The sequence below is a fragment of the Burkholderia sp. RF4-BP95 genome, assembly GCF_001521985.1.
Taxonomy (GTDB): Bacteria; Pseudomonadota; Gammaproteobacteria; order Burkholderiales; family Burkholderiaceae; genus Burkholderia; species Burkholderia diffusa.
The window spans coordinates 56985-114655 of the sequence record NZ_LOSX01000080.1; the positions used below are offsets into that span (position 1 = coordinate 56985).

General features: G+C 62.4%; 47 protein-coding genes, 1 tRNA gene and 5 pseudogenes (2 of these 53 cut by a window edge). 14 read left to right on the forward strand and 39 right to left on the reverse strand.

The annotated features are described in order from the left end of the window. The 5 genes from tssM to WS46_RS27090 all read left to right on the forward strand — a co-directional run. Positions 1–2695: the 3' portion of a type VI secretion system membrane subunit TssM gene (tssM, locus tag WS46_RS27070; RefSeq protein WP_059692341.1), read on the forward strand. Its footprint begins 1259 nt before the window's first position; the window shows 2695 of its 3954 coding nt (coding positions 1260–3954); its start codon lies off the left edge, out of view; it ends in the stop codon at positions 2693–2695. Beyond that, positions 2692–3681 carry a type VI secretion system-associated protein TagF gene (tagF, locus tag WS46_RS27075; RefSeq protein ID WP_059692342.1) on the forward strand — a complete coding sequence of 330 codons (990 nt, stop codon included), beginning with the start codon at positions 2692–2694 and terminating at the stop codon, positions 3679–3681. Before tssM ends, tagF begins: the two co-directional genes overlap by 4 nt. A gap of 4 nt (positions 3682–3685) precedes the next feature. Next, positions 3686–4636 carry an OmpA family protein gene (locus WS46_RS27080; RefSeq protein WP_059692343.1) on the forward strand — a complete coding sequence of 317 codons (951 nt, stop codon included), beginning with the start codon at positions 3686–3688 and terminating at the stop codon, positions 4634–4636. Positions 4637–4672: 36 nt separating this feature from the next. Continuing rightward, on the forward strand, positions 4673–5248 hold the full coding sequence (locus WS46_RS27085; protein WP_059692344.1) for a hypothetical protein: 576 nt from the start codon (positions 4673–4675) through the stop codon (positions 5246–5248). A 372-nt stretch (positions 5249–5620) separates the two neighbouring features. Next, positions 5621–5797 carry a hypothetical protein gene (locus WS46_RS27090; RefSeq protein ID WP_156443193.1) on the forward strand — a complete coding sequence of 59 codons (177 nt, stop codon included), beginning with the start codon at positions 5621–5623 and terminating at the stop codon, positions 5795–5797. Positions 5798–5861: 64 nt separating this feature from the next. On the opposite strand, the gene WS46_RS27095 is transcribed toward WS46_RS27090, so the two are convergent. The 13 genes from WS46_RS27095 to WS46_RS27155 all read right to left on the reverse strand — a co-directional run bounded on the left by WS46_RS27095 (position 5862) and on the right by WS46_RS27155 (position 22283). Then, a complete protein-coding gene (locus tag WS46_RS27095) occupies positions 5862–6284 on the reverse strand; it encodes a hypothetical protein (RefSeq protein WP_059692346.1) in 423 nt (140 codons plus the stop codon). 285 nt (positions 6285–6569) lie between these two features. Next, the gene (locus WS46_RS27100) at positions 6570–7298 is read right to left on the reverse strand and encodes a hypothetical protein (protein ID WP_156443194.1); all 729 of its coding nucleotides are present in this window, start codon (positions 7296–7298) and stop codon (positions 6570–6572) included. A 16-nt stretch (positions 7299–7314) separates the two neighbouring features. Beyond that, entirely contained in the window at positions 7315–8751 is a 1437-nt protein-coding gene (locus WS46_RS27105) for a hypothetical protein (protein WP_059692348.1), read from the reverse strand. Positions 8752–8753: 2 nt separating this feature from the next. Next, the gene (locus tag WS46_RS27110) at positions 8754–11435 is read right to left on the reverse strand and encodes a type VI secretion system Vgr family protein (protein ID WP_059692349.1); all 2682 of its coding nucleotides are present in this window, start codon (positions 11433–11435) and stop codon (positions 8754–8756) included. A gap of 65 nt (positions 11436–11500) precedes the next feature. Beyond that, positions 11501–12622 (reverse strand): type VI secretion system protein TssA, encoded by a 1122-nt coding sequence (gene tssA / locus WS46_RS27115; protein WP_059532808.1) that lies wholly within the window; start codon positions 12620–12622, stop codon positions 11501–11503. Between the two features lie 43 nt (positions 12623–12665). Continuing rightward, the gene (tssH, locus tag WS46_RS27120) at positions 12666–15335 is read right to left on the reverse strand and encodes a type VI secretion system ATPase TssH (RefSeq protein WP_059692350.1); all 2670 of its coding nucleotides are present in this window, start codon (positions 15333–15335) and stop codon (positions 12666–12668) included. Between the two features lie 44 nt (positions 15336–15379). After that, entirely contained in the window at positions 15380–16480 is a 1101-nt protein-coding gene (gene tssG, locus WS46_RS27125) for a type VI secretion system baseplate subunit TssG (protein WP_059692351.1), read from the reverse strand. Beyond that, positions 16444–18279, reverse strand: coding sequence for a type VI secretion system baseplate subunit TssF (tssF, locus tag WS46_RS27130; protein WP_059532816.1), 1836 nt, complete (start codon positions 18277–18279; stop codon positions 16444–16446). Before tssF ends, tssG begins: the two co-directional genes overlap by 37 nt. A gap of 79 nt (positions 18280–18358) precedes the next feature. Further along, positions 18359–18844, reverse strand: a complete 486-nt coding sequence (gene tssE / locus WS46_RS27135; RefSeq protein WP_059465243.1) for a type VI secretion system baseplate subunit TssE — start codon at positions 18842–18844, stop codon at positions 18359–18361. Between the two features lie 166 nt (positions 18845–19010). Next, positions 19011–19514 (reverse strand): type VI secretion system tube protein Hcp, encoded by a 504-nt coding sequence (locus WS46_RS27140; protein ID WP_006477093.1) that lies wholly within the window; start codon positions 19512–19514, stop codon positions 19011–19013. A 70-nt stretch (positions 19515–19584) separates the two neighbouring features. Further along, positions 19585–21075 (reverse strand): type VI secretion system contractile sheath large subunit, encoded by a 1491-nt coding sequence (gene tssC / locus WS46_RS27145; protein WP_039320274.1) that lies wholly within the window; start codon positions 21073–21075, stop codon positions 19585–19587. A 15-nt stretch (positions 21076–21090) separates the two neighbouring features. Continuing rightward, positions 21091–21606 (reverse strand): type VI secretion system contractile sheath small subunit, encoded by a 516-nt coding sequence (gene tssB, locus WS46_RS27150; protein ID WP_044845930.1) that lies wholly within the window; start codon positions 21604–21606, stop codon positions 21091–21093. Between the two features lie 44 nt (positions 21607–21650). Further along, a complete protein-coding gene (locus WS46_RS27155) occupies positions 21651–22283 on the reverse strand; it encodes a M48 family metallopeptidase (RefSeq protein ID WP_059692352.1) in 633 nt (210 codons plus the stop codon). A 377-nt stretch (positions 22284–22660) separates the two neighbouring features. Here WS46_RS27155 and tssJ point away from each other — a divergent pair, with 377 nt between their 5' ends. From tssJ to icmH, 3 genes are all read left to right on the forward strand, one after another. After that, entirely contained in the window at positions 22661–23272 is a 612-nt protein-coding gene (gene tssJ, locus WS46_RS27160; protein WP_059532823.1) for a type VI secretion system lipoprotein TssJ, read from the forward strand. 103 nt (positions 23273–23375) lie between these two features. After that, positions 23376–24722 (forward strand): type VI secretion system baseplate subunit TssK, encoded by a 1347-nt coding sequence (tssK, locus tag WS46_RS27165; RefSeq protein WP_059532826.1) that lies wholly within the window; start codon positions 23376–23378, stop codon positions 24720–24722. Then, positions 24719–25501 carry a type IVB secretion system protein IcmH/DotU gene (gene icmH, locus WS46_RS27170; RefSeq protein WP_059532829.1) on the forward strand — a complete coding sequence of 261 codons (783 nt, stop codon included), beginning with the start codon at positions 24719–24721 and terminating at the stop codon, positions 25499–25501. The genes tssK and icmH overlap by 4 nt, the downstream gene beginning before the upstream one ends. Positions 25502–25595: 94 nt before the next feature. On the opposite strand, the gene WS46_RS27175 is transcribed toward icmH, so the two are convergent. From WS46_RS27175 to WS46_RS27210, 9 genes and pseudogenes are all read right to left on the reverse strand, one after another. Then, positions 25596–25922 (reverse strand): hypothetical protein, encoded by a 327-nt coding sequence (locus tag WS46_RS27175; RefSeq protein ID WP_059692353.1) that lies wholly within the window; start codon positions 25920–25922, stop codon positions 25596–25598. A 212-nt stretch (positions 25923–26134) separates the two neighbouring features. Beyond that, complete coding sequence (locus WS46_RS27180) at positions 26135–26719, reverse strand: hypothetical protein (protein WP_156441424.1); 585 nt, start codon at positions 26717–26719, stop codon at positions 26135–26137. A gap of 967 nt (positions 26720–27686) precedes the next feature. Then, a pseudogene (locus WS46_RS36935) lies at positions 27687–27834 on the reverse strand (RHS repeat-associated core domain-containing protein); the annotation flags it as partial. Between the two features lie 30 nt (positions 27835–27864). Then, positions 27865–28362 carry an Imm21 family immunity protein gene (locus tag WS46_RS27190; protein WP_059692355.1) on the reverse strand — a complete coding sequence of 166 codons (498 nt, stop codon included), beginning with the start codon at positions 28360–28362 and terminating at the stop codon, positions 27865–27867. An 860-nt stretch (positions 28363–29222) separates the two neighbouring features. After that, positions 29223–29765 (reverse strand): hypothetical protein, encoded by a 543-nt coding sequence (locus WS46_RS27195; protein ID WP_059692356.1) that lies wholly within the window; start codon positions 29763–29765, stop codon positions 29223–29225. Positions 29766–29767: 2 nt separating this feature from the next. After that, a pseudogene (locus tag WS46_RS27200) lies at positions 29768–31948 on the reverse strand (RHS repeat-associated core domain-containing protein); the annotation flags it as partial. Between the two features lie 354 nt (positions 31949–32302). After that, entirely contained in the window at positions 32303–32881 is a 579-nt protein-coding gene (locus WS46_RS35665) for a hypothetical protein (protein ID WP_156437285.1), read from the reverse strand. Further along, positions 32865–37511, reverse strand: a complete 4647-nt coding sequence (locus tag WS46_RS27205) for an RHS repeat-associated core domain-containing protein (RefSeq protein ID WP_082725404.1) — start codon at positions 37509–37511, stop codon at positions 32865–32867. Before WS46_RS27205 ends, WS46_RS35665 begins: the two co-directional genes overlap by 17 nt. Positions 37512–37561: 50 nt before the next feature. Further along, positions 37562–40747, reverse strand: a complete 3186-nt coding sequence (locus WS46_RS27210) for a type VI secretion system Vgr family protein (RefSeq protein ID WP_059692357.1) — start codon at positions 40745–40747, stop codon at positions 37562–37564. Between the two features lie 337 nt (positions 40748–41084). Between WS46_RS27210 and WS46_RS27215 the strand changes: the two genes are divergently transcribed. Both WS46_RS27215 and WS46_RS27220 read left to right on the forward strand, forming a co-directional pair. After that, entirely contained in the window at positions 41085–41885 is an 801-nt protein-coding gene (locus WS46_RS27215) for a cystine ABC transporter substrate-binding protein (RefSeq protein WP_059599833.1), read from the forward strand. A gap of 74 nt (positions 41886–41959) precedes the next feature. Continuing rightward, positions 41960–42334, forward strand: a pseudogene (locus WS46_RS27220) (tyrosine-type recombinase/integrase); the annotation flags it as partial. A gap of 176 nt (positions 42335–42510) precedes the next feature. Here the strand turns inward: WS46_RS27220 and WS46_RS34600 are convergent. After that, a complete protein-coding gene (locus tag WS46_RS34600) occupies positions 42511–43497 on the reverse strand; it encodes a protein NO VEIN domain-containing protein (RefSeq protein WP_082725405.1) in 987 nt (328 codons plus the stop codon). 82 nt (positions 43498–43579) lie between these two features. On the opposite strand from WS46_RS34600, the pseudogene WS46_RS27230 reads away from it, so the two are divergent. The 3 genes and pseudogenes from WS46_RS27230 to WS46_RS27240 form a co-directional block, all read left to right on the forward strand. Beyond that, positions 43580–44107: pseudogene (locus WS46_RS27230) on the forward strand (IS3 family transposase); the annotation flags it as partial. Positions 44108–44758: 651 nt separating this feature from the next. Continuing rightward, positions 44759–45556, forward strand: a complete 798-nt coding sequence (locus WS46_RS35670) for a hypothetical protein (RefSeq protein WP_156443195.1) — start codon at positions 44759–44761, stop codon at positions 45554–45556. A gap of 697 nt (positions 45557–46253) precedes the next feature. Further along, entirely contained in the window at positions 46254–46457 is a 204-nt protein-coding gene (locus WS46_RS27240) for a hypothetical protein (protein WP_059535665.1), read from the forward strand. A 314-nt stretch (positions 46458–46771) separates the two neighbouring features. On the opposite strand, the pseudogene WS46_RS36940 reads toward WS46_RS27240, so the two are convergent. From WS46_RS36940 to WS46_RS27280, 8 genes and pseudogenes are all read right to left on the reverse strand, one after another. Next, a pseudogene (locus WS46_RS36940) lies at positions 46772–47329 on the reverse strand (tyrosine-type recombinase/integrase); the annotation flags it as partial. 153 nt (positions 47330–47482) lie between these two features. Then, a tRNA-Thr gene (locus WS46_RS27250) sits at positions 47483–47558 on the reverse strand. Positions 47559–47577: 19 nt separating this feature from the next. Then, positions 47578–48099, reverse strand: coding sequence for a ClpXP protease specificity-enhancing factor (locus WS46_RS27255; protein ID WP_059449799.1), 522 nt, complete (start codon positions 48097–48099; stop codon positions 47578–47580). A gap of 70 nt (positions 48100–48169) precedes the next feature. After that, positions 48170–48781, reverse strand: coding sequence for a glutathione S-transferase N-terminal domain-containing protein (locus tag WS46_RS27260; RefSeq protein WP_006400565.1), 612 nt, complete (start codon positions 48779–48781; stop codon positions 48170–48172). Between the two features lie 94 nt (positions 48782–48875). Beyond that, positions 48876–49634, reverse strand: coding sequence for a cytochrome c1 (locus tag WS46_RS27265; protein WP_059692363.1), 759 nt, complete (start codon positions 49632–49634; stop codon positions 48876–48878). A 21-nt stretch (positions 49635–49655) separates the two neighbouring features. Continuing rightward, the gene (locus WS46_RS27270) at positions 49656–51038 is read right to left on the reverse strand and encodes a cytochrome bc complex cytochrome b subunit (protein ID WP_059535660.1); all 1383 of its coding nucleotides are present in this window, start codon (positions 51036–51038) and stop codon (positions 49656–49658) included. Further along, positions 51038–51658, reverse strand: coding sequence for a ubiquinol-cytochrome c reductase iron-sulfur subunit (gene petA / locus WS46_RS27275; protein ID WP_059535658.1), 621 nt, complete (start codon positions 51656–51658; stop codon positions 51038–51040). The genes WS46_RS27270 and petA overlap by 1 nt, the downstream gene beginning before the upstream one ends. Positions 51659–51876: 218 nt before the next feature. Then, positions 51877–52623: a Nif3-like dinuclear metal center hexameric protein gene (locus tag WS46_RS27280; protein ID WP_059535656.1), complete on the reverse strand. Its 747-nt coding sequence runs from the start codon at positions 52621–52623 to the stop codon at positions 51877–51879. Positions 52624–52644: 21 nt separating this feature from the next. On the opposite strand from WS46_RS27280, the gene WS46_RS27285 reads away from it, so the two are divergent. Continuing rightward, a complete protein-coding gene (locus WS46_RS27285) occupies positions 52645–53850 on the forward strand; it encodes a Do family serine endopeptidase (RefSeq protein WP_059535654.1) in 1206 nt (401 codons plus the stop codon). Positions 53851–54076: 226 nt separating this feature from the next. On the opposite strand, the gene tatC is transcribed toward WS46_RS27285, so the two are convergent. The 8 genes from tatC to hisF form a co-directional block, all read right to left on the reverse strand. Next, entirely contained in the window at positions 54077–54859 is a 783-nt protein-coding gene (tatC, locus tag WS46_RS27290) for a twin-arginine translocase subunit TatC (protein ID WP_044845948.1), read from the reverse strand. Positions 54860–54900: 41 nt separating this feature from the next. Continuing rightward, entirely contained in the window at positions 54901–55431 is a 531-nt protein-coding gene (tatB, locus tag WS46_RS27295; protein WP_059535650.1) for a Sec-independent protein translocase protein TatB, read from the reverse strand. Between the two features lie 26 nt (positions 55432–55457). After that, complete coding sequence (gene tatA, locus WS46_RS27300) at positions 55458–55688, reverse strand: Sec-independent protein translocase subunit TatA (protein ID WP_034183658.1); 231 nt, start codon at positions 55686–55688, stop codon at positions 55458–55460. A gap of 93 nt (positions 55689–55781) precedes the next feature. After that, positions 55782–56147, reverse strand: a complete 366-nt coding sequence (locus tag WS46_RS27305; protein WP_044845951.1) for a histidine triad nucleotide-binding protein — start codon at positions 56145–56147, stop codon at positions 55782–55784. A gap of 29 nt (positions 56148–56176) precedes the next feature. Next, complete coding sequence (locus tag WS46_RS27310; protein WP_059449807.1) at positions 56177–56569, reverse strand: hypothetical protein; 393 nt, start codon at positions 56567–56569, stop codon at positions 56177–56179. 71 nt (positions 56570–56640) lie between these two features. Continuing rightward, entirely contained in the window at positions 56641–57006 is a 366-nt protein-coding gene (locus WS46_RS27315) for a phosphoribosyl-ATP diphosphatase (RefSeq protein ID WP_044845953.1), read from the reverse strand. After that, on the reverse strand, positions 57003–57416 hold the full coding sequence (gene hisI / locus WS46_RS27320) for a phosphoribosyl-AMP cyclohydrolase (RefSeq protein WP_059692364.1): 414 nt from the start codon (positions 57414–57416) through the stop codon (positions 57003–57005). The genes WS46_RS27315 and hisI overlap by 4 nt, the downstream gene beginning before the upstream one ends. Beyond that, positions 57416–57671: the 3' end of an imidazole glycerol phosphate synthase subunit HisF gene (hisF, locus tag WS46_RS27325; protein ID WP_059535646.1), read on the reverse strand. 518 nt of this gene lie beyond the right edge of the window; the window shows 256 of its 774 coding nt (coding positions 519–774); its start codon lies beyond the right edge, outside the window; it ends in the stop codon at positions 57416–57418. Before hisF ends, hisI begins: the two co-directional genes overlap by 1 nt.

Sequence of the window (57671 nt, forward strand, 5' to 3'; positions counted from 1 at the left end):
CCTGTTCTCGAAGGTGATCTTCGCGGACCGCCAGACCGTGCGCCAGTTCGCGAGCCCGACCAAGACCCGCCTGCGCTACGCGACCTTCTTCGGCTTCGTCGCGGCGCTCGCGCTCGCGCTCGGCGGCTGGACCTGGTCGACGATCGGCAACCAGCAGCTCGTCGCGAACGTGCAGGCCGACCTCGACAACGTCACGCGCCTGCAACAGGGCCGCAACGACCTGCAGTCGCGTCTGCAGGCGATGGACATCCTGGAAGACCGGATCGAACAGCTCGAGCAGTTCCGCCGCGACAAGCCGGTGTCGGTGTCGCTCGGCCTGTACCAGGGCGACCGTCTCGAACAGCACCTGCTGACCGAGTACTACAACGGCGTGCGCCAGATCCTGCTGGCGCCGGTCTCGCAGAACCTCGCGTCGTTCATGAAGGACGTGAACGCGCACCCCGAACAGCTCGTGCCGATGACGCGCCCGCCCGAATCGGGCGCCGTGCAGGGCGGCGCGATTCCCGTGTCGACGAACCCGCCGGGCGCCACGCCGCTCGCCGGCGCCGCGCAGGGCGCATCCGCCGCGACGGCCGCCGCGCCGCAACAGGCGGCGGCACCGCAGGGCGGGCTGTACAGCGACGCGTCGCCGACCAACGTGCAGGACGCGTACAACGCGCTGAAGACCTACCTGATGCTGTCCGACAAGCGCCACGTCGAACAGGCGCACCTGACCGACCAGCTCGCCCGCTTCTGGCGCGGCTGGCTCGAGACGAATCGCGGCAACATGCCGCGCGACGAGATGATCAAGAGCGCCGAGCGCATGATCTCCTTCTACCTCGCGCGCGTGAACGACGACGACTGGCCGATGATCGACGCGAACCTCGCGCTCGTCGACCAGACCCGCGAGAACCTGCGCCGCGTCGTGCGCGGCATGCCGGCCCGCCAGCGCGTCTATGAGGAAATCAAGGCACGCGCGTCGACCCGCTTCGCGCCGATGACCATCGCGCGCATCGTCGGCGACGGCAACCAGGGGCTGGTCGCCGGCAGCTACGCGATTCCGGGCACGTTCACGCGCGAGGCGTGGTTCGACTACGTGCAGCCGGCGATCCGCGACGCGGCGACCAAGGAACTGCAGGCGAAGGACTGGGTGCTGAACACGTCGACGCAGGACGACCTGACGCTGGAAGGCAGCCCCGAGCAGATCCAGAAGACGCTCGTCGGGATGTACAAGACCGAATACGCGCAGCACTGGCAGAAGTTCATGCAGGGCATCGCGGTGCAGGGCTTCAGCAGCTTCGGCCAGGCCGTCGACGGGATGAACCGCCTCGGCGACCCGCAGGATTCGCCGATCCGCAAGATCCTCGAGACCGCGTACGACCAGACGTCGTGGGACAACCCGTCGCTGGCGAACGTCGCGATCAAGAAGGCGCAGACCGGTGTCGTGAACTGGGTCAAGCAACTGTTCACGCGCTCGCAGGCCGGCCAGATGGCGGCCGCGAACATCGACATCAACGGCAATCCGGCCGAGGTGCCGATGGGTCCGATCGGCCAGGAATTCATCGGGCTCGCGCGGATCGTCGCGACGCACGACGGCACGTCGATGCTCAAGGGCTACATGGACTCGCTGTCGAAGGTCCGCACGCGCTTCAACGTGATCAAGAACCAGGGCGACCCCGGCCCCGGCGCGCGCCAACTGATGCAGCAGACGCTCGACGGCAACGGTTCGGAACTGGCCGATTCGCTGAAGTTCGTCGACGAGCAGATGCTGACCGGCCTGACCGACTCGCAACGCAAGTCGCTGCGTCCGCTGCTGGTGCGCCCGCTGATGCAGGCGTTCTCGGTGGTGATCCAGCCGGCGAGCGCCGAAGTCAACAAGGTGTGGAACGCGCAGGTCTACCAGCCGTTCCAGAGCTCGCTCGCGACGAAGTACCCGTTCGCGGCGAACGCGAAGGTCGAGGCCGGCGCCGGTGAAATCGCGCAGGTGTTCGGTCCGGACGGTGCGATCGCGAAGTTCGTCGGCACGACGCTGGGCCCGCTCGCGGTGCGCCGCGGCGACACGCTCGCGGCCCGCACGTGGGGCGACATGGGCATCGGCCTCACGCCCGACTTCACGAACGGCTTCGCGCGCTGGGTCGCCCCGCTCGCCGGCGGCGCCGCAGGCGGCACGGCCGCGGCGGCCGAACCGCAGACCGTGTTCCAGATCCTGCCGCAGCCGAGCACGGGCACGACGGAATACACGATCGCGATCGACGGCCAGCAACTGCGCTATCGCAACACGCCGCCGCAGTGGACCAACTTCGTGTGGCCGAACCCGCAGGGCTCGCCGGGCGCGACGCTGTCCGCGACGACCTTCGACGGTCGCACCGTGCAGCTCGTCAACGAACCGGGCCGCTACGGTCTCGAGAAGCTGATCAACTCGGCGCAGCGCAAGCGCCGTCCGGACGGCACCTTCGACCTCACGTGGGTCCAGGGCAGCGTGAACGTGTCGGTGACGATGCGCATCATCAGCACGTCGCAGCCGACGAGCGGCGGCGGCGACCAGCCGCAGCAGCAGAGCCTGCGCGGCCTGCAGCTGCCGTCGTCGGTCGCCGACGCAAGCGCGGGCGCCGCGCAGAACGCGACGCAGGCGGGCACGGGCGCGCCGGCCGCGGCACCGGCACCGGCGCCGGCCGTCGCGGCCGCCGCCGCAACGAATGCACAGGGGGCGCAATGACGCAAACCGTTCAGGCGCAGATCGCCTACTTCGGCAAGATTCCGTCGCGCGGCGACTTCGTGAAGAGCCCGCACAATCCGCAGCTGCTGCAGACGCTCGATCGCTGGATCGCGCAGGCGCTCGAACTGCTCGCGGAAGATCCGCGCTGGAAGATCGTCTACGAGGATGCGAAGCCGATGCATTTCGCGTTCCTCGGCTCGCGCAGCAAGCTCGCGATCGCGGGGCACATGGTCGCGAGCCACGACGTGTCGATGCGCCGCTTCCCGTTTCTCGGCGCGACCGCGCTCGAGGTCGACCGGCCGCTCGCGTTCCTCGCGCGCAGCCCGCTCGCATTCGCCCGGCTGTGGTCGCGCGTCGCCGCGCAGATGCCGCCGCTGCTCGCGAAGGAGGAGCCGCCCGGCGCGCTGCAGGCGCTCGGCGACACGCAGGTGCCGATCGACATCGGCGGCCCCGGCACGTCGCATGACGGCACCTTCAACGACTTCATCGAACACCAGTCGCTGTATGGCCTGCAGCAGATGCTGCTCGAAAGCGGCCATCCGGTCCGGCTGCGCGGCGCCATGCTCGCGCTCGGCTCGCTGCTGCGGCCCGTGATGCAGAGCGGCTCGTCGCACATCGAGCGCGGCCTGACGCTGCCGCTGCCGGTCGACCCGTTCTATCGCAGCCTCGTCGCCGCGTTCTGGCTCGAACTGATCGCGCCGTTCGTCGCGCAGGCCGACTTCGAGCTCGCGATCTTCATCGGCACGATCGCCGAGCGCGAACGGCTGATCATCGGCTTCAACGGCGCGTCGTCGAAGACGCTGCTGAGCGTCGTCGACCCGCAGACCTACGCCGCCCACAACATCGACATCGACGATCCCGAATGGATCGACGCCCATGCGCAAAACGATCAGCAGATCAGCAAGCTCGTCAGCTACCTCGACCAACCGCAACTCTCGCTGCGCGTCGCCATCGACGCGTTCCGCGAAGCGTTCATCGGAGGCTGACGGGATGCAACGCACGATTCACGTCCGCCGCACGCGCTGCTCGGCATTCGTTGCCGCCCTCGCCGCCGCCGGCCTCGTCGCCAGCGGCGCGGCCCATGCGCAGAACACCGGCGGCGCGACCGTCACGCCGGTCGGCAACGGCACGGTCGCGACCGCGGCCCTGCCCGCGAACGCCAACCCCGGCGCCGCGCCGGCCACGGCGTCCGGCACGGTGGTGCACGGCACGGCCGGCACGATCTCGCCGCCGCCCGCGAACGCGACGCCGGGCCAGGTGGTGGTCGGCGGCAAGGTGCCCGACGAGGCGACCAAGGCCGCCGTGCTGCAGAAACTGCGCGACACCTACGGCGCGACGAACGTGGTCGACCAGATCGAGGTCGGCGACGTCGCGACGCCGCCGAACTGGAGCGCGAACGTGCAGAAGCTGCTCGGCGCGCAGTTGAAGCAGATCAGCAAGGGCCAGTTGAAGATCAACGGCACGCAGATCGAGATGAAGGGCGAGGTACACAACGAGGCGCAGCGCCAGCAGCTCGCGAGCGACATGGCGAACACGCTGAATCCGACGTACACGATCAAGAACGGGCTGCGCGTGTCGGCGTCCGAGCAGGGGCTGCTCGACCAGACGCTGGCCAATCGCACGATCGAGTTCGAGACGGGCAGCGCGACGCTCACGCCGCAAGGCAAGCAGATTCTCGACCAGATGGCGGCCGCGCTGTCGAAGCTGCAGAACCGCACCGTCGACATCATCGGCCATACCGACAACTCGGGAAACCGGACGTCGAACATCGCGCTGAGCCAGGCGCGCGCGGATGCGGTGAAGGGTTATCTGATCACGAAGAGCATCCCGCCGCAGCAGATGACGACGACGGGCGTCGGGCCGGATCAGCCGATTGCGCCGAACGATACGGCGGAGGGGCGGGCGAGGAATCGGCGGATCGAGTTTAGGGTGGGGCAGTAGGCGAAGCATTCAGAGGCAGAGAATCCAGCAAATCCGATGAAATTCGCCTTGCGCTGCTTGCGATCCGCCATTCTTCTGGTCGTCGGTGTGGTCTTCGTGCTGATGGGCGTGGCTGGCGCGATCAATTCCGCCATCCTCGTTCGCGCCGGCGCGTGGCCCCACGTCCCCGCCTTCGTCGAGCAATGCGAGTTGTCTCTGCGATATGGCAAGTCCGACGCGACGTGGGAGGCGCACGCTGTCTTCCGCTATGGTGCAGGACAGACGCAGCACTACGAGACAACGTGGCAGCCTGCCGGGTCGCCCGTTTATTCGCGTTCGGCCGCATCGAACATCAGTCGCGAACAGTTCGCCGCGTTCACGAAGACGTATTGCAGCGACGCCGCGAACGATGGCCTGCGCGTTTCGCCGATGTTTCCAGGTATTGCCCGGCGCAACGAAGCGGTTGTAGGCAGGGAATGGGTACGTGAAATCGGATTCGGTCTGTTTGCGCTGGTCGGCGGGCTGATGCTGTGTGCGATGAGCATTTCGATGCTGCCGTGGATCGAGGATCGCAACAAGTACGCGGTGAGGCGCAAGATGCGGCGGGCGCGGAATCGGGTCAGCGGTAAGTGATTCGGACATACAGGCTGATTTCGGATCGCGCTTGGCCGCCGCCACCTAAGGGCGACTGATCGCCGTAGTCCGTGGCCCGAGGATCGGGTGTTCATTGATCATGCGGCTACTTCTTGTCGTCCCGTAGAGTCATCGTTCGTTGCTCCGTTGGCTCGGGCAAGCACTGCACCTGCCCCGGACATCCTCATGGCGAAACGTCTTCCGGAAGCGGCGCCGTAGCCGTCTAATCCAACTTACGCCACCAACAGTCCTTGCCGACTCGCAGGGAGCGCCTCATTTCACTGCGCAAGAATGACCCTCTTGCCAGTCTGACGCTCAAGCTTCAATGCCAAATACACTCGAAAAAATATGGTCTTCACATATGTATTTCCGATGATCGAGATGGACATCGGAAATCCGAGGAGCGACATGACTATGCATAGTACGTTCGATCCAACACACTCGCCCAGAACATGGTTTGCATTCGATCCGATCGCTGCAGCAAAAGGCATCAAGTATGCGATTACCGACATCAATGCTGCTTTCAACGGGGTTCTCGACGTCAAGTGATCGGTGTACCCGCCGCATGAATGGCGCAGAATCAGATTCTTGCCATCATCATGGCAAATGGTATTCACGACTGCCTTTTCTTCACGGCGCGTCGAAAATCTAAAAGAACCATGGTAGCGTGCCACACGATAATGGTAAAACACACCAGTACCACCGACGCTTTCAGGAAAGCTTGCATCAGGATATACAACACGTAGAACAACCAGACGAATGCAATCATCAACCACGGAACCAGCGTCAGCATCGAGACAATGCCTTCGACCCAGAGTCTCCGTGACCGCCGATTCATCGAATAGTGAACATACAACACGATCGACACAAAGCACTTTACCGCCAGCGTCAACTTCCACACCCAGTGCGCCACCACACCTAGTTGCGAGAAAACGTAATAGATGCCGGCCACGAGCATACCGAGCGCCAGCTCGATCACGGCCAGCCTTCCGTGCTGATCTATCGGCGAACCATCGTCAAGGTGGGATTTCATCATTTTCAAGTCGAAATTCCCGCGGACCTCACGCTAGCGCCAGAGCAACGTACTTGCCCAATCTCCCCACCGATGTCCGCCGGCCCCATCTTTGGTGTTTCCTGCTTCGCTTTGACAGTGTGTTGACCGATTCGACGTCGCGCCACGGTGTTACTTTCAACGAAAGCTGCTGCCCCCCGATTGAGAGCAGGCATTCCCACAATCATCTAACACCATTTAATTCGACTGATGGCCAATCCCACGGATGATTTCTGTGAACCATCCGATGGACGGGCTACTTCCATACGCTTATTCATCGATCAATATGACAGGCTTCCCACGGGCACGCTCCAGCCGTAGTGGCAAGCGAATCATCAGCAAGTAAGCCTTTACGATGATACCCATAAAAAGTTGCGAGGCAGGACACAACAGCAGCGCAACAAAAAGAAGCAAGTCTCTCGACGCCGGAAACGGTATCACAACCCTCGATGCTAAAAACACAGCCGGAGCTGCTAGCAATACGAGCCCCAAGCAAAATTGCTCACCCAAACCTCGAGCATCCGCGTATGCATTCACCTGTTGAATTCCTGGCAAACGGTACTCAATTTCATTGCCAGCATCCTTGAACACATGCGCCAAAAAATCCGGCTTATTAAGCACTGCAGATACCCGGCGACCAATCAGAACGCCCCACAAAATCGTCCCGGCGACCGCCACAGCGATACAAATAAAGCGAACATCAAAAGGCATCGATGCCGACGAAAAATAAAAAACCCAAGATATCCCGGCAACAAACAAATAAAGCGAGCAAGCACCCAATACGTTGAATATTCCATACAAAAACAGCCTCCCCCGCCCGCCATCTGCGCGCCAGGCAACAATTTGCCCGATCATCGCAGCCACCACCCAAAAAACGGACAACTTCAACGGAAGCGTACTCCCTGAAAATAGCGGCAAACCAAGAATATAGGCGCAACCGACAAGAAAAGCCCCCAACATCAGATTAGCCTTGAAAAGCGCGCCAAAACGCTGTGACAATTCTCGCCCCCTCATTTCAATACGTTACTATCATAGGATAGCCATTATAATCTTTCGGATAATTCTTCTCGAGATACTTCGCCGTATCCCGCACGAGTTTAGCCGCCTTTTTGGTATAGGCATAGTGATTATCCTCTACACCAATTATATAAAAGAAAAATGCACCCACACCGAGTACGAAAACCGCAACCAGACCGGCAACCCATCCACCCACGGCGATTCCCAGACCCGTAAGTATGGTCGTAGCCAAATAATAGGCAACCGCACCCAGTATGGACGAGACACCGGCCGCCATAATATCGATCCCGACCTTAGCAGCAAGATCAGCAAGCCCCCTCCCACGCTTCCCGTTCGAATCCATCTGTTCGTAATCGTGATACCACTCGGCCACGTCCAGTCCGATCGTCAATATAAAAGCAATGCCGCCTGCCCCTTTGAAGGCTCCCACCCATGCTTTCGCCGATGTACCGGCGGCCTTCGCCACGCCTTCAGCGGCACCAGCCGTAATCGCCATTATTTTTGTACTCTTTATCTTATAAACGGTATCGACAATCATTTTCCTGATCGAGCTATTCCCCTTGAAGGCCAAATAATATTTCACACCGACCTTCTGATGCTTGATCGCCATAAATACGAATTTTCTATCAAAAACACCGCGCAAATCCTGCCAATTATCCTTGGTATACGCAAGACCACCAGCGAGCTGACTGATAATCCAGTTCCGCGTGATAACCTTCTCTTTATCATCAATCTTCAGCGCGGTCGGCGCTCCACCTTCACCTGCCAGTCGCAAAACCGCAGCCGGCGCCCCAGCGAGAGACACCTCAAAAACATGAACGATAAGATCCTCATCGACATTCTGTTGAGCCAACGGAGCCGAAGAAGGAAATAGTAGCTCCGGCGCGGATGCTCCATCTCTGAAGTTCAGCGGTGTCAACTGCCCCCACCAGGCGGTACCCGGCATGTTGCCATCAGTGTTACGACAAACCAGCGACGCGGAACTGGAGAATATGTTGTTGACGCCAGGCGAGGTATTAGCGCCGCTTGGAATCGCCCCCTGAAATCCACCGATTGCCAAAATAATTGGCTCCGGCTTCATTTTCGGATCAGAACTCGCCTCAAGCAAATTGAAATCGGTTATTGAATAACTTTGCACCAACCGGCCATTCGATTTTAGCAGGATACTTCCCTTAAAATCGCGACCAATCCATATGTGATAACGCTGCCCGTCGTGAAATTGCCCCTTCTGCACACGCTTCTTCAGGCCAACGTCATAAAACCAGTCCTTATCTGCCTCGATTGTGTAAACCGCATCTTTTTTTACACTGATCTCGAATATGACATCCCGATGCTTGCGCAGCAGCACCGTGATATCCGACTCGGCCCAGCAACTCACCGGCTCCCCCGGCAGATCAATACAAACGTTATGTTGAACAAGCGCCTTGCCGCCCATTTTCACTCTCCCGTCCGCTTGACCTGACTGGCCACGAACTCGTCAAAATCGATGTTCTTCAATTCCGCCTTGCCTTCCGCGTCGAGCGCGACGCTATGCTCGGTCCCGTCTTCCGTCGTGAACTTGATCGGCTCCCCGTGCGGCACGTTGCCGTCGGCATCCACATAGCGAATCCGCATGTCTGCCTTCTTGCCTTCCGCCTTGAACGTCTTGTGCATGCTCGTCGGTCCGCTGAACGCATGCTGTCCGCCCTTCACATCGATCTTGCCCGGCGCATGAATCTCGATGTTGCCGCCCTTGATCCGGACATACGCGCCACCGGAAGTCAGCAGAATCTCCTCCTTCGCGACGCCTTCGATCGTTGAGGTCGCCGACAGCACCTTGATCGTCTTCTGCGCGACCATCTCGACGTTGTCGTTCTGCGCCTGAATCTCGACGGCGCCTTTCCCGGCAAAGAGCTTCATCCCCGCGTTCTGCGCGAACAGACTCAGCTTTTCCTTGACGCTCGCCACCAGCGACTTCCCGCTGGTGATGAACGTACTTTGACCACTGACGATATTGGTCTGCCGATCACTTGCCAGATGCACCGACTGCTGCGACGCCACCCCAATCCCCGCCGGGCTCGCGAACAGCATCACCGGCTCCTTGAACACATTCGCGTTCCCCGTCCCGCCGCCGGCCGTCCTGCCCCCGCCAGCGCTCGCACCCGCCACGCTGTTCTGCGTTGCATCGGCGAACTGCTTCAGCGCATCGTGACCGGCGCCGAGACTCTCCGCCTGATGCATCTCGCTGACCTGCGACATCGACTCGACCAGCCCCTGCGCATTGGCCAACTGCTGCTTCGCCTCGCCCACGTCGAGCGGCTGGCTGTTCGCCTGCTTCGGATGCGTCGTCACGTACAACCCTTGCCCCGCGCGCATCGCACCGTACGCATCCGTGCGCAGGTCGAAGCCGGAACCGAGATACGCACCGCGCGTATTGCCGTTCTGCTCGATCAGGTAGCCGAGGTGAAGCAGCGAATTCGCGCTGCTGCTGAACAGGCGCGCGCGGTTCTGCCCGGTCGCGTCGTCGAGCACCATCTCGTTGTGGCCCGACCCCGCATACTCCTTCGACCGGAAGCCCGACAGGATCCCGTCGCTATGCCACTGCGGCTTGACGGCGCCGTTGTACACGCGATGCATGACGATCGGCCGGTCGCAGTCGCCGCCGATGTAGCCGATCAGCACTTCCTCGCCGACCCGCGGAATATGCACGCCGCCGTAGCCGCCGCCGGTATCCGACTGCACGACGCGCATCCAGCACGATGCCGTCTCGCGGCCTTCGCTTTGCCGGTCCCAGACGAACATGACCTTGATCCGGTTCAGCTCGTCGGTATACACCTCTTCGCCCTTCGGCCCGACGACGACGGCCGTCTCGAGCTGCATCGCGGGCTTGCGGTGCTCGAACGGGCTGCGATACGACACGCTCGCGCGCTGCGCCTCGACCTCGACGAGATAGAACCCGGCGGAACCGTCGTCATGGCCGACCTGAAACGCAGCCGCCTCACCGTGACCGGCCTTCGCCTGCGCCAACTGATCCTGCAGGCTATGCGGGAAGTTCGCTTCGTGGTCCGAGATCGGCAGATTGTTTTCGATGTAACGCGTGACGCCGATGGCCGCGAATTCGCGGTCGCTCGCCGAATCGCGATCGTGCTCGGGATGACCGGTCAGCGTGAAGCGCCGGCCGGCATCGATCGCGCGCACGCCGCCGACGCCGAAGAAGCGCTTCGCGCGCGACTCCCACTCCTCGAGGCGAATTTTCGACAGATGTTCGCCGCGGTCCTGGCCCGGATACGTGTACGCGCCGGTGTATTCGTAGATCTCCGCCTGGCCCGACAGGTCGCCCTGGCCGGCCTTCGTCGGCAGCGACGTGCCGTTCGGATTGCCCGCCGACGACGGCGATTTGTAGTCGAACGTGCGCGTCGTGTGCAGCGTGCTTTGCAGCGTCCGCGACGCGGCCCATTGCGTGAAACCGGCGGTTTCGGTGCCCGTGCCGGAGCGGTCGAACGTGACGGCATTCGGCGACAGCGCATCGACTGCATGCACGTCGTCGGTGATGACGAACGTGTGCGACTTCCCGTCTTCGCCGTGCCGCCAGAAACCGAACAGCCCTTCGTCCTCCATCAGCCGATGCACGAAGTTCCAGTCCGTTTCGCTCTGCCGGCAGTACGACCGCGACGGCAACGGTTTCGACAACGCGAACTGGTATCGGCCCCTGGCCTGCGGATGCATGTCGAACACGTCGGCGAGAATCGCGTCGACGGGCTTGTCCTGCCAGTACCGCATGTCGCTGCGGAACTTGAGGAAATGCATCCACGACGCGAAGCGCAGTTGGTAACTCGACAGGCTGCCGTCGGCGCCGAGCCGCCGCGCCGTGTGCACATAGCCGTTGATCGGCAGATACGACTTGTCCGCCTGCTGGATCCACAGCGTGATCGGTTGCGCGATCAGCGTCTTGAGCTCGACGTCGCTCGCCGTGGACACCAGATCGAGCGTCACGCTGAAATCGCGACCCAGCTCGGAACGGGTCACGGCGCGGCGCGGCACGAGCGCATTGTTCGGCAGCGACGGGATGTCCGTCTTCAGCAAGCGGTCCTGCTGAATCAGGCCGCCGCGGATCGCCTGTGCCAGTTCGGTCACGTTCATGCGTCTTCCTGTTCTTGTTGCCGCGAGCCAGCCGGGCCCGCGCTCTCAGGTCAAGGTTCCGTCGTTCAGGACTGCTCGTCGGGCCTCACCCCGAGCAGTTCGCGGATGTGCGACAGCGACCCGTCGTCCTTCACGACACTCTCGAGCCACTTGTGCAGCGGCATGTCGGCCCATTCGGCGGCCTTGTCCGCCAGATACGCGACCGGGCTGTGCGGCTCGGTCTGGCGGAAGTAACGCGCGACGGCACGCAGCTGGTCGACGGCCTGCGCACGGTTCTGGATGCCGGCGATCATCTGCGTCACCGGCGGACGCGGAGCGGTCTGCGACTGCACGTGGGTCTCCTCGCTGTGGAACGTGTCGCCGAAGCTCGGCTCGATACGCTCGGGCTGCGCCTGCGGCGCCGACGGCGCATGCGGCGCGCTCCCCGTATAACCCTGCTCGCGCGCGAAGCGCTCGACGAGCCGATACACGGTCTCGAACGCGTCGCGCGCCTGCCGGAAGCTCGGCGCCGAATCGCCCGCGCGTTCGACGAGCCGCTCCTCGAACGCATCGAGCGCGAACTCGAACGCCTTCAGGTTCGCGAGCAGCGTCGTGTAGAACGCGATCGACGTCACGCGCCGCGACGCATCGACCTGCTCGACCGACGGTTTGCCGCGCGCGATGTCGTCGGCATGTTCGGGGTCGCGCTTCACGGCCTGCGCCACGTGCAGCGCGACTTCCCAGTCGAGCGTGGTGAACGCGTTCGACGCGCCGTCCGTCACCGGAATGCCGCGCAGCAGCTCGGCCGTGCGGCCGGACAGCCACGCGACGTTGCCGAGCCGGTATTCGACGTCGTCGCCTTCGGGCAGCGGATGCACGGTGTCCCAGTAGTCTCGGCACAGGCCTTCCAGCAGCGCATAACCTTCGGTGAGGCCGGTGATGCCGTCCTCCAGCGCGAGCGCCTCGGTCAGCCACACGGCGAGCCGCAGGTCCTTGGTGCGCGTGCGCAGCAGCTCGCCCGCGTGATCGACGACGAAGCCCCAGTCGGCCTCCTTGATCTCGGTCACCCACTCGCCCTGGTCGAGCGTCGGATCGTCATAGCGCCGCGCGTCCTGGATCGCGTCGAATTCGTTCGAGAACAGCAGGTCGTCGCCGCTGGGCGACGCGTCGCTGATCGGCGTCAGCAGCTCGGGGAGATTGATCGGCATGGTTCAGTGAATCCGTTGATGCATGAGATGTCGCGCGCGGGGCTCATTCGACCGTGTACGCGAATTCGCCGGCCTCGTCCGCGCGCACCGCGATGCGCGCGATGGCCGCGCCGTCGGCGATCCGGCCGAGCACGTGGCCCGCGATCTCCGGCAGCAGCGTGCCGTTCAGGATGTGGTCGACGTTGCGGGCGCCCGAATCGACCTCGGTGCAGCGCGCGAGCACCGCGTCGACGAGCGATTCGTCCCACTCGAACGCGGCCTTGTGGTTCGCTTCGATGCGGCGGCGGATCCGTTCGAGCTTCAACTCGATGATCTCGGCCAGCACGTCGTCGGAAATCGGGTAGTACGGCACGACCTTCATCCGGCCGAGGAACGCCGGCTTGAACGTCTTGTACAGCTGCGGGCGCAGCGCCTCGGCGAGCGCGTCCGGATCGGGCAGCGCCTCGGCCGGCTTGTTCAGGCACGCCTGCATCACCGCCGCCGACCCGACGTTCGACGTCAGGATGATCAGCGTATTGCGGAAATCGATCTCGCGCCCTTCGGCATCGTCCATCGTGCCCTTGTCGAATACCTGGAAGAACATCTCGAGCACGTCCGGGTGCGCCTTCTCGACCTCGTCGAGCAGCACGACGGAATACGGATTGCGGCGCACGGCCTCGGTCAGCACGCCGCCCTCGCCGTAGCCGACGTAGCCCGGCGGCGAACCCTTCAGGCCCGACACGCTGTGCGCTTCCTGGTACTCGCTCATGTTGATCGTGACCATCTTGCGCTCGCCGCCGTACAGGATGTCGGCCAGCGCGAGCGCGGTCTCGGTCTTGCCGACGCCCGACGGCCCGACGAACATGAACACCCCGCGCGGCTTGTTCGGATCCTCGAGGTTCGCGGTCGCCGTGCGCACGCGCTGCGCGATCGCGTCGAGTGCATGGTCCTGGCCGATCACGCGCGCGGTCAGCAGCGGCTGCAGGTTCAGCACGGTGTCGATCTCGTCCTTCACCATCCGGCCGAGCGGAATGCCCGTCCACGCGGCGACGATCTCGGCGACGACGTGACCGTCGACCTGCAGCGGCACCATCGGCTCGCCGCCCTGCAGCGCATGCAGCGCCGCGACACGTTCGGCCAGCTTCTCGCGCGTGGCCGGCACGTCGACCGGCTCGCCGTCCTCGGACGGGCCGCGCGCCTTGTCGAGCGTCTCGCGCAGCACGGTGATCTCGGCGACGATCGCACGCTCGGCTTCATAGCGCGCCTCGTCCTCGGTCAATTGCGCGAGCGCCGTGTCGCGTGCGCCACGCAGCTCGCCGAGCCGCTCGTCGTGCGCCGCGCCGCCCGCCGCCTCGCGCTCCAGCGACGCGATTTCCGCGTCGATGCGCTCGATGCGCTTCTTCGTGTCGTCGATCGCCGCCGGCGTCGCGCTGTGCGCGAGCGCGACCTTCGCGCACGCGGTGTCGAGCACGCTGATCGCCTTGTCCGGCAGTTGGCGACCGCTGATGTAGCGATGCGACAGGCGCACGGCCTCGGTGATCGCGTCGTCGAGAATCCGCACGTTGAAGTGCTTCTCCATCAGCCCGGACATCCCGCGCAGCATCGCGGCCGCGAGCGGCTCGCTCGGCTCCTCGACCTTCACGACCTGGAAGCGCCGCGCGAGCGCCGCATCCTTCTCGAAGTACTTCTTGTATTCGCTCCACGTCGTCGCGGCGATCGTGCGCAGTTCGCCGCGCGCGAGCGCCGGCTTCAGCAGGTTCGCCGCGTCGTTCTGGCCGGCCTGGCCGCCCGCGCCGATGATCGTGTGCGCCTCGTCGATGAACAGGATGATCGGGTGCGCGCTCTTCTTCACCTCGTCGATCACGCTCTTCAGGCGGTTCTCGAACTCGCCCTTCACGCTCGCGCCGGCCTGCAGCAGGCCCATGTCGAGCACGTGCAGCGCGACGCCGCGCAACGGCGGCGGCACGTCGTCGGCCGCGATCCGCAGCGCAAGGCCCTCGACGACCGCCGTTTTGCCGACACCGGCCTCGCCGGTCATGATCGGGTTGTTCTGGCGGCGGCGCATCAGGATGTCGATCGCCTGGCGAATCTCGGCTTCGCGGCCGATCACCGGGTCGATCTTGCCGTCGCGCGCGCGCTGCGTGAGGTTGGTCGTGTACGTGTCGAGCGCGGGCGTCTTGGACGGGCCGGCCGCGGGCGCGGCGCCGTCGGCGGCCGGCGTGATGTCGCTGCCTTCCTCATCCGTCTGGCGCGGCTCGGCCTCGCTCGAACCGGCCATGATCTCGTCGAACTTGTGCTTCAGGTCCGTCACGTTCATTTCCGCGAACTGCGACGACATGCGCTGCGCGAACTGCGCGAGATCGGGCGCGGTCAGCAGCGCGAGCAGCAGGTGCCCCGAGCGGATGCGGCCGAGCTGCGAATCGAGCGACGCGATCAGCCAGGCCTGCTCGAACAGCGCGATCAGGTGCACGGAAAACACCGGCGTGCGCGTGTTGCCCGTCTTCAGGCGCGTGAGTTCACGCTCGAGATCGGCACGCAGCGCATGCGGATCGACGCGGCTCGCGCGCAGCGCGAGCGGCAGGTCGCCCGTCGCTTCCTCGAGCAGCGCGAGGAACAGATGCTCCAGATCGACTTCGTAATGGCCGCGCGCCAGGCACGCGCTCGCCGCGCGCTCGGTCGCGTGCCGGCACAGCGGATTCAGTTTCGTGATCAGGGTCTTCAGAGGCGTGCTCATGGCGTCGATCTCAGGTTCGATTGCGTGTTTGTTGTCGTTCGGAATCAGTGAATCACGTGCAGTTCGTAGCGGGCATCCGAGCGGTCGTCGACCGCGTCGCGCGTGCAGAGGAACGCGTCCCAGCCGAGCCGCGAGCCCGCGCCGAGCACGCTCGCGCCGACCTCGGTGCGCTTCAGCACGAGCTTCACCTCGTATTCGAGCGTGACGCCGGCGAGCAGCGTCAGCATCCGCTCGAGCGCGACGGCCTGCGCGCCGCCCGGCAGGAATGCCTCGTAGTCGCGCTTGGACAGCGGGCCGACGACGATCCGCGCGCGCATGTCGCGCTGCCACACGCGTTCGCCGACGAGCGCCGTCGCGCCGAGCACCGCGTTGACTTCGCCGAGCACGCTCAGCTGGTCGGGCGGCACGTCGTACCACTTGCCGACGAACTGGTCGATCTTCACGGGCACGCGGAAATAATCGGACAGCGTGCGCTGCAGGTAGGCAGCGGACATCGGCCGGTGCCGCGCGGCGAGCGCGTAGCCGGCGACGGCCTCGTCGAGCACGCCGCCCGCGCCGGCCGCGAGGCTGTCGCGCACTTCGTCGCTCGGCACGCCCGCGATCGCGAGCAGAAGCGGCAGGTAGCGCTCGTCGCGGTCGAGTTCGTAATGGAACGGCAGCCGGTACTTCTTCCACGCCGCGTAGAACAGCGCGGTCGCGCGGTTCGAGAACACGTCGAAGAAGGCCCGCGCCGCGTGGTCGCGCTTCAGGTGCTCGCGCGCGACGATCTGCTCGGTGTAGTGCAGCGGCAGCGCGCCCTGCCCGCCCAGCAGCCCGAAGAATGCGGGCGTCAGCTCGACGTGACCGAGCTCGCCGGCCGCGAGCGCGGCGCCGCGTTGATCGCCCGAATCGAGCAGCGTGCCGCCGTCGTCGAACGAACGGGCGCCTTCGATCTCGCTCGGCGGGAAGCCGAGCGACAGCGTGTTGCGGAATTCGATGCGCTGCGCGACGACGTCGCCCTGCCGCCATGCGCCGGGCGCATCGGACGCCTGCCGCGCGAACAGCCCCTCGAGCACGCGCACCGCCTGGAAGAACTCGAAGCGGTGCGGCTCGTCGAGCAGCGCGTCGACTACGCCAGGATCGATTCGCCGGTCCGGGGCTTGCATCGGATGATCTCCTCGCCGGTGCGCTTCGACACCACGACTAGTTGAACGAAACTGTTGAGGTGGACGTACAGCCCGAAGAAGCTGTCGAGCACGCGCACGAACGACGCGAGGCTCGCGCCGACGAAGTGCTCCTCGTCGATCGTCAGGCGGATCTCGATGCCGCGCACGAAAGTCGCGAACGGCTTGCCGGGCAGCCACTGCACGGCGCCGCGCTGCTCGACGCCGGCGAGGCCGTCGATCTGGCGCATCGACACGGCGGTGCGCCGCAGGTCGTACAGCGTCAGCATTTCCTTGAGCGGCGCGAGCCCGTGCGCGACCAGCGACACGTGGTTCAGCGCGAGATGCGACACGAGCCGCCAGTGCGCGGCGCGACCGCGCTCGAAGCGCACGCTCTGCGTCGGGCGCCGCAGCAGCGAGATGCCGCTCGTCTGCGCGCCGCCTTCCTGGAACAGGTCGCCGCCTTCGAGACCGAACGCGAGCATCGACGGCAGGTCGCGGTTCGTGCAGGTGAGGTCGAGGCTCAGCGTGTCGGTTTGCGGCGACGTCGGCTCGAAGTCGATGTCGACGATCGAGATCTCGGTTTCGTAGCCGGGGCTTTTCTGTGCGACCCAGTCGTTGCGGCGCGCGAACCAGTAATGACCGATCCGCGCCGACTCGCCGTGATGCAGCGAATAGAACGGCCGGAACTCGATCACCGATTCTTCATGCGCCTGCTGCCGGACGAGCTTCACCGAATCGATCGAATACACCTCGTACGCGAACGCGCGGCGCGCTTCGGCGATCACCGGGTACGACACCGCGCGGTGCGTGATGCGGATCGGCTCGCCGTGCTGGCGAAACAGGTTGACGATCGGCGTGCAGAACAGCCGGAAATGGCTGGCCGTGAGCAGCTCGAGCAGCCGCGCGACGTGCGAATCGCTGCGCACGTCCTGCAGCACCAGATGCAGCGTCGCGCGCTGGCAGCGGCCCGACGCGCGCGCGATCGCCGCGAGGTCGAAATCGACGAAATCGAACTTGTCGGGGAATGCGAAGTATTCGGTGAGCAGGCGATACGCGGGGTGCGACTTCGCCGGGTAGTCGATCAGCGCGTCGTCCTCGTCGAAGCCGGCATGCGCGATCGGCAGCTTGCGCAGCGCGGTCCAGCGGCCGTTGCGCTCGGGCTCGACATACGCGCCGAGCACGTTGACGAACAGGCAATCGGTCAGCGCGGCGACGAACGACTGCTCGCCGTGCAGGTGCGCGCGCAGCGTCGGCAGCTTCAGCGCGCCGAGATCGAGCTGCGCGGCGAGCGATTCGAACGTGATCGAGATCACGCCCGTCGCGTTGGACGGCAGCACCGTCGCGCTCGGCGCGAGCGCGACCGGCGTGAAGCGCGCCTCCGAGATGCGGATCGGCGCGAGCGTCACGTCGTATGCGGTGCGGAACCGGCACTGCACGCCGCGGATCGGACGGCTCTTCAGCTCGGTGCCGCGGTCGATCACGACCGGTTCGGTCTGCTGACCCGGCGAGGCCGGCGTGAACTGCGCGATCGAGCAAGACGGGAACGGCCGCAGGTAGTGCGGATACAGCACTTCCAGCAGCGCTTCGGTGAATTCCGGGTAGTCGTCGTCGAGCTTCTTGTTGATGCGCGCGCCGAGCAGCGCGAACGACTCGATCATCCGCTCGACGTGCGGATCCTCGCAGTGCTCGCCGGACAACGCGAGCCGCGCGGCGATCTTCGGATAACGTTCGGCGAAATCTCGCGAATAGCGCCGCAAAAACGATAATTCGCGCTCGTAGTACGGCAGCAATTCTTCCATCGACGACCCCGAGAACCTCAATATTTCCTGCCGGACCCTGAACCATCACCGGGCGGTCCGGCCCGCTCGGCGGCTTGATTTACAGCATTCTGGCCGCGCGCGTGCGCGTGACCGAATACTGCAGCGTCGACGGCTGCAGCATCGCGTCGAAACTCACCGGCTCCTCGGCCGGATGCACGACGAGCAGCGCCTGGATCGCGAAGTACAGCGCGTTGGTCGACTGCTCGTTCAGCTCGAACGTCACCTGCACCTGCTGCAGCCGCGGCTCGTGGCGCGCGATGGCCTGCTGGATCGACTTGCAGATGAACGCGCGGTCGTAGTGACTCGCGAGGCTCAGCCCCGCGAAATCGTTCAGCCCGTAGGTCAGCACCGATTTCTGGCATTCCGGCAGCGCGGCCAGCTCGATTTCGGTGTGCGCGATACGGGTGTTGAGGATCGCCTCGACGTCGCGGGCGACCGTGTTCTTGAGCTCGTCCAGCGACAATTGCCGCATCGCGGCCGAGGCCGGCAGGTGCGGTTCGTCGTCGAACAGCTTGTCGAGAAAACTGGGTTCGAATCGTTTCATAAGGGCCTGTTTCCGCCAATAACGCACGTTCCCCTGTTTTGAAAAAATCCGTTCGTGGGGCTGGCCCCCAAAAGGGCCGATCGCGGCGTCACGCTCCTCGCGAATACGTCGAGTACACAGCGAAAACGGCAACGGGACGCCGAGCGCCCCGTTGCCGCAACCGACGTTAGACCGCGTAGGTCTTGTCGTTCTTCGTCAGGCTCCAGGCGCCTTGCGTGTTGCCGCCCTGGTTGCCGCCGATCTTCTGCTGGGTCTGCTTCCACTGCACGGCCGCGTACTTCAGCGAGAACGTCTCGAGCGGCAGACCTTCTTCGCGAACGCTCGGAGCGATGCTCGAGATGATCACGTACTTGAGCTTCACTTCCAGATACTGCACGCGCTTGCCTTCACCGTCCGCGCGCGAGAAATGGACCGTCACTTCATCGAACGTCGTGCCGCCCGATGCGTGCTGATACAGCAGCGGGCTCGACGAATCGATTTCCTTCGTGAAAATCATGTCGCCGTGCTCGCAGCGCGTCATCGTGTGACCGCCTGCGGTCGATGCCGTTGCCGAACGCGGCTGAACGATCGAGTGATCCCACGATTTCAGTTCGATCCAGCCCTGATGGTCTTTGTCCGCGGATTCGCCCTTCACCGCCGGACTACCAAACTGCAAGTGCATATGTAACATGGCCCTTCGACTCCCCAAAGAGGTGGTTTTAACGTCCTACCCAGGCGGCCCGCCCGGGCGATTTACTCGCTTATGAATTTGCCGGTTTGGGCAGATCAGCGACAAGTCGCAGAGAAATCGAGAGTTCGTCGAGCTGAAAGTGCGGGCGCAGGAACGCGACCGAACGATACGAGCCCGGCTTGCCCGGAATCTCCGACACTTGTATGGATGCCTCGCGCAGCGGGAATTGCGCCTTCTGTTCCTGCGACGCGTTGTCGTCGAGCAGGACGTACTGCGAAATCCACCGGTTGAGGAAAGTCTCCACGTTCTGCGCCGATGCGAAGCTGCCGATCTTGTCCCGCATCATCGCCTTCAGGTAGTGCGCGACGCGCGATACCGAGAAGATGTACTGAAGCTGGGCGGACAGGACGGCGTTCGCATTCGCGCTGTCGGTGCTGTATTTTTTCGGTTTCTGCACCGATTGCGCGGCGAAAAACGCAGCGTAATCCGAGTTCTTGCAATGCACGAGCGGGATGAAGCCGAGGTCGCTCAGCTCCTTCTCGCGGCGATCGGTGATCGCGATTTCGGTCGGGCACTTCAGCGCGACTTCACCGTCGTCGGTCTTGAACGTGTGGGTCGGCAGGTCCTCGACGAGGCCGCCGCCTTCGACGCCGCGGATCGCCGCGCACCAGCCGAAGTCGTCGAACGCGGCCGTCAGGCGTGCAGCGAAGGCCCATGCCGCGTTGCACCAGAGGTACTTGTCGTGCTCGGTGCCGTCGACGTCCTCGACGAAGTTGAAGTTCTCCGCGGTCTGGCCGTCCTTCGGATTGAACGGCAGGCGACCGAGGAAGCGCGGCAGCGTCAGGCCGACGTAGCGCGAATCTTCGGCGTCGCGGAACGACTTCCACTTCGCGTATTCGACGGTGTCGAACACCTTGCCGAGGTCGCGCGGCTTGCCGAGGTCGGAGAACGACTCGAGGCCGAGCAGCTCCGGCGACGCCGACGCGATGAACGGCGCGTGCGCGGCCGCCGCGACGTGCGACATCTGCTCGATGAAGTACATGTCTTCCGGCTGGCGCGAGATCTCGTAATCGCCAATCAGCGCGCCGAACGGCGAGCCGCCGAACGTGCCGAACTCTTCTTCGTAGACCTTCTTGAACAGCGCGCTCTGGTCGAACTCGCTCGCGCCCTTGAAGTCGCGCACGAGGTCGCGCTTCGGTGCGTGCAGCGCCTTGATCTTGATCGTCTGGCCGGTGTTGCTTTCCTTGACCAGGTAGTCCATCCCGCGCCACGTGCTTTCGAGGCGCTGGAATTCCGGCGCGTGCATCACCGCGGACAGCTGCGTGGAGATCAGGCGGTCGAGTTCCGCGACGCGCGCGTCGATCGTCGCCGACAGGTTGTCCGACACGATCACCGTGCCGTCGAGCACCTGGTGCACGAGTTCGCCGATCAGGTCCTTCGCACGGGCATGCTCGGAATCGGATTTCGCGACCTTGCTCTTCTCGACGATATCGTCGAGCAGCGAAGTCCCGGCGGCGTATTCCGCGCCGCTCGCTTGGGCCGCAGCCGTTTGCTGGTTCATCTCAACACTCCGTCGTCATTCGCCGTCTTTGTCGCCGCCGGTGCCCTTCGCGAGCTCCTGCAGCTGCTGCGTGTTCTTCAGCACCTCGGACAGCAGATCCTCGAGCTTGTCGTTGCCGGCGAGCTTGTTGCGCAGGTCGGCGAGCTTCGAGCGCGCCTCGAGCAGGCGGCGCAGCGGCTCGACCTGTTCGACGACTTCGTCCGGGCTGAAATCCGACAGCGAACGGAACTTCAGGTCGACTGCGAACTTGCCGCCTTCCGGGCTCAGGCGGTTTTCCACCTGGAACGCGGCGCGCGGCTCGATCGCCTTCATCACGTCGTCGAAGTTGTCACGGTCGATGTTGACGAACTTGCGGTCGCGCAGCTTCGGCTGCTCGACTTCCGACTGGCCCGCCAGATCGCCGACGACCCCGACGACGAACGGCAGTTCCTTCACCTCGATCGCGTCGCCCTTCTCGACCTCGTAGGTCAGCTGGACGCGCGGCGGCCGTATTTTCTGCAAGCTTTTCTGAATGCTTTCTTTCTTGGCCATCTCGACGGCTCCCAGGTTAGTTGTGGTTATCGCGTCTGTTGCGGTCAGTTGCGCAGCGCGCTGAACGGATCGGCACCGCCCTTTTGCGGCGCGGCGGCCGGCGTCGGCGCGGTGGTTGCGGCTGCAGCCGCCTCGGTGGCCGGCGCCGCGCCGGCCTTCGGACGATGAATCACGCGACGCGCCGTACGCGCCTTCGTGGCGCGCTGCTCCGGCGGGAACAGCGCCGATTCGCCGAGCGTGTCGCGCAGTTGCTTCGCGAGCGCCTGCGCGTCCGACTTCGCATCGCCCGCGAGCGATGCATCCTGGCGCAGCTCGCCGAGCGACTGCGTCGCGATCCGCAGCCCCGCGACGGCGAGCACGCTCTTCGCCTGACGATCGGTCGCGTCGCGCTGCAGTGCCTCCTGCGCGGCGACGATCGCCTGGCCATAGTGGTTCTGGGCAAACTGGATCTGCGCGATGCGCGACCACGGTTCCTCGCGCGTCGGATCCGACTTCGCGAGCTGCTGGTACAGGCCGAGCGCCTTGTCCTGGTCACCCGACTTCGCAACGGCGTCCGCATCGGCCAGCGACTTGTTGAACACCTCGGCAGTCGGCGCCGGCGGCTGACTCGCACAACCGGCGATCACGCCGCAAGCCAGCACTACCCCAGACAATTTTGCGAAGAGACGGTCTTTCATCGTTATATCCACCGGCGCGTGAGTATTAAAATCGTTGAGAATCTGGTTCTTTTGCTTTGCAAGAAGCGCGCGGGTATAGTACCGATCAATTTTTCATAATTCAATCGCTGCGTGCAGAGTAATTCCTTTTAAATCCGTGCGCTACCCCCTCGAAACGTCTCCGGCAACGGCCCGGCGACGGTTTTTCGAGCGACCGGAATGCGCAAGTTTTACTTGCTCGACAACGCCTCGCGCGGGTGACGGAAAAAATTTCCGGAAGCGCGATGCGCCGCACGTGTGCTTAATAGTTGAACGGCAGATAAGCCAGCATTCGCGATGAACGCGGAAATGCCCGGTAGTTTTGACAGGGGAGTTAAAGGCGGCACGCCGGAAACACGATGAGATCGTCCATGATTCGCTATGCGCTGCCGCTGATTGCCTGCGCGCTCCTGGCCGGATGCGCGGCCGCCCCGCTGCTCGGCTCCGCCGCGAGCGCCGTGATGCAGGCCGCCGGCATCGGCAAGCCCGAACTGCCGGATGCCCAGAAGCCACCGCGCAACATCGGGCTCACGCTCGCCGCCGCGCCGAACCTCAACGCCGCGAACGATCGCAAGCCGCTCGCTTTAGTGGTGCGGCTCTACGCGCTGAAGGATCCGACTTCGTTCCAGCAGGCGCCATTCGACGCATTCACCGATCCGGCCAAGGAAAAGGCCGCGCTGGGCACCGATCTGCTGAACGTGCGTGAAATCACGCTGATTCCGGGCCAGCGCTATACGGCAACCGAAAAAGTGTCGCGCGAAGCGCAGGCATTCGGCATCGTCGCACTGTTCCGCGATCCCGCCATCCAGCGCTGGAAACTGACGTTCGACCCGGCGAAGTCGGAGAAATCCGGCATAATCATCGGCCTGCATAATTGCGCGATGACGGTCGCCGACGGCTCGGTCATCGCACCGCAACAGGGCGCGCCTTCGCAACCGCTGAATTTGCTTTCGTCGGTCACCTGCGGTTAAGCATGACGCACGAATGTCAATTAACAAGAGTTAACAAATTGGCGATTTAATTCGGGCATGAACAAATCGATTACATCGCAACGCCACATTAACCGGATTTGACATGAGTTATTCGGCCAAGGTGCTTTGGGGGGAAGGGCTGTTCCTCCGGCCCCAACATTTTCAGCGGCAGGACGCCTATCACGAGGCGCGCCTGTTCGAATCCATCCAGGCGATCCAGCCGTACAACTGGGGCGTGCGCTCGGTGCGCATCGACCGCGATGCGCTCGGCAGCAACGTGCTGCGCGTGGCCGAGCTTGCGCTCGTGTTCCCGGACGGCGCGCTGTATGCCGCGCCGCAGGCCGACGACCTGCCGCCGCCGATCGCGCTGGACACGCTGCCCGACGGCATCAACGAATTCGTCTTCTACCTCGCGCTGCACCCGCTGCGCGAGAACGGCACCAACTACAGCGACGATCCGGCCGCCGGCTTCATGACGCGTTTCGTCAGCGAGCAGACGAGCGTCGCCGACAACTTCACCGACGCCGCCGAAGCCGACATCACGTTCCTCAAGACGCAGGTCAAGCTGATCGCGCACAGCGAGCCGCGCGACCAGCTGCTGTCGGTGCCGCTCGTGCGCGTGCGCCGCACCGCGACGTCCGGCTTCGAGATCGACGACAGCTTCGTGCCGCCGTGCCTCGCGATCGAAGCTTCGCCGATCCTGCACCAGCGGCTGCGCCAGCTCGTCGACGCGCTGCAGGCGAAGGTGAACGCGCTGTACGGCTTTCACCGCGAGCCGTCGAAGAACATCATCGAATTCCGCTCGGGCGACATCGCGTCGTTCTGGCTGCTGCACACCGCAAACGCCGCGTTCGCGACGCTCGCGCACCTGCACCAGCATGCGGCGCTGCATCCGGAGCGGTTGTTCCAGGAACTGCTGCGCCTCGCGGGCCAGCTGATGACGTTTTCGAAGGGCTACACGCTCGCCGACCTGCCCGTGTATCGCCATGACGATCCGGGCCCGAGCTTCGCGCGCCTCGACCTGATGCTGCGCGAGTTGCTCGATACCGTGATCTCGACGCGCTACTTCGCGATCACGCTCGACGAAGTGCGTCCGTCGTTCCATCTCGGCCGCCTCGATTCGGGCAAGATCGACGACAAGACCGAGTTCTACCTGGCCGTGTCCGCGGACATGCCGAGTGTCGAGCTCGTCGATGCGGTGCCGGCACGCTTCAAGGTCGGCGCGCCCGACGACGTCGACAAACTGGTGCTATCGGCAATGCCCGGCGTGCGGCTGTCTTACATGCCGCAGGTACCGCCCGCGATTCCGGTGCGGCCCGGCGCGTGCTATTTCCAGCTTGATTCGCGCGGTGCGCTCTACGAGCGCATGCTGCAGGCCCAGTCCGCGATGATCTACGCGCCGACTGGCATCAATGACCTGAAATTCGAACTGATCGCGGTCACATCATGAGCTACGCGCCCTCCCTGTTCGGCGACAACGCGCCGGCCCCGCTGCATACCCCGGCGTCGACCGACGCCTCGTTCCAGGCCCGTTCGCTGCTCGACCTGCTGTACGACGGGTTCTTCATGCTGTTCCTGCTCAAGAACGGCCGCGAGCCGGACAGCGCGAGCGAGTTCAGCACGAAGATCCAGGAGTTTCTGTCGGATTTCGAGCGCGGCGCGAAGAAGCTCAACATTCCGGCCGAGGACGTGTATGGCGCGAAGTTCGCGTATTGCGCGGCCGTCGACGAGATGGTGCTGTCGTCGCAGTTCAAGATCCGGACCGACTGGGAACGCCGGCCGCTGCAGCTCGTGCTGTTCGGCGAGCAGCTCGCGGGGGAGAAGTTCTTCCAGTATCTCGAGGAATGTCGGGCGCAGGGCGCGGCGCGGTTGCAGTCGCTCGAGGTGTTTCATATGTGCCTGCTGCTCGGGTTTCAGGGCAAGTATCTGCTCGAGGGGCCGGAGAAGCTCGCTTACCTCACCGCGCGGCTGGGGGACGAGATCGCGCATATGAAGGGCAAGCGCGCCGCGTTCGCGCCGCATTGGCCGCTGCCGGACCAGATCGCGCATCGGTTGAAGCGCGAGGTGCCGGTCTGGGCGATCGGCGCCGTGTTTGCGCTGGTGGCCCTGCTCGGGTATCTCGGGCTCAATACTTATCTGAAGGACAAGACGCTGCAGGCGTTGGCGCCTTATTCGCAGGTGATCAAGGTGGGGCCGGAGTCGGCTAATTTGACGATTTCGCTGCCTTGAGGCGCGCTTCGTTCGGGTGTTGATGCTTCATCGAAAAAGGACCGCTCGGCGGTCCTTTTTTGCTGTGGCGCGTGGTGCGCGTCGTCGCGCGTGGTCAAAGCAGAATGAATTCCTCGTTGTCGACGTAGAACACGAACGCATCGAACAGTTGCGTCACGCTCGGTTCATCGACCTGGTCATGCGCGTTGATCACGATGTCCTCGATCGTCGCGCTGGACAGCGTGACGCGCCAGCCGGGTTGGGGGGCAGTGGCGGGAGGCGTGTCGTTCTCGGGGTCGTTGGCGTCGTTGGCGTCTTCGGTGAATACGCCGTCCGTATCGAGCGTCCACGGCATCGGCGGCAAGCAGAGCCAACCGGAGAAATCGCCCGGGTGTTCGAGAATGTGTTTCAACGACGCGGTGGTCGTGGTGAGGGTCGACATGGGTAGTGCGGTGGTAACTGGGCTGGAGTCAATGCGCTCGGGGCGAGATGCGGCAGTTGCACAAGTGCGCCTGCGCCGCGGCGTTCGTGCCGGCAAAGCGTGATTATGCCAATGTCTTATGCGCGAGGTTGGCAGCGGCAGTGTGCCAGTCAGTTGGCGGACGCGGTACCCACATTCGAGATCGCGTCCAATTTCCCGCGTCGGACTGCCCTTCAGGGTTGGTAGCGAACTGTCTCGTAGATCTTCGCCATGCCCTGCTTCGCGGGATTTTCGTTGGCGGCCAGACCTGTCGAGAAAATGATGCAGGTCCAGCCGTCGCCGCAAGGCTTGCTCGCAATCAGGTCGAGCCGATGTGCATACACCCGGTCGTCCTTGAAAATCTTATGCGAGTAGCGCGATGCGAGCGCGGGATATTTGCCGTTCAGCATGATCGGCTCGTAATTCGCTTTCGTGTACTGAGCAGGCTTGTCGTCGACTTGCAGGTTGTAGAGATACGCCGCCGTTCCCTTTAGCGTCGGCGCAACCTTGGTGGGCACAACCTGAACCGTGACACCCAACGTCAGAACCTCGAATGCCGCCTTGTCGGCTTCGATATCGACCCCCTGCCCATTCGTGTCCTCCAGCCGGCCACTCCACGTAACCGTCCAGTTCGAAGGAAGCTGGAAGCTGACGCCGTTCGCGGCATAAGGTTTGAGATGCACCAGATCAGGCGCATCCGCGGCCCTTGAATCAGTGTTATCGGCAGACGCTGCCGTTACGGTCGCAAGCAAGATTAGCGCAAGAAGTGAACGCCGCATGGAGGATCCTTATTTTATTGAGTGTCGATGCTTCCTTCATCGCTATCCCGGTCGACCGGGCGTAGTTAGGAAGGCTGCAAAGCTATCTGCAATCGCTGACGCATGCCCTGTCTCGTGCGACCAAAGAACGACAACAGGTTCTCCAGCGTCGCCAAGGCATCAAACGTTCAAGAGACATCCATCCCCTACATTTCGATCCAGGACGGCTCATCCTCGTAACAGTAAAGAATCGAGTAGACACTTGAGAATTGATTACCGAAATTAAATTTTTTATTCAAGACCTCAACAGGAGTAAAAATCATACCAGCCTCCTCCATGTTCTTTATCAGCGGGTACACTGAATTGGTTGATGGCAGATCAATACTCGGTGAGTCTTGACTTCCGTCCGCCGACAACGACGATAAATAGTAGTACGGACCAACAAACGATACTCGCAATATGAAATCCGCACCATCACCCCTCACGAAATATCCGTAACTTACGTCGGTGTTGGGCTCGGTATCCTCATGGAAATCAAAATTCTTTTCAAGAAATTGAATCACACCAGGGTACTTTGTCGCAGCAAGATTCTCTTTAACGAACGAGTAGTCCGGGGATTCAAAACTCCCGTACGAATCAATAACGGAACGCGAGAATCTTTCCCAATCAAAATTCGAATCATGGGGTCTCTGGGCCTTTGGGATGTCCATGTATTTTTCCTCCATTGTCTTGGTGAACGCGCACTGAAGTTTGAGTGCCTCCGTTGGGGCCAAAACCAATGGGCGTCTTGAAATCGTGGTCCCGTACATTCGGGCGCCCAGGGACGGGGCTACCCTTGCTCCAAGCCTCATCTGTGTACTGCACTGCATCGTCCCAATCACAGAAGCACGAGGTGGGCTTACCTTGTTTAACTCGACTGTCATACTGGGGCCACCCAGTACACGACCCGCTTGCTTCTGCCGCGATATATGCGGTGGAACCGATGGTTTCTTTTGCAAACCCAGCGGATCGGTCCACGGCGTCGGGTTCGGCGCGTATTGATAGACGTTGACCCCGCCAGCCAACTCAATCGGATCTTTCGACACGAAGCGCCCACTACTCGGATCGTAGTACCGATACCGGTTATAGTGCAGCCCCGGCTACACTTTCCATGTCACCACATCCAGCTACACGGCGGCAATCGCGTGCACCAGTAGAGATGTCCTCGAAGTCGGCTGGTGGATGAACGTTGACCCTTCGTTGGAGCCAGAATGCGCTGTGAATCTCAGGCATTGGGCGGGATCAAATATGTCAACGGCATCAAACACAACAAGTGGCTGATTGACCCAGTTGATTGTCAATTTTTCGATAATGTTTATCGTGTTGAAATCGATGTGCTCGATTGCAGCACGCACATCCGCCTCATTATCGGCCCACTTCCAGCGAACGATCAGTTGCCTGCTGTCAGACGTAGCGATCGCTGTTTGCAATGGCTCGTCGCCCAAGACAAGCACATCTGATCCGTGCAATGTCAGCTTGCTGGCGTAGTCAACAGATTGGCATGCCAAATCGAAATCAGACGGGCTTCCACCCGTGCCATTCCATAGCGACGCCTTTGCCTCCTCCATTACCACCAATGGTCCGCCTGAACTGTTGAGCCAGTTTGAAAAAACGTACTTGCTCATTAGCCTTTCCTCCTCTTTGCCCGCGTGACTTGGCCAGCCTGTTTGAGACTGCAACGCTTACAGTGAGGATACAGCCGCCGGGCCTTCCCCTCCTCGTTCAGCGCGTTCGGAGTTTGGTGGTCGGGAACGAAATCTCCGGCACATAGCGAGCTGCATCGCCACGCGACGGTGTCTCGCATCCACTTACCGGTGCACCGAGGTATTGCACCATCGGCGCGAACGACTCTGCTTCGTACAAGTAGTGTGTGCTGCCGTGCTCACCGCTTTCATACGCCAGCGTATCTCCGTCCAACCGAACACCGTACGCTCGCCGCCACTTGAACGCCAAGCTTCAACTCATCACACAAACAACAAGGGCCGCTAACGCGGCCCTTGGTCTAGCTTTACAAACGGTCAGATTCGGCTCGCAAAGTGCCTAAGAACTTCTGCTATTTCCAACGCCTCCGACTCAGACAGCTCAACCGGGTCATTCTCTTTTGTAACCGCCTTGATATGGATGGACGAACCTTGTTCGATCCATATTCGAACAGTCCCATCACTCGTTTCAAAATAGTCTTGGCTCGATATACCTTGCATTTCTATTCACCTTTAGTAGGGAAGTGCGGGTTTCCGTCATCTGGCGACACGACCTTGACTTTACCGGTTGGATCGTAAGCATGAACATGGTCAACTGCCGCCTTCGACGACGACGCTCGCCGCGAAGTTGCAAAGCGGCTCTTCTAGCCGACGGCAGACTGACGGCAGCCGCTGCATCTCTCCCCGATCGGGGAAGAAATGCGTAAGTGCACGTTGGCCAATCTCCGGGCCGCGTTCGAGCCTCTAGTCCAGAAACAGCAAGGGCCGCTCATGCGGCCCTCGCTTCAGTCCGGCTTCGGCCGGTAACCGGGGTCCTTGTTGCCCTCTTTGCGAACGCCTGTTCCAATGAACTGATGCCAATTCTTATGGCTAGCCAGTGCCGCGTCTGTCCAGTAGTAGTTATCGGAAATCCGTCCGCTATTGCCTTCGACGTCAATCACGCCTTTATGAGCATATTGGCGCAACAGCTTGTTGAGTTCACGATTGATCAATTTCTCAGTGTTAGAACCGTCCCCGCCATAATGCGTTGCACCAATCGCATATTCGTCGTCTCCCCCGTACCGCACGCTAACAAAGCCTACGCGAGCAGGGCGTTTAACGTCGAACTGACGCGGCCCAAGAATATTGTGAGCATCCCCAGGATCACCGATCAATAGAGCCAGCGCACGCAATCCACTGTCCCGCCACACATCAGCGTCGACACGCTCGACATGCACAAACGGATGGTCATAGCTTTCCGAACGATACAGTGCCAGCCCCGTCCTTTCGAGTAACTCCGTATTGATCTTCACGAAGTCGTCGAACGTCATAAACACATTGCGATCCATGCCTATTTCCCCTTACACGGACAGCAATTGTAGGCTCGGAACTGGACGTCGTCTGGAACGTTCTTCCCCGTCGTCTTTGTGCGCAAGTCATCCATTGCCTGCTCTTCCCGCTTCACTGGCGTCACGCCATCAGCGCGCACCTTGCCAACATTGCCGAAGATTGTCTTGCCGTCGGAATCAGTGTAGATAATGTCTGGACGTCGCCCCCCTTTGAATCCACCGGGGGTCCCGACCAGTACTTCTTTTTCGACTCCGCCACCGGCAATGACTATTCCTCCAGCATCTGCCACCTCTTGCCCCCACGCGGCAATCATTTCGTTATGTGGGCCGCACCCGCCGGTTTTCGGGCCGCGCTTCGCGAGGCCAAGCGGGTCAATCCAGCTTATCGGGTTCGGCGCGTACTGGTAGACGTTGACCCCGCCAGCCAACCCAATCGGATCTTTCGACACGAAGCGCCCACTACTCGGATCGTAGTACCGATGCCGGTTATAGTGCAGCCCCGTTTCATCATCAAATTGCTGCCCCTGGAACCGCAGCGAACTCCTCGGAGCGATCCCTACCGCCCTCGACGCCCGCGCGATCACCTCGCGAGCTTCACCCCACGCCTTGTACGACGCCTCCCACACCACATCGCCATCGTCATCCGTCAGTACCTGCGGAGTGCCGATCTGATCACAGTGGTAATAGAAGGCATGCACCTGCCCTGCCCGCTCCGGTACCCGTTGCAGCGGATCATCTTCCGGCACGTAGCGATCTGTATCGCCACGCGACGGTGTCTCGCATACACTGACCGGTGCACCGACGTATTGCACCATCGGCACGAACGATTCTGCTTCGTACAAGTAGTGCGTGCTGCCGTGCTCACCGCTCTCATACGCCAGCGTATCTCCGTCCCAACCGAACACCGTACGCTCGCCGTTCACCTCCTTCGCAATCCGGCGGCCCAACGCATCGTAGTAGTACCGTGACTCACTGCTGCGCGCAGTCTCCTGCACGCTCGCAGCCGTCATCCGATTAAACGCATTCCACTCGTAACGTTGCTCGCCCGCCGGCGATGTGCGATGAACGAGGTTGCCACGCGCGTCGTACTCGAAATGCCGCCCGGCATATTGCTTCAGCAAATTGCCCAATACCTTGGGCACTTCGGGAGGCAACGAACTTTCCGCACGCACCGGGCTCGGCCTGTTCTCTTTGCGAGCCGTCTCAACGCGTGCCGGATCGATGATGTTGCTCGCCGGATCGAATGCGAACCGCTCCTTCGCAACCGGGCTGATTGCCTCGATCAGCCGTCCGACCGGATCGTACCGATAGTCGATGCCGCCCTTGCGGCTGTCCTCGATCCGCAACAACTGACCGGCCGCGTCATAGCGATACCGCCGCTCGGCGAGCGGCGCTGGCGACGTGGACCGCTGAATCGTCTGTTGCAGCACCCGTCCAGCCGGATCGTAGTGCGTGCGTTGCCCGACCTTGCTCGACAGCAGCCGCACCGTTTCGCGATGCAGATCGTCGCGCTCGAACTGCACACGCTCGTCGCCATCCAGCAGCATCCCGTGCACGTGCCCCGAGCCATACATCAGCCAGTCGATCGCGTGGCCGTCCGGTCGCACGGTGCGCCGCCGATTGCCGAGTTCGTCGTATTCGTGATGCCACACGTAGCTGCGTCGCTCGCCGAACAGATCGTATGCGTGATGCTCTCGGACGAGATTGCCGACAGGATCGAAGAAGAACTGCACACGGCTGTAGCGGTTCACCGCGTCGATGAGCCGGCCGCTCCGATCGTACGCAAACCGTTCCTCGCTTTCGCCGGAGGCGCGCTTCATCAGCCGTCCGGTCGCGTCGAGGTCGACCGACCTCACGCAGCCGGCTTCGTCGACGCAGACGAGGCTGCCGCTTTCCTTGTCGTATTGGTAACGCGTCGACTTGCCGTCGAAGCCGATCTCTTCGATCAGCCGTCCCGCCGGATCGTAGTGGAACTGATACGTCGCAAAGTTCCCATCGATCAGTGCGGTAAGCCGGCCGAGACGATCGTAGCGATACGCAATCGTCTGCCCGAGCGCGTCGGCGCGACTCGCAATGCGGCCTGCCGCATCGTAGCTGTATCGCGTCGACCGGCTCAGTTGATCGGTATGCCGTAACAACCGGCCTTCAGCGTCGTATTGCACCTGCTCGACGCTCGGCATGCTAGCAGCAAGCTGCCTTTTTCTTTGCTGTCACCGCTTGCGATGGCTGCAGGTGCATCGGGCGCGCGTTACTCGTGCCTCGCTGAGTACTTCGTTGCTTCGCTCGTAGCGAGGCAACGCGCCCACCACGCACCTCGCCCTTGCGGCTGTCCTCGACCGGCGGCAACTGATCCTTCGCGTCGTAACGATACCGCTGCCCGGCAAGCGACTTGGAGCCGCGGATCGTGGGATCGTCTGTTGCAGCCGTGCGTCCCGCCGCATCGTAATGCGTACGTTGCCCGATCTTGCTCGACGGCAATCGCTCCGGCTCGCAACGCAGCTCGGCGCTCTTAACCGGTGCGATGGTCGGGAGCAACACTAACCATCGACCATGCTCATGAATACATCGGTTTGGGTATTCGATAATTTTTGACTCACTCGTTGCCGCAATTGGGCTAGGAAATCCGATCGGAGAGCCAGTGTATCGTCGTAAACGTCCTTTGCATATTTCGTGATAAAGAGATCACACCAGATGTGCAACACATCGGCAAAGGTCGTTATGTCGTTTGAAACATGATTTGCTCGCCATGAGCCAGATCCATGACGTGCAAAAAGAATAATGCAGTCTTCTTTGCTGAAGTCGCCGATGATCGGGTCTCCGCTTATCTGTCCAAGCACGAGCCACTCGTCCTTCCATGCAGACAGACGTCCCCCCGAAGCATCGACCCGATACCCGATTTGCGCCGCCTCTAACGTCGTCTGACTTCCGTACAGGTGAAGCTCCTCCGCGGACCAAGGAATTGTCAGATCCGCTCCTTGCAAGGCCGATATCCACGTGGCAACTTCCTTGTATCCAGCCGATATTGATGCAGCAGGTGTGGTCGCTTGATCGACTACACTGGCATGCGCTCCGAGAATCGTACGTATTTCACGAAAAACACTATCGGCAGTTTGCATTTTCGTTTGCTCTCTGATGCTGACTAATCATTGCCGCACGGTCGATCAAGCGGCCCGATGTTGCGTTTTGGTAATTACCGCGATGCCCCTGCAGGCTGTTCAGATGGTCGCCCCCGTTGGGCCCATTTGACAGAAAGACAATATTTCGAGGATCTCCGGCCCATGCGGGGTTGCTTTCAACATTGTTTATATGATGCCCGGTGAACCCGGTTACCTTTCCGTTGCTAAGCAATTCATCCATCTGTGCTGGCGTCCAATCTACAGTCCCCGAACCAGTGGCTTTCACGAGTTCCTGCTCGGCTTTCCAGGCACGATTGATACCCGTTTGACGAGAGCCCGCCATTGGCGCGAGGCTGTCTCTAATTTTATAGCGGATCAAGCTGCAAGGCGTGAGGCCGAGCGGATCGGCCCATAGTACAGCGTTACGCGCGTATTGATAGACATTGATTCCACCAGCCAGCCCAACCGGATCCTTACTGACGAACCGCCCGGACGCAGTGTCATAGTACCGATGCCGGTTGTAATGCAGCCCAGTCTCATGATCTTCCTGCTGCCCCTGGAACCGCAACGAATTCCTCGCCACGATCCCCGCCGCCTTCGACGCGCGCGCGATCACCTCGCACGCTTCCCCCCACGCCTTGTACGAAGCTTCCCAAACGACGTCCCCATCGTCATCCGTCAGCAACTGCGGTGTGCCGATCTGGTCGCAGTGGTAATAGAAAAGCTTCGCGTCAGCCCGACGCTGCGGCACCTTCTGCAGTGGATCTTCCTCCGGCACGTAACGATCACTGCTCTTCCACGCCGGCGTCTTGATTCCAACAACCGGCTCGGCCACATACTGCGCGAGCGGTACGAACGTCCCCGGCTCGTAGATATAGTGCGTGCCGCGCTCACCATCGCTTTCGTACACGAGCGTATCGCCATCCCACCCGAACACGGTCCGCTCGCCGTTCACCTCCTTCGCGATCCGGCGGCCAAAGGCGTCATAGAAGTACCGCGCGTCACTCTGCCGCGACGTCTCCGCGACGCGCGCCGACAGCAAACGGTTGAACGCATCCCACTCGTATTCCTGCTCGCCCGCCGGCGTACGCTTGCGCACGAGATTGCCCCGCGCGTCGTACTCGAAGTGCATCCCCGCATACGCCTTCAGCAGGTTGCCCAGCACCTTCGGCACCTCTGCCGGCAATGTGCTTTCCGGCCGCACCAGGCTCGGCCGCGACGCGGGCGTGTCGCTCGCTCGCACCGGATCGACAATGTTGCTCGCGGGATCGAACGAGAACCGCTCCTTCGCAACCGGGCTGATTGCCTCGATCAGCCGTCCGACCGGATCGTATCGATAGTCGATCCCGCCTTTGCGACTGTCCTCGATCCGCAACAACTGACCGGCCGCGTCATAGCGATACCGCCGCTCGGCGAGCGGCGCTGGCGACGTGGACCGCTGAATCGTCTGTTGCAGCACCCGTCCAGCCGGATCGTAGTGCGTGCGTTGCCCGACCTTGCTCGACAGCAGCCGCACCGTTTCGCGATGCAGATCGTCGCGCTCGAACTGCACACGCTCGTCGCCATCCAGCAGCATCCCGTGCACGTGCCCCGAGCCATACATCAGCCAGTCGATCGCGTGGCCGTCCGGTCGCACGGTGCGCCGCCGATTGCCGAGTTCGTCGTATTCGTGATGCCACACGTAGCTGCGTCGCTCGCCGAACAGATCGTATGCGTGATGCTCTCGGACGAGATTGCCGACAGGATCGAAGAAGAACTGCACACGGCTGTAGCGGTTCACCGCGTCGATGAGCCGGCCGCTCCGATCGTACGCAAACCGTTCCTCGCTTTCGCCGGAGGCGCGCTTCATCAGCCGTCCGGTCGCGTCGAGGTCGACCGACGTCACGCAGCCGGCTTCGTCGACGCAGACGAGGCTGCCGCTTTCCGTGTCGTATTGGTAACGCGTCGACTTGCCGTCGAAGCCGATCTCTTCGATCAGCCGTCCCGCCGGATCGTAGTGGAACTGATACGTCGCAAAGTTCGCATCGATCAGTGCGGTAAGCCGGCCGAGACGATCGTAGCGATACGCAATCGTCTGCCCGAGCGCGTCGGCGCGACTCGCAATGCGGCCTGCCACATCGTAGCTGTATCGCGTCGACCGGTTCAGTTGATCGGTATGCCGCAGCAATCTGCCTTCGGCGTCGTACTGCACGTGCTCGACGCCGGCGGGAGAACGAATCTCAGACAGCTGCCCGTTCGGTCCGTAACCATAGGCGACTATGCCACCGGACGCATCCTTGGCCTCTGCCACGCGTCCGATATCGTCGTACTGCCACTCCGTCTTCTTTCCAGAGCAATCGGTGTAGCTCGTGAGCTGCCCGGCATCGTTGTATTCGAGCGCCTTCGTCCCGCCCTTCGCATCGGTGATTTGCGTCGGCAGCCCCTTGTCGTTGTACGCGTACTTCGTCGCGTGCTCGAGCGGATCGATCTCCTCGACGAGATTGCCGGCGTCGTCGTACTTGCGCTGCCACACGTGCCCGTTCGGATCGACGAGCCTGATCATCTGGTCCTTGTCATCATAGGCCGTCTCGATGATGCTGCCGTCCGCGCGTTCGTGCCACGTACGGTTGCCGCGCGCGTCGTAACGCATCTGTTCGATACTGCCGTCCTGCAGGATGTGCAGCACCAGATTGTTGTGCTCGTCACGCCGCAACCACTCCTCGGTGCCGTCCGGGTATGCAACTCGATAAATGTAGCCCTTGATGTTGTAGTAATAGCGCGTCATCTGACCGAGCGCGTCGGTCACGTAGGTAAGCCGGATCTTCGGATGCCACGCAAGGCGGATGTCGAGGCTGCCGTCGTCCGCATATTCGCGGACGCATTTCGCATCGGCATTGTCGTCGGTGTCGGCGCCGTCCCACTCGAGCGTCATTCCGCGGCCAGTACGGTCGGTATAGCGCGTGACAAGGTGTCGACGGTACGCATAGCTCCACGCATTGCCGTGCCGGTCGATCGCGCGCACGAGGTCTCCCGCGTCGTCGTAGGCATAAATCGCCAGAGTGCGGCGCTTGCCGTCCTGCAGGACCTGCTCGATCAACACGATGCGCCCTTGCTTGTCGTATTCGAACGACAGCACGTTGCCGCTGGCATCAATCAACCGGACGAGGCGGTCGAGTACGTCGTAGTCGAGCGTGATCGTGTTGCCGGCTCGATCCTTCTGCATCGCGAGTCGGAATGCATCGCCGCGTCGTTCGTACACGTGCAGTTCGTCGTGGCCATATGCAACCGTCGCCCACGTGTCGTCGAGGCGCGACAGCGTCAGGCTTTCGGAGAGATCGTCGTGCACGCCCCCGACTGCAAGCGCCGGATATTCGATGCTACGTCCGTTCGCATCACGGTAAAACCAGGTGTCGCCTTCGACATCGATGCGGGTGGTGTACGGCGTGAGCCACCGCGCGCCGAGTTCGCCGTTGTCGTATGCGGACAGGCGCGATCGATACGTCCGCGCCCATACGACGGGCAACGCGCCCGGCAATTCGAAATCGGTGTGCGTGAATGTCTCATCGCCGAACGCGAAATCGATCGAGCCGGGCGACGCGATCGGGCAGCCCTTGCATGGGCTCGGACCTGCGCCGCCTGGCTTCTTCTCTTGTTCGATTGCGCCGAGCGGCCCCTGCGGACGCTCGTGCTGTGCCTGCCCCTTGCCGCCGGGCGGCACGTCGGCGGCTTTTTCATGCAGCTTTCCGCGCGCGCGCACCTGCGCGACGGCCGCGACCAGCTGCGCGATGAGCCACAGCATCTTGCCTTCTTCGCTGCCGTTCAACTCGCGGATCGCCTTCGCGACTTTTGGTGCTTCGGCCTTCAGGAACGCGACGATATCGCGGAACGGTTGCAGCCACGAATCCGGCGCGAGCTTCGCGGCCGTCCCTGCCACCGCGTTTCCGGCTTCTTTCCCCAGCGCGACGGAGCCTTCGTAGCCGTATTCGATCGCGTCGACGACGAGCATCGGGTTGTACCAGGACCGCTCGTCCATTTTGCGAGCGACCGCCTCGGTGCGCCGCACGTTTGTACTGCTATCGAAAAGCCGCCCCTGCAGCGCGAGTTCGAGTCCATTCGCGATGCCGACCATCAATTCCTGCGCTTTTGCTGCGCAGTCGTTCAGCAGGTCGGTCAGGACTTGCTGCAGCGTGTTCAGAAAACTTTCGATTTCGGTCGCGGCCGCGGCGTTGACGTGCGTGACCAGCACGGAAATGAGTGCTGCCGCGAGATTGCCGCGCGATACGAGCAACTGGTTGCGCACGAGCGCGAGCAGCGGACGTGCGGACAGCCGGAACGACGCCAGCGGCGGCGGAACCGGAATCACGCCGATCAAGTTGATCGCAAGGCCCAGATAGTCGAGCAAATCGGCTCTGCGCTTCTCGATGATCGTCACGATGTCGCACACCGCATCGTAAAACGCCATCAGGTTGCCGATGATCGGCACCGCGCTCGCGACCGTCTTCAGATCTTCGAACGAAATGTGGTTACCGCTGATGCTGAGCAGCCACTGATTGATGCGGTCGCCGCCAGCCGCTACATCTTTCGTCGAAATGTCGCTGAGCCAGGGAACGGCCTGTTCCTTCTCGGCGCCCGGTGGAAGTTGTTGTGCCATGTCGCTTTTCGTTCAAATCGTTTTTTGCAGACGGCTAACACGCCGCCCTCTCAGGATTGCAACGGACCGCCGAACCCGCTGGTCGGCAGCTTCATGCCGGTGACACCGGCAGCCGAAGCCGATGCCACCGCCGTAGCGCCCTTGCCGGCAATTCCGGCAACACCCGGCACAGCGCCCTGCAGCGCACCGGACGCCGCATTCGCAGCCGGCGTCGCCAACGCCGCGAGCCCACCTTGCCGTGCGGCCTGCACCATCCCGGCCACCTGCTTCGCAGCGCTGCCCAGGCTCGAAGCCGTCTGCAGCGCGGAAACGGCGCCTGCCCCACCGAGCGCACTCGCGGCAGCCGGCAACGCGGAACTCGCGAGACCGCCGAGCGCCGCGCCGGCGCCGCCACCGCTCACGAGGCCCAACGCCGCCGTGGTCGCAGCGGGCGCCATTCCCTGGAGCTGGCTGGCAAGCTGCCCGCTCGCCGCTGCCTGTGCCGCCTCCGGCGACGGCGCGACCGGCTCTGCCGGCCACTTCGCCTGCTTGAAATAGTTCGCCGGCTGATCCGATTCGCGCGGGTCCTTGCCGAATTCGACGCGCACCGCGCCCGGCGGCAAACCGCTCACGACGGTATGGCCGCTGTTGTCGAGCGCGCCCTGTTTCAGCACGGCGCCGTTCACGTCTCTCACCGTGAACAGCCCGCCCTTCACCGCCTCTCCATTCACGTACTTGTGAAACAGCTCCAGTTGCCCCGGCTGATCCGGCCTTGGGCTCGGCAACGGATACCCCATGCTTGCCGGCCCCGCGAAGGTATGCGACGCACCCTTCACATCCACCGCGCCAGGCGTATGAATCTCGATGTTGCCGTCCTTGATGCGGATATACCCGCCGCCGCTCGTCAGCAGAATCCCCTGGTCAGCCGCGATTTCGATCCGATCGGTTGCGGACACAACCTTCACCGCCTTCTGCGCGGTGACTTCGACGTTGTCCGACTGCGCCTGGATCTCGACCTTGCCCTTGCCCGCGAACAGCTTCATCCCCGCGTTCTGCGCGAACAGGCTCAGCTTCTGCCCGATGCTGCCGATCAGCGACTTGCCCGTCGCGACATGCACGCTCTGTCCGCTCGCGACGTTCACGTGATCGTTCGCGACCAGATGCAGCGACTGCTGCGTCGACATCCCGATCCCCGACGGGCTGCCGAACAGCATCACCGGTTCCTTGAACGCATTCGCGCTGCCCGTGCCGCCACCCGCCGTGCGTCCACCGGACGCGCTGCCCGACGCGCTGTCCTGCGTCGCGTCGGTGAATGCGCGCATCGTCTCGTGCGCATCCTTCAGGCTTTCCGCCTGATGCTGCTCGCTCACACCCGACATCGCCTCGACGAGGCTCTCGCCCGTCACGAGCTGCTGCTGCGCTTCCTTCACGTCGAGCGGCTGGCTGTTCGGCGCCTTCGGATGAGTCGTGACGTACAGCCCCTGGCTCGCCCGCACCGCGCCATACGCATCCGAACGCAGGTCGAAGCCGCTGCCCAGATACGATCCGCGCGAATTACCGTTCTGATCGATGAGGTAGCCCAGATGCAGCAGGCTGTTCGCGCTGCTGCTCATCAGCTGCACGCGGTTCTGCCCGGTCGCGTCGTCCATCACGAGATGGTTGTAGCCGCTGCCCGAATATTCTTTCGACCGATAGCCGGAGAGAATCCCGTCGCTATGCCACTGCGGCTGGTTCGCGCCGTTGTACACACGCCCGACCGCCAAAGGCCGATCGCAATCGCCGCCGACATAATCGATCAGCACTTCCTCGCCGATCCGCGGCACATGCACGCCACCGTAGCCGCCACCGGTATCCGACTGCACGACGCGCACCCAGCACGACGCGTTCTCGTTGCCCGGGTTCAGACGATCCCATACGAACTGCACGCGGATCCGGTTCAACTCGTCCGTATAGACTTCCTCGCCCTGCGGCCCGACGACGATCGCCGTCTCGAGATGCATCTTCGGCTTCTCGTGTTCGAACGGGCTGCGATACGGCACACTCACGCGCTGTGCCTCGACTTCGACGAGATAGAAGCCGACCGAGCCATCGTCGTGCGGCACGCGAAACGCCGGATCGGCACCGTAGCCTTCCTGCGCTTGCATCAACGCGTCGCGCAGGCTGTACGGAAAGTCCGCGCTGCTGCTCGCCACGGGCAGGTTGTTCTCGATCCACCATTCGACGCCGATCGCCGCGAATTCGCGCTGGTCGGCCGGATCGCGATCGTGTTCGGGATGGTCCGACAGCGTGAAGCGCCGGCCCGCATCGATCGCGCGCACGCCGCCCGCGCCATGGAAGCGCTTCGCGTGCGACTCCCATTCCTCCATCCGCACCTTCGTCAGATGGTCGCCGCGCGTCTGGTCCAGATACGTGTACGCACCCGTGTACTCGTACACTTCGAGCTGGTCGGGCAATTCGCCTTGGCCACTCATCGTCGGCAGCGTCGTGCCCTTCGGGTTCGACGGCTGCGATGGATTCTTGTAGTCGAAGGTGCGCGTCGTTCGGGTCACGCTCTGCAACGTGCGCGAGCCCGACCATTGCGTGAACGCATCGGCTTCGCTCGCCGCGCCGCCGCGATAGAAACGCACGGTCTCCGGCGACAGCGGCGCGAACGCCTGCAGGTTGTCGGTGATCACGAGCGTATGCGACTTGCCGTCGTCGGCCTGTTGCCACGTGCTGTAAAGGCCTTCGCTCTCCATCAGCCGATGCACGAAATGCCAGTCGGTGTCGTGCTGGCGCGTGTACGAACGGCTCGGCAGCGGTTGCGACAGCGCGAAGCGGAAATGCCCCCGCGCCTGCGGATGCTGGTTCAGCACATCGCTGATGACCTGGTCGACGGTCGTATCGTTCCAGAGCCGCTGGTCGCGACGAAACTTCAGGAAATGCGTGAAATCGGCGAACGTGAGCTGATAGGTCGTGAGCCCGCCGTCGGCGCCGAGGCGGCGCGCGGTGTGGACGTATCCGTGGATCGGCCGGTAGCTGCGATCGCCCTGCTGGATCCACAACGTGACGGGCTGCGCGATCAGCTTTTTAAGTTCCAGATCGCTATCGGTCGACAGCACGTCGAGCGTGAATTCGTACGCGCGCCCGATGCGCGAACGGCCGACGGCCCGCTGCACGGTCAGCACGTTGGCGCCCAATGGCGTATCGAGCTTCAGCAGCCGGTCCTGCTGAAGCAACCCGCCGCGCAATGCGGCAACAGTGTTCTGCATGTTCATGGCAACGGCCTTTTCTTCTTTTGACGCGCCCTCGGATGGCGCGTTATGCGATTTCGCTCGCGCGATTTTACAGACAAATTACTGCGAGTCTCCAAAAATGGAACTGATTTAAAAGAGTTTTTCAAGCGTCCCCCGAGCGGCCCGGGCGAACCGTTCGAACGCTTGTTCGACGCTGTACGGTTCGCCCACGGCCAGAGGAAATCGATTGCAATCAGGGCCAATTCGACTTCCGGTGCGGGCCGGTTGCGAGTAGTGTCTACGTGCCCGTATTCCGGCCCAGTCCGGGCACGACCGATGCCCGGCGCTCGATTACCACACTGAACACTGGAGATCTGCGATGAAACGTTCGAAGTTCCTGCTGTCGGGCCTGCTGCTCGCGTCGGCCCTCGGTTTCACGGCCGTTGCCGCACATGCGGAAGACCTGCTCGACTCGGTAAAGAAAGCCGGCGTGCTGCGCGTCGGCCTCGAAGGCACGTATCCGCCGTTCAACTCGCGCGGCACGTCGGGACAGCTCGAGGGCTTCGACGTCGATGTCGCCAATGCCGTCGCCGGCAAGCTCGGCGTGAAGACGCAATTCGTCCCGACCGAATGGAGTGGGATCATCGCGGGGCTGCAGGCCGGCAAGTTCGACGTGATCGTCAATCAGGTCACGATCACGCCGCAGCGCAAGGAAGCGCTCGACTTCAGCGAGCCGTACACGTATTCGGCCGCGCAGCTGATTCAGCGCAAGGACGACACGCGCAACTTCAAGTCGCTCGAGGATTTCAAGGGCAAGAAGCTCGGCGTGACGCTCGGCACCAACTACGACCAGATGGCGCGCAGCGTGCCGGGCATCGAGGTGCAGACGTATCCCGGCGCGCCGGAAAAGCTGCGTGACCTCGCCGCGGGCCGGATCGAGGCGACGCTCGACGACCGCCTGATGCTGCCGTACATGATCAAGACGTCGAACCTGCCGCTGCGCTCGGGCGCGGTGCTGAACGGCGGCAAGCAGGAGATGGCGATCCCGTTCCGCAAGGGCAATCCGAAGTTCGAGAAGGCGATCAACGATGCGCTGGAGTCGCTGCGCAAGGACGGCTCGTTGAAGAAGATCTCGATGCACTGGTTCGGCAGCGACGTGACGGTGCCGGTCGCGCAGTAAGCGGTTCGCCGCGCTTGCGTTGCGTCACGTCCTTCGCTGCGGCGAAGGCGTGACGCCCATCTGCATGACGCTTCTCCGAGCAGGTAATCGCGCTGCTTGCCGAGCTGCGCGCGCTGACGGGCCATCGTCGCTGGCTCTTCCCGAATAGCCGTAGACCGTTGCAGCAGATGAGCGAGAACACGATCCTGTACGCGCTCTACCGCATGGGCTATCGCAGTCGCATGACCGGACACGGGTTCCGGGGTCTCGCTTCAACGATCTTGAACGAGAAGGGATTCAATTCCGACTGGATCGAGCGTCAGCTCGCCCACTCGGAACAGGATGGTGTGCGGGCGGCATACAACCATGCCGAATATCTTTCGGAGCGCCATCGCATGATGCAGTGGTGGGCGGACTATCTAGACAAACAGGGTGGGGCGCAGATCATCTCGATTGTGGCGGCAAGATAGACAGTGTCGCCACGCGGATGCCTACATAAGTCCAGACTCGATCTCTCAGTCTGCGTTAGATCAGGCCTGAGATTGCTTGGCCGTTACTTCACCAAGGGCTGCAATCGACTCGCATCGATCGTTGACTACTCGACCGGTCGGCGATCGCTATGTAGGCTAGGGTCGACTTCAGCGAGCTAACTCACGGATAGCCGAGCCCCTACAATTTGCTGAACGGTCAAAATTCGTCCGTCTATGCTGTTCCATACATGATCACCCCTGCGGCTGGCTTCAGCGTTGTAGTAGAAGATGTGAGCCATAGCTGTGGGGCTTAGCGCCTCCGTTACGACGTAAATCACGTACGTTGCTCTGTGCTCTGGGGAGAACATCTGCTTGTACTCATTCGGCGTGAGTTCGACACACAGTTCGCGCCCTGACAACCCTTTGACCTCCACTTTGAGTGTAACGTCACCTCCGGTCACGGTCAGGTCCCAACCCACGTTATCTTTCTCGACGGAACTAACCGTGAGATTTCCACCTTCGTCGGACTCGTAGTAGCGAACCGCATGCCGGACGGCCGCTACCTCGATCAACTTTCGTGTAGCTGGGTCGATCTCGTTGCGGCCGTTGCCACCAGATTTTTTGGGCGGGCGGTTTATACCATCTGACGCGAGGTAGTCGCGAACTCGCGCGACGAAGGCGTCGTTTCCGTACCAGACGGGACTCTGCCCGAGATTGCCTGGCTTTTTCGCAGTCGGAACCGCAACGGTTCGTTGATCTGGTGATAGTAGTTTGGCCCGAACAACAGGTGCCCGAATCTGGTACTCGATAATGTCTCCGGATGGGCGCGCTACCTTGAAATACCGGCTATCGCGGTGTATCGATGCATCACGGTACCAACCTGCCACGTAGGTAACTTTATTTCGCGGGTTGCGCGCTATCCAAACGACCGTTACACCATCAAGTTGCTCGTCGGTCCTAGCTGCTCCAAGTCTCTTGATATCGATGCGCGCAGAGCGTGGCACATAGCCGTAGAGGTTCCCGTCATGCGGAAGATAGTTCCAGGCTTCATGACCATAATCGTGCGTCTTAAGCCAACCATGGCCACCGAGCGTTGGGTCGTTGGTCGGACCTCGATACGCGACCATCCAGCCCACATTTACGAACACTAATCGCTCATCCATATTTTCCCCCGTGCGCTCGAGTTATCTGAAATTATCCACGCCGCGTCGGCAGTGATTATAGGCAGACGGTGAGCGGCTACCAACGGGCCCCAATCAGAGCTGGTCGATGGACTTCATTTCTGATGGGCTGGCCTATGGTCGGCGGTTTCGATGCCTGAACGTGGTCGACGACTACACGCGCGAGTGCTTGGCCATCGAGGTCGATACTTCATTACCGGGCCTACGCGTGCAGCAAGTGCTCGAGCGGCTCAAGGAGATGCGAGGCTTACCCGCATCCATCACGGTCGACAACGGGCCGGAGTTCGCTGGTAAGGTGCTGGATGCATGGGCCTACGAAGCCGGCGTCACGCTGTCGTTCATTCGGCCTGGCAAGCCGGTGGAAAATGCCTATATCGAGAGCTTCAACGGGCGGTTCCGCGATGAATGCCTGAACGAGCACTGGTTCGTCTCAATGCGCCACGCCAAGCAGCTGATTGAGGAATGGCGTATCGAGTACAACACCGAGCGGCCTCATAGTTCACTCGGCTATCTGACGCCGGCGCAGTTCGCTCGGGCGCACGATGCAAAGCAGCAGTTTTTAACCTCGGACTCTAACTGCAGTTCGGACTAAAACCGGGGGCAGGTCAGACGCAATCCAGCACACCAATAAGTCGAAGAATCTTAAGAGCCATTTTCTGTTCAAAAAATGGCCTGTTCCGAAAGAAGGGGGGGGGGAAGAGGCGGCAATAAACCCCGCCGCACTATTAAAGTACGAGCGCAACGAAGTTTGCGGAAAACGCACAAAGTAACTTTGCAAAGTTACTTTGCACGGCGCGCCGCGCGCGGTATCATTCGTCCTAACAAGAGCTATGCGTTTCCTAGGCGCGGTGGCTCTTGTCGTTCCTCCAGTTATGGAACAGGCAGCCAAGCCAAAAAATCGCCGGTGGGATGTGTTGGTAGCACATCCCCCGGCACCCTCTCGTCAGCTCGACGAAATATGCTCAACACTGAGCATTCCCCGCCTTTTATCCTTGCATCGCCCACAGATTCGTAGAGCTGTGTTCGATTAAGTGCCAACAAGTACCGCAATTATATCGAAAGGTCTGCCCCCATAAAAGATTTGTCTCGGATTATCTAAGATCGCAATACATGGTGTGACTGTTCGGCCAGAAGGCTACATTCGCCTCCCGATGTTCATGTGCTCACAATAGGCAGCGGTTGGGATCTACCCTTTGTTCAATCGGAGGCCTGACTGTGCCGCTTAATTCAAACGTTAGATGCTATGAAGACCATCGCCGCATGCCCAGATTGCATTCAAGAAGCGTCAAAGGATGGGAAGCAGCCCAAGTTCAATCCGATAGCTGGCGAACTTGATGACAATGGCATAATTCACGTCACCTGCGACCGAGGACACAGCGGAGTCGTCTTATACAACGCCCGCAGATACGAAGTACTCGTGCGTTCAGCCGCTCGTGCAGCGCTCGACGGATATACAAACGAAGTCGTAGCTGTTATGTCCTCGGCACTAGAACGCATATACGAGTTCTACATCCGGGTCTCGTCCCGGGCAAAGGGTACCCCGCAAGAAACGGTTGAGGCGGCTTGGAAAAATGTCGCTGCCCAGTCAGAACGCCAATTTGGCGCATTTCAGTTCCTCTATATGCTTGACCAGAGCCAGCCCTTCAAGCTTGAGCCACGCATTACCGAGACGCGTAACAAAGTGGTCCACCGAGGTAAAATTGTGCGGGAGGCAGAGGCCCTCGAATTTGCCGAAAGCGTCTACAGCGTAATCCAACACCTTCAGACAGAGCTTCAATCGAAGTTTCCCCAATTCGTAGCCGAAGAGGTCGAGCGCGAGATGAAAGTCCAGCTGTCGCAAGTTCCAGAGGGCGTTAACCACATCACATTGTCCACCACCACCGTGAACGTGGACAAGTCTAAGAACGAGGTCACCGGAGTCGTGACTAAGTTCATTGAGCATGTTGCATGCCATACATCAGTCGCGCGAGCGTGGTTTTCCTTCATAGCATCAAAAATTCGTCCGAGTCGACCGCTACTTCGTGATGGTGGTTTTGCTTAAGCATTAGTTGAACGTCTGCAGTGGGTTGGCACGGACGCAGCTCATGATTGGGCTCGCAGTATCACGCTTAAGCATTGGATATTCGAAATCGCCCAGAGCACGCGCCGGATAGTGGAGCATTGTCGGCAGCCTATGTCCGTTATGTGGTTCGTGGACAATCATCGAGAGGCGACGCAGCATCGCGTTTTGCCATGGTTCCATAGCCCCTCGACGCTTGACGGTGGACTGAAAGCCGCACCTCGGCGAAAGCATCTGTCCTCGCACGACTTCGGTGCCGAACATTTCCCGGCCGGCCCGCGACGCCTCTTGTCAGGAGCCGTGCATTCCCTCGGTTGCAATGCCGCTCCAAGCGATGCCGTTGCGCCGCAGCCAATCTTTCAGGCACTGCCTGCAAACGAGCAACGTGCCGCCGACGATGAGCGCGGTCGTGGGCATCGGTCGGCCAGATGCCCCCCTCTTTTGCTGTCACGGCCGCGTCACGATGCCCCAATAACGTTGCACGTCCCGGCCGTGGCGTACGCATCCAGCGGATCCGATGACATCGCCCCGCTCAGGGAGCGCCTGGCTCCTCGCGACGACGTGCCCTCGTCACAAACGGCCGCGCATTTCCGCATCCCCATGCCTTCGGGTCATTTCATCAAAAGACAGGATCGACGCCGGTTCGAACCGGATCGCGGACGATCAGGAGACAAGGACCATGCTGAGTCCGCACGAATTCTCGATGCTGCTGCGCATTGCCCGCGCACCGGACAGCGTCGACCCGTCCAACCCGGCGTTCGCCGTGCTCGTCGAAAAGCGGCTGGTCGACGATACGCAGGTGCGTGTGAATGCGGTGGCGGCGCGTCCGGCGCTCACGCCGATCGGCCAGATGCTGCTTGCGCGCTTCGACGAAGCGGCTTGAGAGAGGGGAGCGGCACTATATGCACACGACGCATCTTCATCTTCTCGGCCCGGAATGCGCCACTCTCGGCGCTCCAAGTCGATCTCCGTCCACTCCGCCTGCCGCAACTCGATAGTGCGAACGAACGTCAATGCCAGGAATCGCAGAGCGAGCCGAGTCTCCGGCTCGCCCTCATAGGCAGCGATCGAGCGAAGCAGCTCCGGCAGCTCGCTTTCGCTGACTCGTGCCATATGCTTCACTGGCACCGCCTTCAATGCGCCTCGCAGGTCCGGCGACGGATCTCGCTCGGCACGGCTCGTCGCGACGGCATAGCGAAACACTTGGCCGCATATCTGCAACGTCTTGCGCGCCGTCTCGAACGCCTCCCGACCTTCGATGCGTCGAATGACCGCGAGCAAATCCGGTGCGCCGATCGAAGAAATCGGACGCTGGCCGATCAGGGGAAACACCTCGCGATCGAGCTGTTTCTTTACTCGGTTCGCGTGCGAAGCGCTCCATGTCGCTTGCTGCGCCTCGTACCACTCCAGCGCGACGGCCTCGAAGGTGTTCTGTGCGGCAATGGCGCGAGTCTGCTTCTCGACGTCACGCTCGAACGCAGGGTTCTTCCCTTCCCCTAACAGCCGCTTCGCTTCGTCACGCCTCGACCGCGCATCAGCGAGAGACGTCGCGGGATAGTCGCCGAACGTCAGCAGGTTTTCTTTGCCATTGAACCGGTATTTGAGCCGCCATTTCTTCGAGCCACTGGGGCGCAGATCGAGAAACAGGCCGCCACCGTCGAAGAGTTTGTTTCCCCCGGCCTCATCAAACTTCGCGTTGCGGCACTTGGCGTCGGTAAGAGGTTTGCTTTTCATTGTTCGTCGGGGGTACGGCATACCCCCAAATCCCCGAAGTCATACCCCGAATCTTACCCCCAAATTTTCGGGATGCCCCGGTTCCACTCGGCACTTCCAGAAACAAAAAACCCGCGTCAGCGCTAGGCTGGACGCGGGTTTTGGGACTTCCCGGTACTACTCGATACTAGTGTTTGGTGCCGGCTGCAGGACTCGAACCCGCCACCTGATGATTACAAATCAACTGCTCTACCAGATGAGCTAAGCCGGCGTAAGCGCGAGATTCTACCTCATTTCACGATCTTGAGGCGAGGTCTGCTGCCGCCTTTCGAACCATCGCCGTCGGTTTTCGGCGGTTCATCGGCACCCTCGGACGGCTCTTCGTTCGCGCCGTGATCGGCAACTGGCGTCAGCACCGCAGGCGACTCGTCGCGTCGCGCATCGTCGGCCTGCTCGGCATCGTCCTCGAACGCGCCCGAATCCTCGCCCTCGCCCGCCACCGCATCGACCTGGAACGCCATCCCCTGCCCGTTCTCCCGCGCGTAAATCGCGAGCACGTTGGCCACCGGAATCTCGATCTTGTGCGCTTTCCCGGAGAACCGGGCGGTGAACTCGATCCACTCGTTACCCATCTGCAGCTGGCTCGTGGCCTCGAAGCTGATGTTGAGCACGATCTCGCCGTCACGCACGAACTGACGCGGCACGCGCGTCGAGTTGTCGACCCTCACCGCGATATGCGGCGTGTAACCGTTATCGGTGCACCACTCGTACAGCGCGCGCAGCAGATAAGGTTTCGTTGAAATCTCTTGCATCACAATCCTCGAACCCGGAGCAGGCACGCGGCACGCCGCGCGCCCGCTCCGTCATGCACTCATTGCACCATCAACGACGCATGACCTTTTCGGACGGCGTCAGTGCTTCGATATAGGCCGGACGGCTGAAGATTCGCTCGGCGTACTTCATCAGCGGCGCGGCATTCTTCGACAGCTCGATGCCGTAGTGATCCAGACGCCACAAGAGCGGCGCGATCGCGACGTCGAGCATCGAGAACTCCTCGCCGAGCATGTACTTGTTCTTCACGAAGATCGGCGCGAGCTGCGTCAGGCGATCGCGGATCGCGAGGCGTGCCTTCTCGTGGTTCTTCTCCGCTGCCTTGCCCTTTTCGTTCTCGAGCGTGCTGACGTGAACGAACAGCTCCTTCTCGAAGTTGAGCAGGAACAGGCGTGCGCGTGCGCGCTGCACCGGGTCGGCCGGCATCAGTTGCGGGTGCGGGAAGCGCTCGTCGATGTATTCGTTGATGATGTTCGATTCGTACAGAATCAGGTCGCGCTCGACCAGAATCGGCACCTGACCGTACGGGTTCATCACCGAGATGTCTTCCGGCTTGTTGAACAGGTCGACGTCACGGATCTCGAAATCCATGCCCTTCTCGAACAGCACCAGCCGGCAACGCTGGGAGAACGGGCAAGTTGTGCCGGAATACAGAACCATCATATTTGCGTTTCCTCAAAAAAGCCGAGGGCCGGCACGCGGCGCAACCCCTTTCACGGGTTCCGCCTTGCGCCGGCCCCACGCCGGTCAGGCGTGTTTACTTGATATCTTTCCAGTACGCGGCATTGAGCCGCCAGGCCAGGAAAGTCAGGACACCGAGAAAGACCAGCACCCACACGCCGAGGCGCTTGCGGGTCTGCTGGGCCGGCTCGGACATCCATGTCATATAGGCCACCAGGTCGGCCACCGCAGCATCATAGTCCGGCGACGACAACGTCCCCGGCGTGACCTGCTGGAAGCCGACGAGCGTGTGGACCTTCTCGCCCGTCTCCTCGTCCGTCTTGTCTTCGAATTTGGCAGTGCGCTGCCCCTGCAGTTGCCACAATACATGGGGCATGCCGACGTTCTCGAACACCGCGTTGTTCCAGCCGCTCGGCCGCGTATCGTCGCGGTAGAAACTCCGCAGGTACGTGTAGAGCCAGTCGCGGCCGCGCGCCCGCTCCTCGACCGACAGGTCGGGCGGCGAGGTGCCGAGCCAGTTCTTCGCGTCTTCGGGCCGCATCGCGACGGACATCGTGTTCCCGACCTTGTCGGTCGTGAACAGGAGATTCGTTTCGATCTCCTTCTGGGATATGCCCAGATCCGTCAGACGGTTGTAGCGCATCAGGTTCGCGCTGTGGCAGTTCAGGCAATAGTTTACAAACAATTGCGCGCCGTGCTGAAGCGAAACAAGATTTTCCGTGTTATCGGGCGCCCGGTCGAGCGGAAAATTACCTTCCGCGCGCACGGCCGGCACCGCCAGCAGCGCCACGGCCGTCACCCCGATCAGCGCGAGCGTCGAAAGCAGTTTCTTCATGTCGTTCTCTCCTCGCTCACGTTAATGGGGCTTGAAGCGCACCCGTTCCGGCGGCTGCTTGAACGTGCCAAGCGGCGTCCAGACGGGCATGCCGAGGAAGAACGCGAAGTAGATCAGCGCGCAACCCTGCGCAATCAGCGTCGCGACCGGCGATGGCGGCCGTGTGCCGAGGAACGCGAGGATCAGGAACGCCGCGACGAAGATCCCGAGGAACACCTTGTGGAACAGCGGCCGGTAGCGGATCGACTTCACCGGGCTGCGGTCGAGCCACGGCAGGAAGAACAGCGTGATCACCGCGGAACCCATCACGACGACGCCCCAGAACTTCGATTCCGTCAGGAACATGAACACGACGATCGCGGCGGCCAGCACCGGCAGGCCGACCTTCCACTTGCCGCGCGCGCGGATCAGCGCGAGCACGCCGAGCAGCGCGATCACGACCATCAGCACGATCTTGAACGGGTCGGTGGTCGCGCGCAGCATCGCGTAGAACGCGGTGAAGTACCAGACCGGCGCGATCTCCGGCGGCGTCTGCAGCGGGTTCGCCGGGACGAAGTTGTTCGACTCGAGGAAGTACCCGCCCATCTCCGGCGAAAAGAACACGATCAGCGCGAACACCATCAGGAACACGCAGACACCGAAGAAATCGTGCACCGAGTAGTACGGATGGAACGGGATGCCGTCGAGCGGAATGCCGTTCGCGTCCTTCTTCGCCTTGATCTCGATGCCGTCCGGGTTGTTCGACCCGACTTCGTGCAGCGCGACGAGGTGCGCGATCACGAGGCCGACCAGCACGAGCGGAATCGCGATCACATGGAACGCGAAGAATCGGTTCAGCGTGACGTCGGACACGACGTAGTCGCCGCGGATCCACAACGACAGGTCCGGGCCGACGAACGGGATCGCCGAGAACAGGTTCACGATCACCTGCGCGCCCCAGAACGACATCTGGCCCCACGGCAGCAGGTAGCCGAAGAACGCCTCGGCCATCAGGCACAGGAAGATCGCACAACCGAAGATCCACACCAGCTCGCGCGGCTTGCGGTACGACCCGTACATCAGCCCGCGGAACATGTGGAGATATACGACGACGAAGAACATCGATGCACCGGTCGAGTGCATGTAGCGGATCAGCCAGCCCCACGGCACCTCGCGCATGATGTACTCGACCGACGCGAACGCGAGCATCGAATCGGGCTTGTAGTTCATCGTCAGGAAGATGCCCGTGACGATCTGGTTGACGAGCACGAGCAGCGCGAGGGAGCCGAAGAAGTACCAGAAGTTGAAGTTCTTCGGCGCGTAGTACTCGGAAACGTGCTTCTTCCAGGTGGACGTGAGCGGGAAGCGCTGGTCGATCCAGCCGGTGACACCTGTCGTGGAGACTTCTTTGTTGTCGGCAGCCATCACGCTTCTCCTTTCTCGTCCTTGCCGATCACGAGGGTCGTCGCCGACGTGAACATATAGGGCGGGATGTCGAGATTCTGAGGCGCCGGCTTGTTCTTGAACACGCGGCCGGCGAGGTCGTAGGTCGAACCGTGGCACGGGCACAGGAAGCCGCCCGGCCAGTCGTCCGGCAGGTTCGGCTGCGGACCCGGCGTGAAGCGTTGGCTAGGCGTGCAGCCGAGGTGCGTACACACGGCCATCACGACGAGAATGTTCTTGCGATCGGCCCGCGAGCGATATTCGTTCGCGCAATACGCGGGCAGCGGCATCGTATAGGGTTTGTCGGAGGTCGGATCGGCCACTTCCTTGTCGGCCTTGACGACGTCGGCCAGCATGGCGTCGGTACGGTTCAGGATCCAGACCGGCTTGCCGCGCCACGGCACGGTGACCATCTCGCCGGGCTTCAGGCCGCTGATGTCGACCTCGACCGGAGCGCCGGCCGCTTTCGCTTTCGCGGACGGCGCAAGCGACGCCGCGAAAGGTATGACGGTGGCTACGCCTCCCACGCCACCTGCTACGGATGTCGCAATCAGCCAGGTACGGCGGCCGCTGTCGACGCGTTTTTCTTCCTTGTCTCGCATCACACGCCCCACTTCTGAGTTGGATTTTCCGTCACGACTTTTCATTCCGCCGCTAGTTTGCGCGAATGGAGTCGCCATTTACAAGGCCCGGAGATGAAAATCCCTTCGAAGTAGTTGATAGTCAAGGGTTTTCCCCCACTATCGGAGCGATTAAATCATTTCACTTTTAAGCGTCCGCTACATTGCGGAATTTCGATGCGCCGCCGCAAATCCGTCGTTCAGACCGGATTATGAATATCGATAAAAAGGTGTTCGATATCGAATTCTTCGGACAAGTGGGCGCCAAGCGCCTGGATTCCGTAGCGTTCGGTCGCATGGTGCCCCGCCGCAACGAACGCGACGCCGCTCTCGGCCGACGCGTGCGTGACGGATTCCGACACTTCGCCGGTCAGGAACACGTCGGCGCCGGCGTCGATCGCGGCATCGAAATAGCTCTGCGCGGCGCCCGTGCACCATGCGATGCGGCGCAGCTGCATCTCCGGATCGCCGAGCACGAGCGGCGTGCGGCCGAGCGTGCGCTCGACCTTCGCGACGAAGTGCTCGAGCGTGACGGGCATCGGCAGCGTGGCCATCCAGCCAAGATCGCCGTCGCCGAAACGCTGCTCGCCGATCAACCCGAGCTTCTCGCCGAGTTGCGCGTTGTTGCCGAACTCGGGATGCGCGTCGAGCGGCAGGTGGAACGCGAACAGGTTCAGGTCGTTCGCGAGCAGCAGCTTCAGGCGCCGGTACTTGCGGCCCGTGATCTGTGGCGCCTCGTTGCGCCAGAAATAGCCGTGATGGACGAGCACCGCATCCGCCCCCCATTCGAGCGCGGCCTCGAGGAACGCGACCGACGCCGTCACGCCGGTGGCGATCTTCTCGATCTTGCGACGCCCCTCGACCTGAAGGCCATTCGGGCAATAGTCCTTGAAGCGCGCGGTTTCAAGGGTATTGTTCAAGTACAATTCGAGTTCGATCCGATCCATATAAACCTCTAATCCATTCAGATGCTTAGACGCTTCTGGCTGTTCTTCGCGCAGGCGGTGACCGTGCTGCTCGCGCTGATGTTCATCGTCGTGACGCTCAAGCCGCAATGGCTGCAACGGCAAGGACAGCTCGGCAAGCAGCTCGCCACGCCGATCGTCGCGCTGCGGGAAGTCGCGCCGGGCATCGGCGGTGCACCGGCGACCACGTCGTACGCGGAGGCCGCGCAAAAGGCGATGCCCGCCGTCGTCAACGTCTTCTCCAGCAAGGATGGCTCGCTGCCGCCCGATCCGCGCGCGAAGGATCCGCTGTTCCGCTACTTCTTCGGCGACCGCAACGCCCGCAAGCAGCAGGACGAACCGGCCGCCAACCTCGGCTCCGGCGTTATCGTGAGCCCTGAAGGTTACATTCTAACGAACCAGCACGTCGTGGACGGCGCCGACCAGATCGAAGTCGCGCTCGCCGACGGCCGCACCGGCACCGCGAAGGTGATCGGCAGCGACCCCGAAACCGATCTCGCCGTGCTGAAGATCAACATGACGAACCTGCCGACGATCACGCTCGGCCGTTCCGACCAGTCGCGGGTCGGCGACGTCGTGCTCGCGATCGGCAACCCGTTCGGCGTCGGCCAGACGGTCACGATGGGGATCATCAGCGCGCTCGGCCGCAATCACCTCGGCATCAACACGTTCGAGAACTTCATCCAGACCGACGCGCCGATCAACCCCGGCAACTCGGGCGGCGCGCTGGTCGACGTGAACGGCAACCTGCTCGGCATCAACACGGCGATCTACTCGCGCTCGGGTGGCTCGCTCGGCATCGGTTTCGCGATCCCCGTGTCGACCGCGCGCACCGTGCTCGAAAGCATCATCACGACGGGCTCGGTCACGCGCGGCTGGATCGGCGTCGAGCCGCAGGACGTCACGCCGGAAATCGCCGAATCGTTCGGGCTTCAGCAGAAGTCGGGCGCGATCGTCGCGGGCGTGCTGCAGGGCGGCCCGGCCGACAAGGCCGGCATCAAGCCGGGCGACATCCTCGTGAGCGTGAACGGCGACGACATCACCGACACGACGAAGTTGCTGAACACCGTCGCGCAGATCAAGCCGGGCACGCCGACCAAGGTGCACGTCGTGCGCAAGGGCAAGGAGTTCGACGTGAGCGTGGTGATCGGCAAGCGCCCACCGCCGCCGAAACAGACGCTCGACGAACAGGACAGCGACAGCGAGTGACGTCCGGCGGGCGGCGTATCGACGCCGATTGCCGGTCAACGATGGAAATGCAAAAGGGCAGCCTGATCGGCTGCCCTTTTGCTTTGCTTCGACGATCCTTCGTCGCGGTGACGGAGCTGCGTTCGCCCCCGCCACCTGCACCGCCCGATCGCCCGTCCGGCTTCAACGTCGTCGAGGGGCCGCATCGACGGCGCCCCTCATGCCGGCCGCCGCGTGCCGCGTCTCATCAACTTGCGGCACCGTTCTCCGCCTCGGGTTCTTCCGTCGGCTTCGGCACGAAGAAGCGCGCGGCCAGCAGCCCGATCTCGAACAGCACGACGAGCGGCAGCGCGAGCATCAGCTGCGAGAACACGTCCGGCGGCGTGACGACCGCCGCGACGACGAACGCGCCGACAATCACGTACGGCCGCATCTCCTTCAGCTTCTTCAGCGTCAGCACGCCCATTCGGACGAGCAGCACGACGACGATCGGCACCTCGAACGTGACCCCGAACGCGATGAACATTCCGAGCACGAAGCTCAGGTAGTTGTCGATGTCGGTCGACATCTCCGCGCCGAGCGGCGCGTTGTAGTGCGCCATCACGCGGAAGATCGTCGGGAACACGAGGAAGTATGCGAACGCCATTCCGCACAGGAACAGGACGTAGCTGCTGCCGACGAGCGGCGCGACGAGCTTCTTCTCGTGCTGATACAGCCCCGGCGCGACGAACGCCCAGATCTGGTACAGCACGATCGGCAGCGCGATCACGAGCGCGACGAGCATCGTGACCTTCATCGGCACGAAGAACGAGCCGGTGACGTCGGTCACGATCATCCTGCCGCCCTTCGGCAGGTTTTCCATCAGCGGCCGCGCGAGCAGCCGGAAGATGTCGGGCGCCCAGTACACGAGCCCGAGGAACACGACGATCACGGCCAGCCCCGCGCGAATGATGCGATCGCGAAGCTCGACGAGATGGGAAATGAAGGTTTCTTCCGGGGCGTCGCCCGGATTCTGCTGCGGGTCGCTCACACCGGCCCTCGGTAGGATTGACGAGCGAGCATGCGCTCGACTCAGAAGAAGCGCGTCGGCCGGCGCAGGCTGGCCGGCTGATGGCGCGCGACACGCGCGGCGCCCGACTGCACGTGCGTGCGGCGGGTCGTCGCGCGCTTGTACCAGACAGGCGTCGCCGCCTGTTTCACACGCCAGTTGCGACGCTTCGGCGCGAGCGCGGCCGTGCTGCCGCGCCACGACGGCGCCGCGGGCGTGTCGGAGCCGTACGTGCCGGCATCGACCGAGCCTTCGTTAAGGCCGCCGACCGCGGAGTTCCACGTGTCGTTCAGTTCCTTCTCGTGCTCGCGCAGGTTGTCGTGAATCGTCGTCTCGACATTGCGCGCGGCCGACTCGAAATCGGTCTTCATCGTCCGCAGCGCGTCGAGTTCGATTTCGCGCGAGACCTCGGCCTTCACGTCGTTGATGTACCGCTGCGCGCGGCCGAACAATGCGCCGGCCGTACGCGCGACGCGCGGCAGGCGCTCGGGGCCGAGCACCACGAGCGCGACGACGCCGATCAGCGCCATCTTCGAAAGGCCGAGATCCAGCATCGCGAATGCCTGTCAGCGTGCCGGCATTACGCCTTGTTCGAGTCGGAACGCGTCGTTTCCTTCGCGTTGACGTCGACCGAACCCGAGCGCGGCAGTTGCTGCGCATCCGCCGGTGTCTCGCCTTCCTTCATGCCGTCCTTGAAACCCTTCACGGCGCTGCCGAGGTCGTTGCCGATGTTGCGCAGCTTCTTCGTACCGAAAACCAGCGCGACGATCAGCAGCACGATCAGCCAGTGCCAAATGCTCAATCCACCCATGATGAAACCTCTCCTCAACCACGCCGCGTCGCGGCGCAAATCGCCGGCGGCACGCCGGCTTCGACTATCGATGCGGGGAAACGCCCCGCCACGTCAACCCATCCGCAACCACGGGCGCGGGCCGGCCAGGATATGCGCGTGCAGGTGGTAGACCTCCTGCCCGCCGCCGGGGCCCGTGTTGATCACCGTGCGAAACCCGGTCTCGCCCCCCGTGTACGCAACGCCGAGCTGGTCGGCCAGACGGGCGACCAGCAGCATCAGCCGGCCGAGCATCGGCGCATCGGCCTCGCTCGCCGCCGACAGCGTCGGCACGTGCCGGCGCGGAATCACGAGCACGTGCGTCTCGGCCGCCGGGCGGATGTCGCGGAACGCGACGAATTCGTCGTCCTCGTGCACCTTCGTGCTCGGGATCTCGCCCGCCGCGATCTTGCAGAACAGGCAATTCGGATCGTGACTCATGTTGCTCCTGCGAAACGCCCGCGCGCCGGTCAGAACCAGGCCTGCGGATCGAGCGTCTTGTTGTCGTTCAGGTACAGCCAACCTTTGATGATACGGTACAGCGTCCAAATCCATGTGACAAACATGACGACGAATCCCACCACCACGAACATCAGCGCGAAGCCGATCACGTAAGCGATCAGCGCGCGCCAGAACGTGCGGATCTGCCACTCGAAATGGTCGGCGTACGGCGTGCCGGCCACGTCGTCGCGCTTCACGTAGTTGATGATGATCGCGATGATCCCGGTGACGCCGCCCGTCAGCCAATGAATCGCGTAGAGGCCGTACAGCACGTGCGTCAGCGTGCGCAGACCTTTCAGTCGCTCGGCGTCCGCTGCGCCCGGCACCGACGGTGTCGGAAACTGGCTCGGCGTATCGGTCATGATGCTACCCCCGTTAGATGACAATTCTTACAGCTTACCGCACTGGCGTCGGCGCGGCAGGCCGCGCGTCGTCACCCGCCGTTTTCCTCGCGCTCGCGACGCTTGCGCAGCGCCTTTTCCTCGATGCCCGACAGCCCTTCGCGGCGCTCGAGTTCGGCGATCACGTCGGCCGGGCTCAGGTCGAAATGCGACAGCATCACGAGGCAGTGGAACCACAGGTCGGCCACCTCGCCGACCAGCGCCGTCGGCGCGCCGCCCTGGCGCACGTCCTTCGCGGCCAGCACGACTTCGGTCGCCTCTTCGCCGATCTTCTTCAACACCGCGTCGTCGCCCTTGTGGAACAGGCGCGATACGTACGATTGTTCGGGGTCGCCGCCCTTGCGGCTATCGATCACGGCCGCGAGGCGCAGCAGCGTGTCTTCGGTCGATTGCGTCATTTGTAGATGTGTTCGGGGTCTTTCAGCACCGGATCGACCGCGACCCAGTCGCCGCTGTCCACGGTGCCTTCGAATTTCTGGAAGAAGCACGAATGCCGGCCGGTGTGGCATGCGATGCCCGACACCTGCTCGACCTTCAGCAGCACGACGTCCTCGTCGCAGTCGAGCCGCACCTCGTGCACGTGCTGCACGTGGCCCGACTCCTCGCCCTTGAACCACAGGCGCTTGCGCGAACGCGAATAGTAGACCGCGCGCTGCGTCTCGATCGTCTTCGCCAGCGCCTCGCGGTTCATCCACGCGAACATCAGCACGTCGTTCGTCGATGCTTCCTGCGCGATCACCGGCACGAGGCCGTTGTCGTCCCAGCGGACCTTGTCGAGCCACGCGGGGGATTTCGTTTCCGTCGTCATCACAGCCTCACCGGAATGCCCTGGTCGGCCATGAAGCGCTTCGCCTCGCCGACCGTGTGCTCGCCGTAGTGGAAGATGCTCGCGGCCAGCACCGCGTCGGCGCGGCCGTCCTTGATGCCGTCCGCGAGGTCCTGCAGCGAGCCCACGCCGCCCGACGCGATCACCGGCACCGGCACCGCGTCCGACACGCCGCGCGTGAGCGCGAGGTCGAAGCCGGACTTCGTGCCGTCGCGGTCCATGCTCGTGAGCAGGATT

Coding starts and splice junctions, on each gene's coding strand:
- tssA (WP_059532808.1), bottom strand. CDS start 12,622: ATGCCGATCAATCTCCCCGAGCTGCTGACGCCGATCAGCGACGCGTCG.
- hisI (WP_059692364.1), bottom strand. CDS start 57,416: ATGACGACGGAAACGAAATCCCCCGCGTGGCTCGACAAGGTCCGCTGG.
- petA (WP_059535658.1), bottom strand. CDS start 51,658: ATGCGAGACAAGGAAGAAAAACGCGTCGACAGCGGCCGCCGTACCTGG.
- WS46_RS27180 (WP_156441424.1), bottom strand. CDS start 26,719: ATGCGGCGTTCACTTCTTGCGCTAATCTTGCTTGCGACCGTAACGGCA.
- WS46_RS27305 (WP_044845951.1), bottom strand. CDS start 56,147: ATGAGTCACGATCCGAATTGCCTGTTCTGCAAGATCGCGGCGGGCGAG.
- tssE (WP_059465243.1), bottom strand. CDS start 18,844: ATGAAACGATTCGAACCCAGTTTTCTCGACAAGCTGTTCGACGACGAA.
- WS46_RS27310 (WP_059449807.1), bottom strand. CDS start 56,569: ATGACCGATACGCCGAGCCAGTTTCCGACACCGTCGGTGCCGGGCGCA.
- tagF (WP_059692342.1), top strand. CDS start 2,692: ATGACGCAAACCGTTCAGGCGCAGATCGCCTACTTCGGCAAGATTCCG.
- WS46_RS27280 (WP_059535656.1), bottom strand. CDS start 52,623: ATGGATCGGATCGAACTCGAATTGTACTTGAACAATACCCTTGAAACC.
- WS46_RS27195 (WP_059692356.1), bottom strand. CDS start 29,765: ATGGATCGCAATGTGTTTATGACGTTCGACGACTTCGTGAAGATCAAT.
- tatA (WP_034183658.1), bottom strand. CDS start 55,688: ATGGGTGGATTGAGCATTTGGCACTGGCTGATCGTGCTGCTGATCGTC.
- WS46_RS27105 (WP_059692348.1), bottom strand. CDS start 8,751: ATGGGCGGCAAGGCGCTTGTTCAACATAACGTTTGTATTGATCTGCCG.
- WS46_RS35665 (WP_156437285.1), bottom strand. CDS start 32,881: ATGCAAACTGCCGATAGTGTTTTTCGTGAAATACGTACGATTCTCGGA.
- WS46_RS27110 (WP_059692349.1), bottom strand. CDS start 11,435: ATGAACGTGACCGAACTGGCACAGGCGATCCGCGGCGGCCTGATTCAG.
- WS46_RS27140 (WP_006477093.1), bottom strand. CDS start 19,514: ATGTTACATATGCACTTGCAGTTTGGTAGTCCGGCGGTGAAGGGCGAA.
- WS46_RS27240 (WP_059535665.1), top strand. CDS start 46,254: ATGCTGAGTCCGCACGAATTCTCGATGCTGCTGCGCATTGCCCGCGCA.
- WS46_RS27080 (WP_059692343.1), top strand. CDS start 3,686: ATGCAACGCACGATTCACGTCCGCCGCACGCGCTGCTCGGCATTCGTT.
- WS46_RS27175 (WP_059692353.1), bottom strand. CDS start 25,922: ATGTCGACCCTCACCACGACCACCGCGTCGTTGAAACACATTCTCGAA.
- WS46_RS27205 (WP_082725404.1), bottom strand. CDS start 37,511: ATGGCACAACAACTTCCACCGGGCGCCGAGAAGGAACAGGCCGTTCCC.
- WS46_RS27090 (WP_156443193.1), top strand. CDS start 5,621: ATGATCGAGATGGACATCGGAAATCCGAGGAGCGACATGACTATGCAT.
- WS46_RS27085 (WP_059692344.1), top strand. CDS start 4,673: ATGAAATTCGCCTTGCGCTGCTTGCGATCCGCCATTCTTCTGGTCGTC.
- WS46_RS27255 (WP_059449799.1), bottom strand. CDS start 48,099: ATGCAAGAGATTTCAACGAAACCTTATCTGCTGCGCGCGCTGTACGAG.
- WS46_RS35670 (WP_156443195.1), top strand. CDS start 44,759: ATGAAGACCATCGCCGCATGCCCAGATTGCATTCAAGAAGCGTCAAAG.
- WS46_RS27260 (WP_006400565.1), bottom strand. CDS start 48,781: ATGATGGTTCTGTATTCCGGCACAACTTGCCCGTTCTCCCAGCGTTGC.
- icmH (WP_059532829.1), top strand. CDS start 24,719: ATGAGCTACGCGCCCTCCCTGTTCGGCGACAACGCGCCGGCCCCGCTG.
- WS46_RS34600 (WP_082725405.1), bottom strand. CDS start 43,497: ATGGATGAGCGATTAGTGTTCGTAAATGTGGGCTGGATGGTCGCGTAT.
- WS46_RS27285 (WP_059535654.1), top strand. CDS start 52,645: ATGCTTAGACGCTTCTGGCTGTTCTTCGCGCAGGCGGTGACCGTGCTG.
- WS46_RS27190 (WP_059692355.1), bottom strand. CDS start 28,362: ATGAGCAAGTACGTTTTTTCAAACTGGCTCAACAGTTCAGGCGGACCA.
- WS46_RS27265 (WP_059692363.1), bottom strand. CDS start 49,634: ATGAAGAAACTGCTTTCGACGCTCGCGCTGATCGGGGTGACGGCCGTG.
- tssK (WP_059532826.1), top strand. CDS start 23,376: ATGAGTTATTCGGCCAAGGTGCTTTGGGGGGAAGGGCTGTTCCTCCGG.
- WS46_RS27270 (WP_059535660.1), bottom strand. CDS start 51,038: ATGGCTGCCGACAACAAAGAAGTCTCCACGACAGGTGTCACCGGCTGG.
- tssJ (WP_059532823.1), top strand. CDS start 22,661: ATGAGATCGTCCATGATTCGCTATGCGCTGCCGCTGATTGCCTGCGCG.
- tssF (WP_059532816.1), bottom strand. CDS start 18,279: ATGGAAGAATTGCTGCCGTACTACGAGCGCGAATTATCGTTTTTGCGG.
- WS46_RS27215 (WP_059599833.1), top strand. CDS start 41,085: ATGAAACGTTCGAAGTTCCTGCTGTCGGGCCTGCTGCTCGCGTCGGCC.
- tatB (WP_059535650.1), bottom strand. CDS start 55,431: ATGCTGGATCTCGGCCTTTCGAAGATGGCGCTGATCGGCGTCGTCGCG.
- WS46_RS27210 (WP_059692357.1), bottom strand. CDS start 40,747: ATGAACATGCAGAACACTGTTGCCGCATTGCGCGGCGGGTTGCTTCAG.
- tssH (WP_059692350.1), bottom strand. CDS start 15,335: ATGAGCACGCCTCTGAAGACCCTGATCACGAAACTGAATCCGCTGTGC.
- WS46_RS27095 (WP_059692346.1), bottom strand. CDS start 6,284: ATGATGAAATCCCACCTTGACGATGGTTCGCCGATAGATCAGCACGGA.
- WS46_RS27315 (WP_044845953.1), bottom strand. CDS start 57,006: ATGACGCAATCGACCGAAGACACGCTGCTGCGCCTCGCGGCCGTGATC.
- tssB (WP_044845930.1), bottom strand. CDS start 21,606: ATGGCCAAGAAAGAAAGCATTCAGAAAAGCTTGCAGAAAATACGGCCG.
- tssG (WP_059692351.1), bottom strand. CDS start 16,480: ATGCAAGCCCCGGACCGGCGAATCGATCCTGGCGTAGTCGACGCGCTG.
- WS46_RS27155 (WP_059692352.1), bottom strand. CDS start 22,283: ATGAAAGACCGTCTCTTCGCAAAATTGTCTGGGGTAGTGCTGGCTTGC.
- tssC (WP_039320274.1), bottom strand. CDS start 21,075: ATGAACCAGCAAACGGCTGCGGCCCAAGCGAGCGGCGCGGAATACGCC.